We start from the raw sequence: 57,671 nt of genomic DNA on the forward strand, positions 1-57,671 counted from the left end.
CCAAGGCAGACAATTTTCTTGACAGAGAAAAAGTGGCTGGTCATAATGCAGGGCTTAGTTGTTCAGGCAGGTTATTTGGCCTGAATAGTGTGGTTTTATACAATAAGCCACATAAACTAATGGTGATATAGCTCAGTTGGTTAGAGCACAGCACTCATAATGCTGGGGTCGGTGGTTCAAGTCCACCTATCACCACCACGAACACGTTTCAAGAAGTCCAGTAACGCACAAAAACCCGCCTCTAGCCTAGTGCTGATGCGGGTTTTTTGTTTTAAAACCTGTTCAAGATCTTTTTGCCAAAAAAGGATTATTCCGTCGTAAAGTGCATGAATGAGACGAGTCTACCCAAGTGATATAAATCGAGTGCAGTGCGAAGTAATTCGCGAGTTGCTGGAAGGCGCAAGGAAGAAGACCAAGCCACGGCAAGTGGATTTGTACGAGGTGTTTTGTGGGGTTCTATATGTGCTGAAAAGCGGTTGTCGGTGGTGCATGCTGCCAAGTGATTTTCCTAAATGGAGTACGGTATATTCGTATTTCTGCCAGTGGAATGCCAAGCTATAGGAAGAGGAATTAAGCTTGCTGGAGCAGGCATTGAAAAAATCAGGTTGGAGCGATTCGCGTCAACCATGGGCGCAACGAGAAGACCACATTTTGCATCGTTGATGCGCAGAGCGTGAAAAATACGGACAGCGCGGAATGCAAAAGGTATGACGCGGGTAAAAAGGTCTCGGGCATCAAGCGCCATATTGCGGTCGATACACAGGGTGTGCCGCATGCTATGACGGTTACCACGGCAGTGGTGACGGATCGAAAAAGCGCATTGACTGCGTTCAGGCTGCATAAAGGCGCTTTATCGGAAGTCGTCAATATGCTTGTTGATGGCGGCTATACAGGTCGTCCATTTGCCGATGAGACGCACAAAATTCTGGGTGCCTCAGTAGAGGTGGCCAAGCTGCATACTTTTGTCGTTATACCCAAGCGCTGGGGTGTAGAGCATTCTTTTGCCTGGCTGGAAAAATGGTGACGACTATGAAAAAACTGCGTGAAAAAGCTAAGTACCAGTCTTCAATTCGTATCTTTAGCTTTTCTTGTTTTATTTTTAAGAAGATCTTGAGCAGGTCCTAGGACTGTTCAATGCATGCAGCGTCTAATCGGCGACTAGCGTGTTTTTGTCATCGACATTGTTGTGTATAAATCAGAAGAGAACGTGGCGACGGTTAGATTCAGTGTGAGCAAATAATTACTTTTGGCAAGTTTTTCATTTCGTCTACACCCCTCCCCGGCATTACACTTCAGATCACAGATTGCATCCTCACCCTTGCAGAAAGTACAGATTCCTTCGATGACCGAATGTATCCCGCCCCAAACACCTGTTTCTGCGTCGCCCGCGTCCCCGTTTCTGGCTCGGATATTAAAGTGGCTTCGCAAATACCATCTGCTGGCGGTGCTGGTACTGGCCGCCAGCCTGGCCGTTACTTACCAGTTATGGCGCAGCAGCGCGGGACATGCGCGGCACGAAATGCAATCGAGTTTCGATTTCAGCGTGCGCGAAGCGAGCACCCGGATCGAGCAGCGGATGGCTGCCTATGAGCAGGTATTGCACAGCGCAGAGGGCTTCATGTCCCATGCCGATTTCATGAACCGCGATGAATTCCGGCATTTCGTCAAAAAGCTGCGCCTCGATGAAAAATATCCCGGCATTCAGGCGCTGTCGTTTGCTCAGATCGTGCCGAAAGAGCAAAGAGAGCGCCACATCGCTGCCATCCGCAGCGAAGGGTTCCCAGCTTATGCGATCCATCCCGGCGGCGAGCGCGATATCTATACCCCCGTCATCTACATCGAGCCGTTTTCCGGCATAAACCTGCGCGCCTTCGGCCACGACCCCTACTCTCAAGCGGTACGCCGCACTGCCATGGAGCAGGCGCGCGATCTTGACCTGCCGGTCATTACCAGCAAGGTGACGCTGGTCCAGGAAATCGATAGAAATGTGCAAGCCGGGTTCCTGATGTATCTGCCCATCTTCAAATTTGGCGCCCCACACCACAGCATCACTGAGCGCCGCGCCAGCATCATTGGCTGGATTTCTGCGCCATTTCGCATGAACGATCTGATGGATGGCTTGCATGGCGAACAAGCTGCCAAGCTCGATATCGCGCTATTCGACGGTGAACACATGTCGCCCGGCACCCTGATGTATGACCAGGATCATGACTACGTCGACGGCAAACCGGGCGCCGGCATGTTCAAGTCCATCCAGCGCATCCGGATTGCCAACCACAGCTGGACCATACAGATACGCTCATTGCCCGGCTTCGACGCCCAACTGGACCGCGAGTCGCCGCGCATCGTCGCCTATTCCGGCGTCGGCATCAGCCTGCTGCTGACCCTGCTCACACTTTTACTGACCAACGGCAAGGAACGCGCACTGCAAGCGGCGCGGGTGATGAACCGGGAACTGATCGAACGCGAAACGCGTTACCGGCAAATGTTCCAAGACAACACCTCGATCGCTTACCTGGTGGAGCCGGACACTGGCCGCATCGTCGATGCCAATGCCGCGGCAGCGGCATTCACGGGTTATTCGCAGGAACAACTGCGCACCATGAATATCGCCGAGATCAACCTCGCCACGCGCGAACACATCATGAAAGCGATGCATCAGGTAAGTGAAGGCAAAAGAATTCACATGGAGTGGCATCACCGGCTGAAGAATGGTGATATCCGCGACGTCGAGGTCTTTAGCGGCCCGCTGGCCTATCAGGGCAAGGTCTTGTTGTACTCAATCGTGCACGACATTAGCGCCCGCAAGAGGGCCGAACAGGCGTTGCTGGAAAGCGAAGCGCACTTGCACGAGATTACCGCGACCATTGGTGAAGGCGTGTTCGTGACCGACGACAGTGGGATGATTACCTTCTGCAACCCCGAGGCGCAGAGATTGCTAGGCTGGTCAGAGTCGGCGCTGCTCGGCCAGAATGGCCATGACATGCTTCATCACTCGCGCGCCGATGGCACCCCGTATCCAGCGCAAGAATGCGAAGTGAGACGCGTACTCGATTCCGGCCTTCCGTATAGTTCGCATGACGAAGCGTTCTGGCGCAAGGATGGCAGTATGCTGCCGGTATTCGTCAACGCCAGACCGATCATGCGGGGGCGGCAGACGATAGGCTCGGTGGTGGCATTTCATGACATCATTGCACGCAAAAAGGTGCAGCAGGCTCTGGCTGACGAAAGCGCCATGAACGCGATGTTGTTGCGCAGCGCCAGCGATGGTATCCACGTGCTCGACCTGGATGGCAGAGTCGTGCTGGTCAATGATGCATTTTGCAGCATGCTCGGCTACACGGAGCAAGCCATGCGCGGCATGACCTTGGCGCAGTGGGAAGCGCAATGGTCTGCGGAGGAACTACAGGTGAAATTCGGCCAACCGCTAGACAAGAACATCCTGTACGAAACCCGCTACCGACGCCGCGACGGCACGGTGTTTGACGTCGAGGTCCATGCGGCTGGGATCGTCATCGGCGGCAAGCCACTGCTGTTTGCCGCGATACGCGATATCACGGAACGCAAGAAAGCGCGGAACGGGTCCGTCATCTCGCCTATTTCTAAATCTTGACCGATTTTTCGAACCGGCACTGCTGAACTGAACGTCCGGTTGCCGCAGGCGCTGGTCAAGTCGCGGCAAAACACCACACGAATGGCGCTGATGTTCTTCGATTCTCGATAAATTCAAGCCGGTCAGTGATCGGCTAGGACAAAACCTCGGCGACTAGCCGTTGAAGGAAGTGGTTGTGCGCATGAGTGTTGCTTCCGCGAATCCGATACCGCGACGCGCATCGGTAGCGACGAATTTATCGTACTGCCGCCGAGCATTGAAAACGACAAGAAACGCACATGGTCATTCACTGAATCACCAAGCACGGCATAAACGCGTTTTCAGTCAAAACATTTTGCGGCCCTAGCTACGGCTAAGGCCGGTGCGACGCCCGCGCGAGTTCGTTGGACGTAACCCTGCAGAATTTTCAAAGAAATAGATCGATATGCACATCGATCTATTTTCTTAATGGCCAGTAGCATGATGCTCAACACGTCTTCTGAATATTCATATAACAATGCCACGCGGCTCCCTTCCTTTTCGCCTGCACGCATGAATCATGCTGTACCATCCTGCGCCAAGGGAGGTAGCAAATGACTTTGCAGGTGTATCAGCTTGCTTGCACGCGCGGCGAGCGACAGCTATTCAATGACATCAATTTCGACATCAGTGCAGGCGACGCAATGCATGTCGCAGGCACCAATGGCAGCGGCAAAACCAGCCTGTTGCGCATGCTGTGCGGCCTGGCGTTCCCGGCAGCAGGAGAAGTGCGCTGGAACGGCCGCAACATACGCGCGGTGCGTGAGGAATTTGGTAGCCAGCTGATCTATCTCGGCCATGCAAACGGCGTGAAAGACGATCTGGCCGCGTGGGAAAACGTGGTCGTCGCTTCAACCCTATCAGGTAATCCGGTCAGTCGCGACCAGGCCTACGCAGCACTCGAACAGTTCGGTTTGGCACGGGCCGCCGATCTGCCGACCCGGGCCTTATCGCAAGGTCAACGCAAACGTGTCGCGTTGGCGCGGTTGCGGCTCGGCATGAAGAAGTCGTTGTGGATTCTCGACGAGCCGTTTACGGCACTCGACCAGAACGCGGTCACGGAACTGCGCGGCACGCTGAACCAGCATCTTGCGCATGGCGGCATGGTTATTTATACAACGCATCAGGAAATCGATCTTAGCGCGCAACGCCTGCTGCGTCTCGACCTGAGCCGGGATACCTCATGCTGAAAGCACTCAACTGCGTGATCCGGCGCGACCTGCTGCTGGCGTTTCGGCGCCGCTCTGACGTGCTGACCACCTTATTCTTTTTTGTCATTGTGGCTACACTATTTCCATTGGGTGTCGGGCCGGAGCCAGCGCTGCTACGCACCATGGCGCCGGGCATTCTCTGGGTGGCCGCACTGCTGGCGTCGATGCTGGCGCTTGGGCGCTTGTTTGCGCTGGATTATGCGGACGGGACGCTGGAGCAAATGCTGCTGTCAGCCGAACCGCTCACAGTGATCGTGATCGGGAAGGTCATTGCGCATTGGCTGGTCTCGGGCCTGCCCCTAGTATTGCTGGCACCCTTGCTCGCGGTACAGTTCGACCTGCCGCGCGAGTCGGTTGCGGTACTGTTTTTCAGCCTGCTGATCGGGACGCCGGTATTGAGCCTGATCGGTGCGATCGGCGCAGCACTGACACTCGGAGTACGCGGCGGCGGCGTACTGGTATCGCTGCTGGTACTGCCACTATATATCCCGGTTCTGATCTTCGGCGCCGGCGCAGTGGGTGCCGAAGCCAGTGGACTCGGCGGCAGCGCGCATCTGCTGTTGCTGGGAGGCGTACTGGCAGGCGCGGCAGCGCTGGCGCCATGGGCCACGGCTGCAGCGCTGCGCATTTCTCTCGAGTGACGTGGCACAGTAATTGCTCTACCGAGAAGCTATATCCGGATCGCTACGCGATGGCGTTTATTTAGGCCATGCCGGGCGTACGGCAGTAGAACAGCATGTGGCTCTTTCTCATTTTCGAGAAGTTTAATTTCCCGGCTTACTAGCACCACCGCCTAGCCGCCCGGACCATAATTTTGGGAGCATTACCACCGGTGTCTATCTCCAACAACCTTCTTTCCGATAGCGGAGAGTCGAGCCGCATTCGCTGGTTCAAATACGCGTCGCCGCAGACTTTTTTCCCGATTGCGGGAAAGCTGATCCCCTGGTTTGTCGCCCTTGCTGTGATCCTTGGCGTGATCGGTCTGTACGCTGGCTTTTTACTCGCGCCGACCGATCACCAACAGGGCGACGCCTACCGCATCATCTTCCTGCACGTACCGGCCGCATGGATGTCGATGCTGATTTATATGGCGATGGCATTCTGGGCCGCCATCGGCCTGGCGTTCAACACGCGCCTGTCATCAATGATGGCCAGCGCGCTGGCGCCCACCGGCGCCATGTTCACCTTTCTCGCATTGTGGACCGGAGCGCTGTGGGGCAAGCCGACCTGGGGCGCCTGGTGGGTCTGGGATGCACGCCTGACGTCCGAGTTGATCCTGCTGTTTCTCTACGTTGGCTTCATGGCGCTACAGGCATCGATCGACGAACCGCGGCGCGCCGACCGGGCCGGCGCCGTACTCGCCCTGGTCGGCGTCATCAATGTCCCGATCATTTATTTTTCTGTGCAATGGTGGAATACGCTACACCAGGGCTCGTCGATCAACTTAAAGAGCGCACCGACCATGGCACTGACCATGCTGTTGGGCATGCTGCTGATGGCGCTGGCGTTCTGGGCGTACACCATTGCAATCACGTTGTTGCGCGTGCGCTGCATCGTGCTGGAACGCGAACGGCACACCGAGTGGGTCAAGCACATCACGGAGGTGCAACAATGAACTGGGAAAGCTGGAGCGATTTTTTCACGATGGGCGGTTACGCGCTATACGTGTGGGGCTCGTTTATCGTCGTCTTCGGTTTGATGGCCGGTGAAGTCATGTTCCTGACGCAGCGCGCCAAATCGATCCGCGCACAATTGAACGACGCGCGCGCATCCACTGCGTCGCACACAAGGAGCAAACAATGAAACCAAGGCATAAACGCCTGATTTTGATCGGCGCCGGGCTGGCCACGCTGGGCCTGGCAGCCTGGCTGGTGCTGTCGGCGTTCCAGAAGAACCTCGTGTTCTTCTTCACGCCGACCCAGATCGTGGCCGGCGAAGCACCGCATGGCAGTAGCTTCCGCATGGGCGGCATGGTCGAACAGGGCAGCCTGAAACGACAGCCAGACGGCGTGACCGTGGCTTTCGTCGTGACCGACAATGTGCAGCGCGTCCGTGTCCACTATCGCGGTAGTCTGCCCGACTTGTTCAAGGAAGGAAAAGGCGTGGTTGCGCAGGGCAAGCTTGGCAACGACAAGCTGTTCCTGGCCGATGAAGTGCTGGCCAAGCATGATGAAAACTACATGCCGCCGGACGCCGCTTACGCAATGAAAAAAGGCAAAGAAGCCAACCAAGCCATCAGTGCCACTGGCGTCGCCGGCGGCAACCAGACCAAGGGTGCCAAATGATTCCTGAACTCGGTAATTTCTCGTTAATGCTGGCGCTGAGTCTGGCGTTGGTCCAAGGCATTCTTCCGATCGCCGGATCATTTCGCGGTAATGCGCGCTGGATGACGCTGGCGCGGCCGGCGGCAGCCGGACAGTTCGTCTTCATCTCGATCGCATTTGCATGCCTGATCTATGCGTTTGTCACCAACGATTTTTCGGTGACCTATGTCGCATCCAATTCGAATTCGATGTTGCCGGTGTATTACCGCATCGCCGGCACCTGGGGCGGCCACGAAGGATCGTTGCTGCTGTGGGCCTGGATGCTGGCATTGTGGACCTTCGCAGTTGCTCTATTGAGCCGTCAATTGCCTGATGAAACTGTCGCACGGGTACTGGGCGTGATGGGATTGATCAGCGTCGGTTTCCTGTGCTTCATGCTGTTTACCTCCAATCCATTCGACCGTCTGTTGCCGGGCGCCCCTGATGGACGTGACCTGAATCCGTTGCTGCAGGATTTCGGCATGATCATTCATCCGCCGCTGCTGTACATGGGCTATGTCGGCTTCTCGGTCGCATTCTCGTTTGCGATTGCCGCATTGATGGGTGGTCAGCTCGATGCTGCATGGGCGCGCTGGTCGCGACCATGGACGCTGGTGGCGTGGATGTTCCTGACCCTCGGCATTTTCATGGGCAGCTTCTGGGCCTACTATGAACTCGGCTGGGGCGGCTGGTGGTTTTGGGACGCAGTGGAAAACGCTTCCTTCATGCCGTGGCTGGTCGGCACCGCGCTGATCCATTCGCTGGCCGTCACCGAAAAACGCGGCAGCTTCAAGAACTGGACCGTGCTGCTTGCCATCATTGCGTTCTCGCTGTCGCTGCTCGGAACCTTCCTGGTGCGTTCCGGCGTACTGACCTCGGTGCACGCATTCGCGACCGATCCGCGCCGCGGCCTGTTCATCCTGGTGTTCCTCGCGATCGTGATTGGCGGCTCGCTGCTGCTGTATGCATGGCGCGCGCCGAAGGTCGGCCTGGGCGGAAAATTCAGTCTGTTCTCACGTGAATCCATGCTGCTGGTCAATAACGTATTGTTCCTGGCTGCAGCCGGCACAGTATTGCTGGGCACGCTGTATCCGCTGTTCTTAGATGCGCTCGATCTAGGCAAAATCTCGGTCGGCCCGCCGTATTTCGAAGCGGTATTTGTGCCGTTGATGATCCCGATCCTGCTGCTGCTCGCGGTCGGGCCGTTCGTGCGCTGGAAAGACGCGTCCTTCAAGGAAGTGTTGCACCGTTTGCGCTGGATCGCGCTGGGCACGGGACTGTTTGCGGCGGCGGCGACGTTGATGTTTGCGCCATCACTGATGGTGGTGGTTGGTGTCACGTTGGCGGTCTGGATCTTTATTGGCACCGCGTCCCAGCTGCTGCAGCGCCTGCGCCATGCGCCGGCCGGCACCGCGCTGTGGCAACGAATTGCCAGCCAGCCACGCAGCTACTGGGGCATGCTGGCCGCACATGCCGGTATCGGCGTGTTTGTGGTCGGCGTGACGCTGGTCAAAGGCATGGACAGCGCCAACGACGTCAGCATGCGCGTCGGCGACACCACCAGTGTCGGTGGCTACACCTTCCGCTTCACTGATCTGCAGGAAATCAAGGGCCCTAACTACATCGCGGCGCGCGGAACCTTCGAAGTCACCAGCGGCGACACGAAGATCGCGACGATGGTGCCGGAGAAGCGGCACTACACGGTGCAAAATATGCCGATGACCGAGGCAGCGATAGACCGGGGCTTTACGCGCGATCTCTACGTATCGCTGGGCGAAGCCACGAGTCAGGACACCTGGGTAGTGCGCGTGCAGCACAAGCCCTTTGTCGGCTGGATCTGGGGCGGCTGCCTGATCATCGCTTTCGGCGGCTTTCTGGCTGCATCCGACCGCCGCTATCGCATGGCTTCGCGCAAGCGGCAACAGGCGGCGCAAGAAGCAGTCGGCGGCCATCCAATTAACGCGGTATAAGGGTGCCGGATCATGAAACGATTTCTTTTACCGCTCGGCATATTCATCACGCTGGTGCTATTTCTCGGCATCGGGCTGCGTTTGAATCCACGCGAAATACCTTCGCCTTTTATTGGAAAATCGGCGCCAGCGTTCAAATTGACGCAACTGCATGAACCCAGCCAGACCATCTCGCCACAAGATATGACCGGACAAGTCTGGCTGCTCAATATCTGGGCATCGTGGTGCGTGTCGTGCCGCCAGGAGCATCCGGTGCTGATGGATTTAGCCAAGCAGGGCGTGGTGCCAATCATCGGCCTCAACTACAAGGACAAGCGTGCAGATGGTACCGGCTGGCTGCGTCAGTTCGGCAATCCCTATCAGTTGTCCGCATTCGATGCAGACGGCAGGGTCGGCATCAATTACGGCGTCTATGGCGTTCCGGAAACCTTCGTCATTGACAAGCACGGCGTGATCCGCATGAAACATATTGGGCCGCTGACACCCGAAGTCATCACTGACAAACTTTTACCTTTGATCAAAGAGTTGAATCGTGCGTAGATTATTGCTTAGTTGCATGCTTTTTCTATCGATTGCGCTATCAACTGCACTCGCCCATGCCAATGAAGCACAACCGGTGGCGGCCAACCCCGCACTGGAAAAGCATGTCATGGCGCTAGCCAAAGAGCTGCGCTGCCTGGTGTGCCAGAATCAGACCATCGCCGACTCGAACGCCGAGCTGGCGATCGACCTGAGAAACCAGGTGCGTGAAATGCTCCAGAAAGGCAGATCGGACCAGGATGTGATCGACTACATGGTGCAGCGCTACGGCGATTTCGTGCTGTATCGGCCACCGCTCAAGCCCACCACCTGGCTGCTGTGGTTCGGGCCTTTTCTGTTGCTGATCGGCGGCATTGTTTTCCTCGGCCTGAAGTTGCGTCGGCGCCGTCTGCACATTGACGCATTGCCGGAAGCAGAGATACAGCGTGCCGCGGAACTGTTGCGTGCCACCACCTATATTAAGGATACAAAATGACCGTTTTTTCGATTCTCGCTGTCCTGTTGATGGCGGGTGCCTTGCTTTTCATTTTGCCGACGCTGCTGCGTAAAGATGCTGTCGCGAACCGGCACGCGCTACGCGATGAAGTCAATCTAACAGTGCTGCGCGACGAGTTGCGCGAGCTCGATGCCGATCTGGCGGCAAGCATCATCAATGCGCCGGCATATGAAAGCGCAAGGAAGGAACTGGAAAGACGCGTGGCCGAAGACGTGCAGCCCGGCGTGGCGAGCAACGATTCCACAGCCGACAAACGCTGGACTGTAGTGGTGGTCGGCCTGGCAGTACCAGTCGTCGCCATTTCACTGTATTTCTTGCTCGGCTCGCCCGCAGGACTCAATCCGACACAGGTTACAGCACCGAAGGATCAAGCGCATGCGGTGACCGAAGAACAGATCGTGAGCATGGTTGCTGGGCTCGCGCAGCGCCTCCAGAATAATCCCGATGATGCTGAAGGTTGGAGCATGCTGGCGCGCTCTTACAATGCAATGGGCCAGTTCGGTGAAGCCGCCAATGCGTATGCGCGTCTGGTGCAACTGATCCCCGGCAACGCGGGTCTGCTGGCCGATTACGCCGACACGTTGGCGATGTCTTCAAACAAGAGCCTACAAGGCGAACCGGAAAAACTGATCGCCCGTGCATTGGTAGCCGACCCGAAAAATATTAAGGCACTTGCCTTGTCCGGCAGTGCTGTATTCGAGCGGCGTGACTATCAAGGTGCAGTGATGCAATGGAAAAAAATCCTGCTGCTAGTGTCGCCAGAGTCCGACATCGCACGCTCGACCATGAGTAGCATTGGCGAGGCGCAAGGACTGGCAGGCGAACCGGCCACCGCGCAAGCACCGGTGGCGGCTGCATCCAGCCTGCCCATGGCAACGACGCAAGATGCGCCGGCAGCCGAAGTGGCAGGGACCGTCGAGCTTGACGCTGCACTACGCTCCAAGGTTGCTGATACCGACACTGTTTTCATCTTCGCCCGCGCAGCCGATGGCCCGCGTTTCCCATTGGCAGCCCTGCGCAAGCAAGTGAAAGATTTGCCGGTGAGCTTTGTGCTTGATGACAACATGAGCATGGCTCCCAATGCCAAGCTGTCGAGCTTTCCGATGGTAGTGGTTGGCGCGCGCATTTCGAAGTCGGGTAGTGCAACACCGAGTTCTGGGGACTTCGAGGGTATGACCGAGCCAGTCCGTCCCGGCACGAAAGGTCTGAAGATTCAGATTAATTCGCAACGCAAATAACAGATGGCAGACTACTTGTGGTTTGTTTGGTGTGTTGCCCCGGATATCCAGAAGACTAGTTGAGGCAACATGCTACTGTCGAACGAGAAAATGCGGAAGCCAGCTGCAACCCTGATGCTTGAATTTTATAATGTGGCAGACGCAAAAAATTTCACCCACACCTATTCACCTACACTATCAAAGGTCCTTATCCTATGAACTCGCATATCATGGCCGCACTGGCCATCGCTGCTAGCTCGCTTATTCTGACTGCCTGCGGACAGACCAACCTTCCCGTCGTAGACAGCAATGCTCAGCCAACACCCGCCGCCCCACAAGACAGCAATGCTCAGCCAACACCCGCCGCCCCACATGCAACTGTGCCTGCAGCAGTTGCAGCACCACTCCCAAAATCGGATCAACTGGTAATTCAGGGTTTTGCCTCCCATGTTCCTTCCATCTGGACGCCATCGGAACCGAGCAGCACCATGCGTGTTGCCCAGTTTGACTTGCCTCCCGCCGTAGGATCTGACGCTGGCGAAGTTGCCGCCTATTTTTTTCCGAACGGTCAAGGCGGCAGCCATGAGGCGAACATTGAGCGCTGGACTTCGCAGTTTGCCAGTGCAGACGGCAAGCCTGTGGCACCAAAAATAAGTACAGGGAAAAGTGGCGACACTGAGGTCACCCTAGTGGAATTACATGGAGCCTATGCGCGAGACACTGGAATGGGACCGACAGGCGATGCCAAGCCGGATCAAACTCTCCTGATTGCAATGGTGGAGACATCTATCGGCCGGATCACCTTGCAGATGTACGGCCCGAGTAAAACCGTATCTGCGCAACGCGACAATTTCTTCAAGCTCGCAAAGGGTTTCCGTCCAGCTTAATCTGTACCACCCGCACCTGTCCCGCCGCAGGTGGGACAGGAAAAGCAGTTCCGTCGCATTCACCAACGCAAAGTAAGTTCTGGATGAGCGATTTCGGTGGCCTTTGAGGATCATGTACCCGAGTTCATTGCCAGCGAGGATGTTTTTTGCTGAATGATAGAGTTTAAAACCAAGCATCAGTTGGTCACGCGTTTGGAAATTTTCGGTTTCGGGTGCGCGGCATCATTTCGCTCAATGCTCAGTGCAAGCCAAGGGCAATAGACGAAGTGCTTGAAGTAACCAAGCAATCAAAAACTGATTCCGTTTCTAAATCAACCGTGCACTTTGTCTGCTTCACTTGCCGTACATGTGAACTAGCTGCGCTTCGCCTTCGCGTTCACGATTGATTTAGAAGCGGAATGACTACCACCAGGACTTGATATCCCCATGGGGAACGCTGTGACAGCGCTCACAAGAGAAAAAAGTGATGAAAGACACCCTGTCATGGCACACCCCGCAATACTGTCCCTGGAATATTTTGTTCATGCTGATCGGATTGGCGCCGGTTTTGGAAACGAAAATTTTGTCGTGACAGTTTGAACACGCCAGCCACTGGGTGTGCGAATTATGCGGAAACTTGACATATGGCATGTCCTTGGTATTTTTCATGATGACATCCAGATCAAGAACTTTCATCGGTTTTACACTGGACAAGTCAGCACGCGGATTAATGGCACCGCTACGCAGGGCTTTCATCCAATCAACGTTACCCTTATTGTCCAGCGGGAAACCCGCCAGCGCCTCGTTGGCCTTTTGCAACTTATAATAATCCGGATTGTTGACATCGTAAAACTTGTTCTGGTCAAGTTGCTCCTCGGTCGAGCGCGTCTTCGGCAGTCGTTCCACTTTTTGCTGAACCCCCACCGCCAAGGCAGAAGAAACCAGTCCGATGTTGACCGGCAACGCTAAAGAAAAAACCGTATACAACAAGACGATAAATGGACGTAAAAATGGACGTAAATTATGCATAATCGAACACATCAGGCAAGAAAACAGAGAGAACTTATTTTAAGGCTTCAGCAGCAGCATCTGTGGATCAATTGTGGCGTGGAGAATTTGCGATGTACATGATATAAAGGATTCGCTACAAATTGGCTATCCAATCAGGCCGGTACAATATTGCTAGTGTATCCCGGTCGAACCTGGCACTCTGGACGCAAGCATATGGACAAATGGTGCGGCCTATGTACTCATGCATCCAGCCCGCCGTATGTTAGAAAGCCATAGAATGAAATCCAGAGCAATTACCATAGCCCCATAGTCACTGTCGCGAATTCATGCAAAGTACTTGGATCGGCGTGAAATAGCCGACCAGAGTAAACCCGGCCCAAAACGCGGCCACCGCCCACACGCCGAGCTTCTCCACTTTTTTAATTTTTCGCACCGACCCGGACTCTTTATCGAGCTGCATCCGTGCGCTGCGGCCACCTTCGATCTTGCGTTCGATCCCCATAAAAATTTCCGCGCCACCAGATCGAACAACACCATCTGACGGCCGCTCCAGTTCAGCCACGGCAAGCCAAAGAAGACCAACGGGGTCATCCACACGCAGGCCCGACACCAGTTGGTGTAGCAACCTGCCGGTTCGCGCACATGGATTTTTTCACGTGTTGCGACCATCTTCACGACAGAACTCCGCTGCACGGAATCGGCCATCCTGCAGGTTCGTGAGTGCTGCCGCGATCGCGTCTCTGTCCTCTTGCAGCGTAGGCAACTGTGCGGGCAAATCCCGAATACGGTCTCGTACCTTGACCAGACGCGAGGACTCGAACTCGCGCCAAGCCAACGCTTGCTCGAGCACAGCGTGATGAAACGAGATCGGGTCCTGCCCGGAAAAATTAAGCTGGCTGGATGCTGTCATCAACCGCCCGAGATTGCGCAAAATACCGTCGACATAAAACGCCCAGATCCGGTCCGCAATTATCAAGGCCAGCACATTCACCAGCAGCATGCCGCCCAGCACGCGCATCCCTTCGCTGATTAACAGCGACAACATATTAATGCTGCCCGAGAAATGGATGCGATACATATTCTCGTCGACGATCTCACCCAGCGTTTTGTACAAGGCCCAGATTGCGATCGCGACCGCCCCGGTTTCCATGATGACCAGTGCCACCAATAGCGACTTCTGGAGTACGTGGTCGACCAGGCGGATACGACGACGGTTTTGTTGATGCGCGAAATTCATAGGTCGTGGCATTCGTAACATAGTGCAGACTGCGCATTGGTGACAACGAGCTTGCCGTGCTCCTTCCGGTACCCGGAATGACAGGAAACGCAGCTGACCTTGCCACCCGGCAGCAGAAGTTTGCGCTCCACGGTACTGCGCGAACGATAGCCGCCAAAAGAAAACGCATTCTGATAATTCATGCCGATCGGATGATTGGCCGATTGGCTCGCGTGACGCACAACGCCGTTGCGGTCGATGCTGGTGGCAAGCCTTGGCGTCGCGCTTTGGCCGTGACACTCCATGCACATGTTCGAATAGACATCAAGCGTCGGCGCGCTGCTGTCGATACCTTTATTAACCAGGTGTCCCGCCATGAGCGATGCGCCGCCATCGCGCATTTTATTGAAAAAATCAGCCTCATGGCACGCAAAGCAAAGTTGTTTGCCCTGCTTGGCGCCACGCATGAGACCTGGGCTGCTGCTATGGACATCGTGACAGGTGCTGCAGGTCAGATCGCCCTTCCAGTCAAGCGGATACATTGTGGGCGGTGTGGTTTTCGGTTGAAAGCCGCTTGGATGACTGACCTGGATGGCGGCCGGATGACACTTTCCGCACAGCATTTCTTGACTGGAGGTCAGCATGCTTGCCTGCTGCACAGTGACGTCCTTGCCCGCCAGATGGCACAATGCGCAGTTCGTTTTTCCCATATGCGAATTGGTGCCGGCGGCAAACATCGCATACAGCGTGCCCCCTGCCGCTAACGCGGCGAGTACCGAGAATAGGGCGAGCAGCTTAAACGCGCGCTTTTTCATCAAGCACCTTCAAGCGTGCTATCGCGTCAGCGTACTGTGCGGCATTGCCCGCCCCCAGCGCGGACAATGCTTCATTGGCTGCAATTTTCATTTCAGCATAATGCTGGCGCAAAGCGGTAACTGCCTGCTTGATGTCGGCTGCCTGCTTCGGCAGCGCATCGCCTTTGCGAGGTTCGATCAGTTCGATGGAGTCGCTCGCGCTGGCCAGTTTCAGGTTTTGCGAAAACCGATGGAGCGGTCCGGCCACGCGAAAACTGCTGTACAAGACGATCAACCAGGTGATGAATCCCGTGATGGCGACCAGTAGCAGGCCGGCAACCAGCATCGCCGCGCCCAGATGCGCACGGGTAAGACTGTGCGAATGAATGATGGCGCCGTACGATTCGCCGGTGTCACCAGTGATGAGCGTCAGCAGCGCCAGAAGTACCAGCACGGCCAGTATCCCCACCGCCAGGCTGATTTTTGTCACCAGCTTGAGATGAAAGAAAATCATCGGATCATGGGCCAAGGTCGACTCCTTCAGTAAACGACTGCTTTGCTTTACAGCGCCATCTATTCGCTATGCGGTTCGCCGGCGCAACGGTTTGCACCTGTAAGAAATATCCCTCAACCATTCATCGATAGAACATGCGATTGAGATTCCTTCCTGTGGTTCGGGATGACCAGATCGCGGTCATCACTACCTCATTCAAAATTGCCGTCATTCCCGCCACTGCGGGAATGACGGCCAATTGAATAATGGAGAGCGAAATGAACCACCCGCTCTGCAAATACTAAAATCCTCAGTAATGTGTATCTATTTGTTCGCCTTTAAATGGGCAACTCCGCCAAAACTGCCTATCCACTGGTCACCACCAGCACCGGTCGCCATCGAAAACACATTGTTTGAATACAGACCCTGTTCGGTCGTCATGACGACGAACTTGCCGTCTTCGCGACGCGCGAGGCCATTGTTGGTGCCGATCCACATTTTTCCCTCGGCATCCTTATGCAGCATGAATACGTGGTTCCCAGGCAAGCCATCAGTAACCGTGTAGTTACGCCAGGTTTTGCCATCGAAACGAGCCAGGCCGCCACCCCAAGTGCCACACCACACGATGCCGTCGTCGTCCACCAGCAACGAAACGATGTAATTCGGGTTGTACGCAACATTGACGTCTTGCAGCCCCATTTCCTCTTTTTGCTTCGCGTGATGCACGGAAGACTTTGCCGGATCATTGTTGAACTTGATGTCGTCCTTAACCTTTTCAAACGGCGCACCCTGACCGTTCGAATGATTCCAATGATCCCACTTGCCGTCCTTGTAACGCGCCAGGCCGCCTTCGGTCGCTAGCCACATTTCACCGTTTTTGCCTTCGGCCAAACCATATACCCAGTCGTTGGGCAATCCGCCCTTGGTGTTTTCAACAGTGAACAAATCCCATTTCGAACGATCCTTGAGCGCGCCGCCGCGTATCCTGTTGGCACCCGACCAGGTCGCAACCCAGACGTCGCCATTGGATGCCTTCAGCGCGCCATAGACAAACGCGTCGCCCAGGCCGTCGGGGATATTGTAATTTTCCCATTTGTCCTTGGTTGGATCGTACAAAGACATGCCGCCGCCATAGGTGCCAACCAATATCTTGCCGTCCAGTTTGCTGATGTGGAATATGCCGTTCGACAGCAAGCCGTTGCGGGCGTCGAACAAGCGATACTCGTCGGTGGTGGTGTCATATCGAATCACGCCGCCCGAGGTGCCGACCCACAGCAATTTACCGTCGAGCAGCATCGATTTGACGTTGCGATTCCCGACACGGAAGTGAGCAAACTTGGCGTTTGGGTCAAGTTGCACTTTGCCTTGCTGCTGCGGCCCGCTTGGCTCGCTCATGGCCGGATGATTCGGCGACATCTGCGCGCTCGGCGTTAACTTCCCGGCAACCGGTAACCGCTGCGCGGCGACCTGCGAGGTGGACGCCTGTTTCTGACCGACATAATAAGCGACGCCAATCAGGCCTGCCACGCCCACCAAACTTGCCGCGATGATCCCGATCGATTTCTTATTCAATTGCACCATGACTTTTCCTATTTTCCTTTTGATTGACTCAGGTGCGCGACGCCGCGCTTGGTTCCGGCCCAGATGTCCCCGTTCGGGGCCACCGCGAGCGCATACACATTGTTATCGAGCAATCCGGTCCGTTTGTCGATGCTGCGCCAGGTCTTGCCGTCGTAGCGCGTAAGTCCATTGCTGGTGCCGAACCAAAAGACGCCCTTGGCATCCTGCACCATGCTGTACACGATATCGCCGGCCAAGCCGTCCTTGACCGTGAAGTTGGTCCATTTCTTGCCGTCGAAGCGACTTACCCCGCCGCCCCAGGTACCGGCCCAGATCGATTGATCCGCTGCGACCAGAATCGAGAACACATAATTCGGGTTGTAAGTAGGCGAACCGTCTGCCGATAGCAGTCCCAAGTCGTGGCGTGAGCGCGTGCCCAGCCCGGTATTAGGACTAGCCAGCAATTTATTTGGATTATCTGCTCCCAGTCCATCCTTGTGGGTCCATGAGCGCCATGCCTTGCCATCAAACATAGATACGCCACCCTCGGTGCCAAACCAGACCTGGTCGCGCGCATCGACGCCGAGGCCATACACCCATTCGTTGATCAATTCCTTGACGTAGGTGCGAAATTTCAGGGTTTTCATGTCGACCACATTGACACCGGCCCAAGTGCCGATCCATAAATTGCCATTTTTCTGATTCGCGAACGAGTACACCCAGTAATCGGCCAAACCGTGCATCGGGAAGTAGGTTTTCCATTTGCCATCGCGATAGCGCGATACGCCGCCGGCGTTGGTGCCGAACCACTTGTAGCCTTTCTGATCGATGCCGATGGCGAACACGTATTCATTAGCCAGTCCGCTTTCACGGGTAAAGGTGCGGCGCAGTTTGCCGGACGCCACATCGATTTCATGCACGCCTTTCGATGTCCCTATCCACAGCGCACCGGTTTTTTGCTCGACCGCCAAGGCACGCACGTAGACGTCCTCGCCCACGTTGAAGGTTTCAATGACCTTGGGCGCAAGTGCGCCGTCCGTCGCTTTTCCCTGCGCATGAGCAACGCTGACGAAAATCACCATCGATGCGCTCAACAACAACAATTTTAACGAACGCATCAATGCAAAGTCCTCAAATAGGCAATCACATCCATAATGTCGCGGTCAGCCAATATGCCCTGAAACGCAGGCATCGCATTCTTGCCTGACCGGATGGCCGCGAGCAAGGTGAAATCGGGCCGCAACAAGCCATCGCCGCGATCAAAACTGGGCGCACCGGGCATCACGCTACGTCCGGTTTGACCATGACAGATGGCGCAGTTGGCCGCATACAGCTGGCGTCCCTTGTTGGTGTCTGCGCCCTGCGACGCACCACACGCCAACAGCAGAATCCATCCCGCCAGTGTCGTCTTCAAAATATTCGTTGTTATCTTCATTTGGCATCCACTTTTTTTGCATTTTCCTGGTCTTTCACGGACGTGCTTTTGTACCCGGGAGACAGCGCGATCAACTTGGATTCCCATGCATCGGCTTGCACGTTATCGATGGAGAGACCCAGGCCGCCAGTCCGATATACATTCATCATCAATACCAAGGCATTTAGATAGTTTTTTTCCGCTGCCCGCAAAATATAGGAGCGCGCTTGCTCGAAATCCTTTTGGACGCCTTCGCCTTTGGCATACATCTGTCCCAGACCATACTCACCCGCGGCATTGCCCTGGGCTGCCGCTTTGCGGTACCAACCAACTGCTTGTTCATCCTCCTCAGCTTTATCCAGGATGTAGCCGAGCTGCACCTGCGCCGGCGCATAACCTTGTTGCGCCGCCTTTGTCCATAACGCCAGCGACGCGACCAAATCGCCGCGCGCAAATTCCTTTTCCGCCAGTTCGGTATCCTGTTCAGGGCCCGCCACTGCACAAGGCGTGATGAGACCCCACAACAGCGCGCCCATACCCAGGCATGTCAGGCCGCTTCCAAGCATCGTTTGATTTTTCATGTGCCTTCTTATCTCACTGTTGTATCCGGCCGAAATCAGGCCAAACGTGGTTCGTGGCGGAGACTCGTGCCATCCTGCAGCAGCCCAAGCGATTCAAACTCTTCCAGTTTCCGATAAAGACTTGACAAGCCTATCCCCAGTTTTTGCGCCGCTACGCGGCGATCGCCATCGGCGTCATTGGTTGCCTTGCAAATAAGCGCACTCTCGAACCGCCTGACCTGATCGCGCAGACTATCGCCGGAATCCTGGATCGCTAATTCTGGCATCCCCGCGCGCGCGCCCTTAATGATCTGCGGCGGCAGATCGGCACAAGTGACATGCCCTTCTTCCGCAAGAATCAAAGCACGGTCGATGACGTTCTCCATTTCCCGCACATTCCCCGGCCACGCGTATGCGGCCAGAATTTCTTCTACTTCCGGATCGATCGAGATCGCCCCCATCACGTTCATGCGTTTCTTTCCACGCTGAAGCAAGAATCGCACCAATTTCGGAATATCCCCTCGCCGCTCACGCAATGGCGGCGAGTGGATATGAAAGACACTCAGTCGAAAATACAAGTCTTCGCGGAACTTCCCTTCAGCGACCATTTGTGCCAAGTCGCGATTGGTGGCTGCCACAATCCGCACATCAGCACGGCGCGCCTGCTCGCTTCCAACCGCCCGGATTGATTTATCTTCAATCACGTGCAACAGCTTGACCTGCAGCAGCAAAGGCAACTCGCCAATTTCATCGAGAAAAATTGTTCCCTTGTCCGCTTCCAGAAAGAGGCCTTTCCTGGCCTTGTCGGCACCGGTAAATGCGCCCTTGGTATGACCGAACAATTCGCTTTCCATCAGATTTTCTGGTAGAGCGCCGCAGTTCACCGGGATGAAAGGCGCATTGGCGCGCGGGCTTTGCTGATGAATTCGGCGCGCGAGGACACCTTTTCCTGTGCCACTTTCTCCGGTAACGAGAACCGTACTGTCGGTAGGCGACACTTTGGCGATCAGGTGATCCAGATCGCGCATCGCGGGCGACATGAATGTAAACTGGTCTTCCTTGTTGCCTTGCACCAGACTGCGCAGCACGCGATTCTCGGCGCGCAAGCCACGCATGTCGTCGATTTTCACGAGACGGTGCAACACCTCTTCGTTGCGTACCGGTTTGATCATGTAATCGGATGCGCCGGCCTGGATCGCTTCGATCGCGGTGTCCACCGATGCGAACGCGGTCATCATGATGAAATTGGTATCGAGTCCGGAAGCGCGAACTCGCCGCACCAATTCGATTCCGCTGATATCAGGCATCTTGATATCGCAAATCGCAACATCAATATCGCCTTTGGACAGGCGTTCGAATGCCTCCAGGCCATTCGGCGCCTGAAAAACGTTATAGCCCGTCTTGAGTAAATACGCCGTCAATATTTGACGGATTGCAGGCTCGTCATCAATCACCAACACGTCCAGAGATTTCATAGGGAATTCGCTTCGTTATAGGCTGTATCGTTCGTGGGGAAAAAGACCTGCACGCGCGTGCCCATGCCAGGGGTGGAATCGATTTCAATGGTGCCGCCGTGCTTCTTGATGATCGCATAACACAGGGACAGGCCGAGACCGGTGCCTTTACCGGCCGGCTTAGTCGTGAAAAATGCCTCGAATACCCGACTCAGAGTTTCGGAATCGATGCCGTGACCATTGTCCTCGATGACCACACAGGCACGTTCAGTGTCCATGCGTGTGCTGATCACGATGATTGGCGCACGGTCCTGCACACCTTCCAATGCATCCATGGCATTGATCAACAGATTCATGATGAGCTGCGTCAGTTGGTCAGCGACGCCGTAAATCGCCGGCAACTGGGAATCCAGATCGAGCCGCAACGTGACGCGCTGCATGCGTTTATCGTAGCGGATCAAACTGCTGGTACTGCGTAGTTGCGCATTTAAGTCGAGTAATTGCGGTTCGACGGCGCGCGGTGACGCGAACTCTGAAATTTCGCGCGTGATCGCGGCTAATCGTTGCGTCTGCGCATAAATCAGTTCCGGCCGGCAGTCGTGACAATTTACTGCTGTACAAGCGCTTCCGTTGGCTGCCCGACGTTCGACCATTTCTTGCGCGATGCCGGCAATAGCGGCAATCGGATTGCCGATTTCATGTGAGACGCCTGCAGCCAATGCGCCGATAGCCGCCATCTTTTCCTGATGAAAATACTTTTGACGTTCAAGCATCAATTCTTTTTCGCGCCGATCCAGCGTGTCCGCCATATTGTTAACGGCTTTCATCAACTGGCCGACTTCATCATCACGTGTGATCGCAATCGGTTGGCCACGAAACCCCTGCACGATTTCCAGCGCCCTGTTTTGCAGAATACGCAAATCGTCTGTCAAGCGCCGGAAAAACAAACCTATGATTGCACCCAGCAGACCCAGCCCCAGCATCCCGAGCAAAAGGGTCGTCATGGCCACTGAGTCAGTCTGCGTGCGGTAACGTTCAGACAAAGATTTGCGGCTCTCTTGCACTTGCTCCGTGAACAATGCGAGATCCTTCTTGGCCTTGATCAGTTCAACAATCAGCCGGTTCAAATTGGCCTTGGACGAATCCTTGATAGCATCTTCCCAAGCCTCATTCAAATCAGTCACGTTCAGGGAAACGTTGGGCAATCGTGCGGTCAACTCTGCATGTTGACGCAACAACAATTGATGATGCATCTGGATACGCTGCATCCCCGCTGCATGGTCGGACGCATCGATATTGGCGAATATCGCCATGACCGCATGGAAGGTCGAAACGTCCGTCTGCTTCAACATCGTCTCAGTTTCAAGCGTCCCCTGTATTTCTTCGAAATCGTGCAACAACAGACTTTTTTGATGAAATATAAAAAGGCCGATAACGACCGAATAGACCATCAGCGCGGCAAACACGATCAATCCCTTGGTCCGGATGGAGAGGACCCAACGATGTCCGTTCGAAGCGGGAGACACGGGTGACGTTGACGCAGCAGAAGTCAGCGCAGGATCGGGCGTCCCCGGTGTTTCGGTGGTATTGGTGATCGTCAGTAGGGCTGTGATTCGGGCGTATACGCGAGAAATAAGCTTGATGAACTTGCTATCTAAAGTCATATGCCAGACATGACATCGTTATTTGCGGACATTTGTGCTCCCACCGTTTGCACTGTGCTGCGCCGGATAGAGTCCTTCCAGCATACTGACCATGTCAGGGCTGCTCCAATCCTGCAGTCCCGTCATGCGCCGTACCAAGGTACGGTCGGGTGCAATCACAAATGTCTCCGGATAAACCTGCAATCCCAATTGACGCGACATCTTTCCGTTCAGATCAAGATAATTAGTAAATGTAATGCCATTCTGTCCAAGAAATTCAGATGCCAGCAAAGCATCGTCGTCGGTGGATAAACCGATCACCGCGAAACGTTGCGGGTCAAGTGTCTTGCTCAAATGATTCAGGCTGGGCATTTCGCGACGACACGGAGGGCACCATGTCGCCCAGATATTCAGTACCAGCATTTTTCCTTGCAAGGATGGCGCGGCATCGTTTTTATTAAAAATAAAGTCAAGCATGAAAGATGGAAATGCCTGCCCTTCCACCAATTGCGGCACTACCGGCGCTGTGGGCTTGTCGCAGGCGGCAATGGACACCAACATGAGACAAATTGCAGCCGCGCGCCGCCACGCCATCGGCCGCAGTGGCTGGAATGAAGCGCTGTGTTTTAAATGTATAAAATCCATCCATATCAATCAAAAAAACGCGGGATATTTCCGCTAAATTGCATTATTTACTTGGGTAATAATTCGCTAAAATCGCACTCGATTCGGCTTCTGCTTCAAATACTCAGCTACCCATAGGAATGCAACACGGAGAAGAACAGATTAACGCCCAGAAAGCAGAACACGGCAAGGATGAACCCGATGATGGTCCACCATGCCATCCGGGCGCCGCGCCATTTTTTCGCATAATGCAGATAAAAATAGCTGGCATACACCACCCACACAATCAGCGCCCAGGTTTCTTTCGGGTCCCATCCCCAATATCGTCCCCATGCCTTATTGGCTGACAGGATACCAAGCATCGTCGCGAAAGAAAACATCGGAAATCCAAGAGAAATTGCCTGATGCATCAAGCGATCAATCATCGCCAAATCCGGCAGGGCACGCAGGGCAAACCCTGATGCGAGACGATGGCGTTCCGCATCGTGCCGCAGCAAATACATTACGCCCATCGCTGCCGCCACGGCAAACGCGCCATAGCCCATAAAATTGGCCAGCACATGGGCATGGATCAAGTCGCTTCGAAGTATTGGAAAGAGGTCCTCGGAAGTGACGTGGTCGTTATATACAAGCCAGGCTTCGAACAGCACAGCGGCCGCCACGATCGGCATCACAAAAGCGCCGGCCGAGCGCGTGCGATAGACCCTTTCCATCACAAGGTAAATCACTACGGTGATGGCACTAAACAGCGACATTACTTCGTACAGACTGGTAAGAGGCATTTGCCCGGTGCGATGAAAGAAATAGGTTTCTGCAGCGCGTGCCACCAATCCCACCACCAGGCCCAGCGCACCAACAACCGACAGACCGGTTGCCCACAGTCCCACGGCGCGAGTCGTGAACCAGAGATGCGCAACGTATAAAATGGTTGAGCCAATCAGCAGAAAATTCGCATAGCCGATCAATTTGTACGAAAACAACTGCTCAAGCGGCACCTCCACAGTCAGGCTTTTTGTCTCCAGGAACTCCATGACACCAATCAGCCCGAAGCCGATGATGAGAAAAGTAACCAAACACAGTACCGAAAGCACAACACGAGCCTGACCGCTACTGGGTAAATATCCTTGATTCATGACGCGATTTCCTCCTGGCAGCTGCTGATTGACTGGTGATTGAGGACTTGAACTTTATACATCCACAACCAATGCCGGCCATGCCTGCTGATCTCGACGAATCCACAGCATTTTTTCAGATGGGGCCGTGCCAATGCTTAATGCTTACGCGGTTGAATGACAATGACAACCGTTACCAGCATTCCACTAAGCAATTTCGGGTCCAGGCAAAATGCCGGCTCCTGATGGGTTCGGTTTCAAAGCATTAGCGCTGGTTTGTGCCTACCCTGCGAGGGGTCAATTGATTTAATTGATTTTTTTCTCGTGAATGGGATACGTAATGGCATTTTTCTCATTTCCGGGAAGCGTCAAAACCTGGCGATCTCCAGCATTCTCACTTTTGGCCTTCTTTAGCGCAGCTTCCCATTCCCATATTGCCGCATTTGCCTTGGGCAGATAAGCATTGCCCGCTTGGCTCAAGTGGACATAACTGCGCATGGCTCCCAGCGCACCCGGCAGATCGCGCAGACCTTCCAGGGCGACCGCCAATCCAAAATAAGCGTTGTGCTGATTTCGGTTCAAATCGATCGCTACGTTGAAGAAATCCCTGGCCACCGCGTAGCGCTGCACGCCTATCATCGCAAAGCCCAGGTTGACATGTACTTCCGGCATTTGCGGCGCCAACTCAAGGACCCGATGCAATTGACTCGCCGCCGCCTCAAACTGCTTTGCATTGAGCAATGCCACACCCTGAGCAAAACGGCGTTCGATTTCCTCCTTGCGTTTCTGTGCCGCGTGCCCGGTTCCCTCTTCGCGCAGATCCGAGCGTTTCGCTGTAACGGCGCCGCCGATCTCGGCCGGCCAATAAGCCAGCAGCAGGCCCAGCGCCACGGTCATCCCGAGAGTGAGCCCGAATGCAGGCCACCTGACATCACGCCGATCTGTGCCTGGCGCCGTTTGCCGCAGCCCGACGCGAAGGCTACGCAGGACATTCAGCACGAACAACGCGGCACTGCCGATGGCCAGTAATCCACCTAATCCTGCCAGGCCCATTGCAGCGAAATACGCCGGGTATTGCACGATGACGTCGACATGCAAGGTCTTGCGCGGCACGCCGAGCCAACCCGACCACGCCAACGCAAGCGCCAGAATCATCAGCCCCGAGCCATACAGCACCGGTTGCCAGTGCACCAGCCGCCCGTCATTGCTGGCGAACCCGAACGCCGGCAATAATCGGTACCCGAGCGCCATGTATGCCAGCGTCACCGCACCAACGGTACCGTGGTAATGCGCGGGCACCATGGTCGAGTCGCTCCGGATCATCGCGCCCAGCGCACATCCAAGCAGGAACAGCAGGATCGACAACAGCAACGCCGGCGCTTGCGGTGCCGTCCAGATGGTGCGCCCGGCTCGCTTCAACTGCAGCAGCAGGCAAAGCGCCAGCAGCGCGGCCGCCGGCCAGGCGCCCAAGGCCATCAGCAGTGTGAATGCATGGCGAAAATCCGGGCTACTGATCGGATAATTGAAATAGAGGACAGGCACCGCCAACAGCGGTGCGGCGGCCAGCAACAGCAACCCTGCCTGCCAGCGGCGCGGCGCGATCGCGTGTCCCAGCACGTGTTCACCCAGCACTGTCCAGGCACTCATCAACAGGATCACATGGACGAACTGCAGGATGTGGCCCGGTCCCCACGCCAGCACTTCGAACCCAGCCGCATCCGCCGGTAGCCCGACCAGCGCCAGCGACGCGATCAAAGCGGCGGCGGCGATCGCGGCAGCGGCGATCGACAACGCGGCGCCGATGCGCCAGACCTCGACCTGGCTCGCGCGCAATCTCCGGATCAACTCGGTGCCGGACGTGATGCCGCACAGGGTGACTCCGCAAAAAAACAAGGCCAGTCCGGCCAGAAACACCGGGTTATCGAGCACCGGTACGTAATTAGCCAGCACCGGGGCCGATACGCCGAAGAACAAGGCCGCCACCATGGCCGCCATCCCGACAGCGGCCAAGGTCAGTGCCGTCCAACGCCAACGTCCGGCGACAGCGCCGGCCGCCAGCGTCCATAATCCGGCAGCGCAACAGAGAAACCATACGATCACCGCCAGGCTGACGTGCAATACCAAGGCGCTGCGAAACCAAACGACGGAAGCGGTAAAAACCCCTGGCAGCGGCACCCGTGCTGCTATCAGCAATACCGCGCATGCGGTCGACAGTGCGAGTGCGGTCAGTGCCAGCAGCAACCATCCAGCCGCTAGTGCGCGCACCTCGTCCTTGTCGTTCAGCATGGTCTGCACTACACCGCTCCCTGATGCGGCGTAGTGGAGACGAAAGGAACTCCGAAAAAGGTCAGAAATGCCACTACGAACACCGCCAGCACCAGCAACGAACCGGCGCGCGGCGACAGCTTGTAGGTAAACCGGGCGTGCAACGAGAAAACCAGCACCAGCCATGTCAGGAAAGCCCAGGTTTCCAGCGGGTCCCAGGCCCAGTATCGGCCCCATGCATCCTGGGCCCAGATCGCGCCGGCGATCAGCATCAGTGTTTCAAAAATGAAGCCGATCGCCATGCATCGGAAAGCCAGTTCGCTCAGATTGGCGTCGGGCGGCAAACGCTCGAAACGGCTGGCGCCGAAAGCGGTGCGGCGCGTCAGGATCACGCCGGAAATCCCGACCGCGACCATCATCGCGCCGAAAAACACTTTCCCAAAGCCGATATGGATGAACAGCCAGATCGTGTGGTAGGTGGTCGGCATATGACCTTCAACCGGGCTGGTCATTAGCAGCCAGCCCATCACCATGAACAGGATCGGCATCACCACTGCGGCGCTGGGGCGGATCGGCGGCAAGCGCCAGTAAGCCAATGAAAAAATCAGCATGATGCTCCAGACATTGCTGGAAAGTATCTCGTACATCGTGATGTAAGGCCCGTGGCCGAGTCGCTCCCAGCGCAGCGCGATCGACAGCGTATGCAGCACCAAGCCCAGCAAAATCAACGCCAGCACGGTGCGCTCAGGACGGCGCCGCAGCGCAACCGCGATGATGCCGATGCTGCCAGCCGTCACATAGGCCAGCAATGCCACCCACAACATTCTCAACTCATCCATATCGCCTCATGTATTCCCAATGAGCGGCCACTCCAACTCCGCCCGAAAAACTGCCATATCTACAACCATTTAACAATCCAGCAGCCACAGCCTGTTCACATGGTAGCCGTGAGCAATCTGCCAATCGCGGCTGCGCCAAGCTGCGACATACATCCTGCTCCCAGCGCCATGCAGGGAGCCGGTATATTTTTAGTTTTATAGGGAGTATAATAGAAAATGCCATAGTTTACGCACGTATTTACTTGTAATTTAAAAATACAATATCTAGTATATTTTTAGGACCGCAGCCTGCTTCGGCGCCTTCGTATGCTGCCTGCCGGCTTCATGCATTCCATGGCCGCGCAGCAAACTTGCGCCAGAAATGCCAGCCCAGCGCGGCCACCGCCAGCACACAGGATGCCAGCAGCCAGTGGAGGGTCCAGTCGTAAAATACTGTATAACCCATCCACGTGCGCAGGCCGTCGTAGACCAGCCGTCCTTCGGGCAGATCAATCGCATCAGACGGTTGCATCTCGCGCCGCAAGTCCCCGATACGCACGATGACCTGATACTTGTTCGGCAACCTGAACTCGGAGGTTTTTTTCGGGTCGAGAATGATCTCGTCGAACTGGAGCATGGTCCAGACTTTGATGGCAGTCCCCGGCAATTGCCAATCCCGCGCCTGACGATACTCGTGGATCGGATAGGATGGCAGATGCACCGCCCCCAGCGACGGCGTACCGCCGGCGGCAGGATACCAGACAAACGTGGGAGCGAAACCCTTGTTCGGGCTGGTGTAGAAACGATAACCGGCCAGTACCAATGGCGTCTGATCGCCGATCTCGCCGTGCTGTTCTACCCCATCGGCGTCCACGTAACGGACGGCATTGCGCGTTTTATCGCGCTGCACACCGGCTGCATAAGCGATGCGAAAACCGTCATTGCTGAAATGCACCCGATCCAGCCCGGACCGATGCCAGGGACCGGCCTCGAATGCGCTCAACTGGCCATCGAACTGCGCGCCTTCGGAAATTTCGACGCTCCCTCTCAGGTAAGTCAAACGACCAGCCGCCAGCAACAGCACAATCGCTATCAAACCCAGATGGAATATCAGCAGCGCCCGCTGGCGCCGGAACACCGGCTTGGTGGCCACTGCCGCCATCAGGTTGACGGCAAACAGCGCCAACGGCACCGCCAGCGCCCACGTTCCGTCCAGTTGTCCGGTATAGGACAGCAGTATACCGGCACCGAATGCAACGATGATGACGAGCGTCAGCTTGAGCGAGGCCAGCCGTTCGACGCTGATCCGCATCATGCGTGACACCATACACGGCGCGTCATGCTAAGCAACGCTGTGCAGCGTCCGAGCCGGTAACGCATGGCCTGTCGTCCTCTTTGGCATCATGGCGGGCTGCCGCACATCGCGCCTCTCATATAGTCTTTTCCGCCGCAATCGGAATCGGCCCATGCGCCGCTCTTGGCGAATGTGGTGACCCGCAGCACTGCCTTGTAATAATACGGACCGTTGGTGTAAGCGCCAGCCGGTGCCGCGGTGCCGGCTGTCTTGCCGACCTCCGGCCCCAGATCCTTCAGGTTGACCAGCAAGGCCTTGTTCTTCCAGCCATGCGGTACCGCGACATGGCACCAGGTGCAGCGCAATTCCCTGCCCATCCTGTCGACGTGGTAGTTATGCAGGTTGCCCTTGCCGGTGGAACGATCATAAAATCCGGTTTTTCTTCCGGTATCATTTCCGCTCGTATAGTTGGCTTTGGCATGACACTTGAAGCACAGCAGATTGTTGTTGCCGCCGCCGGTATCGGTCCACGCTCCCTTTAATATGAAATCGTTGTCGGAACCGTGCGGGCCCCAGGGTTTGCCATTGTCGCCGTTATCGGGGATCACAGAAGTGGTCGATGTCACGTTGGACCCATGACAATCACTGCAATACATCGTGTTCGATCCAACTTGGTTGCTCCATGGGGCCAGCCACGGATTGCCGCTGCTCATTCCACGGGTGGTTGTGGTGCGGCCGGTCGGATTCATCACCGGGTGCCAGGAACGATGGTTGCAATTGTCATACGCGGCAGCGGCGCCGGCGGCAACACCCGCGTTGATACAGACATTGCTTGCAGGTCCTACATGTCCGATCGGCGTCTGAAATTCCTTGGCCTGATTCGTATACATCGTTGCACCATTAATGCTTGTGGGAGTGCCGCCGCTGAAACTACCCAGTGTGGGCCGATTACCGAAACCGGTGCCACCGCTGGCTTGCGGCAGATTGTTATCCGAATAACCGTAATCGGAATGGCACTTCAGACAAATCTGGTATTCCCGCGTCACATAGCTGGCATTAACATCAGAACTGGGATTGGTGCCCGGATCGCCGCGTTTGACGCTATAGCCCGACGGCAGTGATTGAAACGATGCCGAACCGTAGGTCGGTTCCACGCCCCAACTGCCACGCAGTACGCCGGAAGCAATGTTGGTGTGGCTCATCGCGGTATCTGTGTGCGGATGGGTGCCGGCCGCATCCGGCGCACCAGAAATAGTGCCAGCCGGATTACCGCGAAAATCGCGGAACTTCACCACCCGATGCGGATTGTGGCAGTCGCTGCATTCGGCATGACGGTTGCTCAGCGTGCCGACCCCAAGTTTGGTGCGCGATTCGATAAAATCCTTGCCGCACTTGCCGCTCGTCTTGCTGCAATTGGCATCGACGTTGTCATTGAATACGCCGCCGATATCATGCACTTCGGTCGAACCGTCCGCCTGTTCGGAGGCTTTGATCGGCATATGCCGTGCAAGATTAAAATCCGTCTTGATGTCCGGAATCGCATTAGCCGTATTAGCAGTGTAGCTAACCGCTGAACTCGCGCTATTGGTGTGGCATTGATAGCAGGTCTCTTCGAGTGCGGCACTGCCGCCGGTCTTGGGACTTGCTATGCTGTCGGTGCCTTCGCGCAGCAAGCGCCGGGCGCCTTGTACCGTGTGCGTATCGTGACAGTTCAGACACGCCACCTGCCAGACCGGCGGATTGGTATTGGCAGGCGCATCCAGTGAGGACGGGAATTCACGCTGCTGTGCCGCAGTATCCTTATAGGCCTGCGTCGCCACCTGGTTGTTGGCATGCGCCGAATAGGCCCACGATACGCCGGCCTTGGCGTGGCAGGCGAGACAGATAATATCGCCGGTGCTGCTGAAATCACCGCCTGTCGGCTGCGTCACTTGAAAGCGGTTCATGCGCAGGAATTTGGCATTGCCATTGCTGCCGTTTTTATCGCGCAGATGCGGATCGTGGCAGGTGGCGCACTGCATCTGGTTATTTTCCAGCGGCATTTTAGGTTTCGTGGTTCCGGCTACCCGGTTCCCGACTGTCGTGCCATCGGGACTGCGCAATTCGCCATCGTAACCGGCAATCGTGCTGTTATAAGTAAATGAAATCGGATGGTCGCTACTGAGGTCGCTACCCAGATTGCGCGTAAAACCGGTAGTTGCGCTGCCGCTCGGCATCTTGACCGGGGACGCGCTGATCATCGCGACGGTGGCGTCCTTGATGCCGTTCAGTGCATTGACCTTGTCAATTGCCATCGTGCCATCGTGACATGACAGGCAAAGTTTGGAGCTGCCGCCAGGCGCCGCCGCCAGTTCCGCCGCATCGGCTTCCAGCGAACTGGAAGTGTAGTTGCCGCTGTAAGTAGCGCCCGATAATTGCCGATTCCAGAGTGGCGCCACAATTCCAGTGGTCGCCTCGTGCGGTGTATGGCAAAACACGCAAACCTGCGTTTCGGAACTGGCCTTGATGGTACGGGCCGGCACCCTGCCGCCGGACGGAGTCGCCGATCCATCGGCCGCCGCAGACAAATTATGCTTGGTGCCGCGCACATCGGAAATCTTGTCCGTCACTGCAATCGCCGCCTGCGCGAGCGCGGCGACCAGCAATAGCCCAAGGATGATCAGCCCCGCCGCTGAACGCCTATACCACGACATCACGTCCCTCCCAGTGATTGGAAAATGACGACCCGTCCGTTAAACATGTCCGCCACATAGATCCGCCCCTGCTGGTCGCTCCAGGCGCCTGCCGGCAAATAAAACTGGCCGACTTCCTTGCCGGTTCCTCCAATAGGCATCAAAAATTTTCCCTGATTATTAAATACCAGCAGATTATCGTAGAAAGATTCCACCACGTAAATATTGCCGGAGCCATCCACGGTCACGCCTTTCGGACGTGTCAAGTTACCTATATACAGTCCGCGCCGACCGAGCGTACCAGTGGACTTGCCTTTTTCATCGAAGATCTGTACCCGCGCGTTCATGCTATCGGCCACATATAACTTGTCGCCCGCGAACGACAAATGGGTGGGGAAGTTCAACTCGCCGTCGCCCTCGCCACGACGACCGATGACCTGCAGCAGGCGGCCATCATCATCGAAGACTTTGATATCGTGCGCGTGCGTGTCCGACACGTAAACCCGGCCGCGCTGCGCATCGCGCGCCAATCCGGTGGGACGGTTCAATATGCCCTGTCCGAAGCTGCCGAGCGGCTTGCCTTCCCGATCCAATCGAAACACCTGGCCCAGTTCGGCGTCCGCCACCAGGATCTGCCCGCCGGCACCGATGGCAATGCCGATCGGTGTAACGAATTTTTTGTGTTCCTGCGCCTGATTCCAGACCAACAGTTTGCCGGCAGACTGATCAAATACGAATATCGCATGATTGCTAATATCAGTGACATAGATCCTGCCTTGTGGATCGACTGCCCCGCTTTGCGGCCGCTTCAATATGATTTTTTCTTCGGCGCCACCGACAAGGCCAACCAGCCAGTTGAACAGTTTCATGCCGGCATTGCGGTTATTGGCCTCATCGGAGATGAAGTTCTCTTCGCCCAGCAATTGACCGACATAACGGTAACGCGGCGTTTCCGGTGCAGTCGGCCATATCCGAACAGTACTTGCGGCGCGATAGTCGGGGTCGAAGTGCATCACGTACTTGGTCTCTGCACAGCCGGACAAACACAGCACAGACGCAAGCAATATCAGCAATGCATTTTTGCGAAGAAAGTCTTCAATCAAGAGGTCGCTCTTTCATGCCCGGCGGTGCCACACGAAATGTCTGGATGCGTGCATTCAGACTATCGGCGACATACAGCACGTTTTGTTCCAACCACAAACTGGTGATCCGATTGAATGAAGAGGGTGTTGCACCACTGCCGCCGAAGCTTGCCACCAACTGTTCATGTGCATATATCTTGATCGTGTTATCGAAACTGTCGCTGACAAACACGCGATTGAAACGATCCACCGCGATCGCACCCGGATTCTTCAGCGTGCCGTTGCCGAATATATAGCGATCTGCGCCGTCTGGTCCGATCACGACCACCTGCCTGCTCAATCGATCAACCAGATACAAACCATCCGGCCCGCGCGCCATCGCCTCGATACTGCGACCTTCACTCGACTGCAGCACCTTCAGCACCCGCCCCAGACTATTGAAGACCACCACATGATTGTACAAACTATCGGCGACCAATAGGTTGCCACTGGGTTCATCAAGCAACACCGCCACCGGGCGCGCTACTTCCAAGTCGTTGCCGAACTTTTGCAACGGCTGGCCATCGGCTGAAAAATGCAACACCTGCCGTGCATTGATATCGGCTACGTAGAGCGACAGGTCGGGCGCGACCGCGATACCGGAGACGGCGCTGGCAGAATACGCGGCGAAAGGCGTCATGGTTTGCTGCGCAAGATCGTATAGAAAAATCTGGCGACGCCCGCCATCGACCACATACACAGTGTTGCCACGAGCCGCAACTGCGGTAGGCGACAGCCATGGAAGATAGCCTGCGAAACCCGGCATGCGCGGCGACGCAGAGAAGGGACTGGGTCGCGTGGCTATCCGGGCGCCAGTCAGTGTGACCCACGGAGTCAGTATCGGTTGGTTGTGTGCTGCGCCATCGGCAGTTTGCGCCGCTGCATGGTTGGATAGCAGCATCGCGACGAGAAATATCAACCCTATGCGCAATGACTGGCAACGGTGTCCAAGCTCACGTACTGTCATCATCGATTCCTTTTTTGTTGTGCATCTTCGGGCCGAATGCTACCAACGACCGGGTCCCGCCGTAGAATCACCGCCATTGATGCCGCTTTTCAGCCCGGAGTTGCCGGAGTGGCACAGGTCGCAGTTCGCTGGTCCCCACGCAATTCGGTCGTTATGGCACATGCCGCAAAATTTGCCGTCGATAATATCCGTCATCAGCACGTCGTTGCTGCCCGCGCGCATTTTGAAGCCGAGTTCCGAGTGACACACCTTGCAGCGGAAACGCATCCGATGAAACCAGTGCGGAAAAATCACCGGGCGCACGCCCGCCTTTTCCGCCCGTTTATTCAATATAACGTCCGCATATTCCGCATTTGCTGGCATAGAGAGCAGGGCAAGCCAGATGGCAAGCATGCCGCATAGGACACAAACGATCGTCCGCGTCCCACCAGGCCAGTCCATCTTATTTCTGCTCCCGATTTTTTTGGTGATAATCACTTGCGCGCCACACTGTGACAGCGCTTACATTCTGTCAAAGGAAAAGACACTGCGCCATGACACAAGCCGCAATATTCGCCTTGCAGGATCTCAAACATATTCACTGCTTTGGTAGCACCAGCCTTGGATTTAAACAGATGCTCATGACAATTGCTGCAGTCCAGCCACTCGGTATGCTGCTTGTGCGGAAAACGGACCATCGGCATCTCGCCGGTGCGCGGCATGATCACGTCCAGATCCAATACCCTGATCTTGGTATCCGGCAAGATATTGGTGCGCGGCGCAATAATACCCTGCTCCAGCGCATTGACCCACCGCACATTATTGCCCACTACATCGGACGGCAGTTTCGACAGCGCGTCCTCAGGTTCCTGCAACAGCTTGATAGCGGGATTGGCAGGATCATGCAAACCGTCCTGGGCCAATGGAACGTGATCACGGGCCGTTGCGCCGCCCGCCGGTGCAACGCCAGCCAATGCGATGCCTGCCAGCAGCAGCGTTGCCGCGACCCAAAGTCGGGCGGATTTGCTGCCAGTAAAGTGTCGTATACACATCAGCATAACTATCTTTATCCGGGTATATAGACACCAGCGCTACGAATGGCGCGCACCAATTGCTTGGTCGAGTCCTCCAACAAGCTGATCCCTGATTCAAAATCTTTTTTCGCCGCCACCACCTCAGCTTGAGCACGCAAAACCGCCGCCTGCTCCAGGTATTTCAGCACCATGCCGTCCAGTCCTGCATTGTTGGCGCGCTTTTCATCGAGCAGCACCTTGATCAACATGTTGTGGGTATCGTTGCGATCGACCTCGTAGAGATATTCCTCTTGTTTGCTTGCAAAATGCAACGAGCGCACCAAGGTGTCGCCATCACGCATGCCTTCGATTGCTAGTTTGGTTGTGAGATAAACCTGATCCAATAACGCGCGGCCCTGATCCAGTTTTCCTGCTGCGGCTAACGCGGTGGCGTCGCGTATTTGCGCTTCAATCGCGTTACTGGTTTCAGTGCCCTTTGCACCCAGACGTTTTTCTGTGCTGATACGCTTTTGCGCCGCCAGCAAGGCCTTCACACTTTCCATTCTATTATCGAAATCTCGCTGCTTTTTCTCGCCGGTTACTTGTTCCGGTGAAGCCAGACGCACGCTCTCGAACATCATCGTCGCAGCTTGGCCCAGCATGTGTGATGCATTGGAATAATCGCCTGTCTGGTATGCGTCATCGGCCTGTTGCCGCAATTCGCGGGCTTTGCCACGCAACGCTAGTGCCTGTGGATTTGCACTCGCTTCAATTTGCTTGGCGGCAGATGATTTTTCAATCAGCGTCGCAACCGATGCAAGACGGCGTGCCAGTTGTTCCTTGTGTTCCGACGCGCGTGCTGCGGTCGGACTGGCGTCCTGCATCTGCTCGGCGGCGTCAGCCGAGAAAATTGGCAAGCCGACCGTCAGGCACAGCAGCAGCGCGCTAGTGTTGATATGTCGTTTCATAGTGGCCTCAGGGCATGATCTCTGGAGACTGCGGCACGACCACACCCGCGATTCTCAGTGAGCGTTGTAAATGACTGGTCGCATCCTGTATGGTTTTCACTGCGGTCTGGTAGTCGCCGCCGCCCGCGTGCTTTTGCGCCACATCGCGCAGAGCGCGGCTCTGCTGCACGTGGCGTTCAGCCAGGGTGGCCGTTTCGCGTGTCGTGCTCCACTGAGCCAATGCAATCGGAATCAATTCCTCGTAACTGCGATTGCGCGCCAGTTCATGCCGAAATTCTTCCGCTGGCGAATCAAATTTCAGATCGTACACAATCGTTTCCGCCGTCAGCATTTTATTCAATGCAGATACCACGATGTTGTATGCGTTGTTCAACAACACGTTGGCTTGGTGCTGATTGCCGCCAACGATAAGCGCGTCGGCCTGGTCCACCATAGCGTCGATCCGACCGATATCGGCGGTGCCTGTGGAAGTCTGTACTTTTCCGGTCGACATGCGACTTGAAAAGTTTTTATGCAACGTTTGGAAGGTACGTATCGCCTCACGCAAATTCGTATTTCGCCTGTGTTCTTGCGCCGCCAGTTGCGCAACATCTGGCACCAGGGTGGAAGCTGAAACGATTTGCCGCAGCGACTCATCCAATAGCTGGATCGCCACTTCCGCACGGCCTGCATTGGACTCGGTTTCCGCCTTTGCATACAGCGCTTTTGCATCGGCAAGTTTCTTTTTCGCTGGTGCGTTATCGCTGTGCGGAATGCGCTGCACTGCCGGTGATTGTGCCAACAGCAGCCTGACCAGACGCAGCTTACTTTCCAGCGTCGCGCGCAAGGGATTGGCACCGACTTCGGCAACGCCAGGCGTATTGGAATTGGCCGCAGCGGATACCGGCTCGATCGCCGCCACCGCTCCGGCCAGCATCAATACCACCCAAACCCATGCAGGCAGTGCACTTTTACTGCTGTTTTTCATGGCTTGACTTCCGCTTTCACAGGCAGAGCCTTGCTCTTCGAATGGCAGCGGCGGCATTCGGACACCGGGAACGCAACCTTGCCATGGCACACGCCGCATTTCTGTCCCAGTAGAATCGCCGCCATGCTGATCTGGTTGGCACCCTTTTGCGGAATGAAAATCGCGGGATGGCAGTTGGAGCAGTCCAGCCATTGCGTGTGCTGCTTGTGCGGATACACCACGTCCGGCATCGAGCCCTTCACTTCCCGCACGATGTTCAGATCCATCACCATTGGCTTGACATTCGGATCGTTACGGTCATAGCGCGGATTGATCTTGTCTTCATTGAGCGACTTCACCCAATCGATCCGATTTCCGTCATTGCTCTTGGGCAATGGCGCGAACGCGGTCAGCGGCGGTTGCAACGAATGGGTGCCGTCGTTGGCAGGATCGTGAATGCCATCCTCCGGCGGCGGCAAGTTGCGCTGTGCAGGCGGACGCATCAATCGATTGAAGGTATTGACGTTGCCGGCCGATGCAGTTGCAACCGGTGGCGCCGCCGGCTTGACGGCCACTGAAGCAGGCGCTGCCTGTTGGACCGACTCGGCGGCGTCGGGTGCTTTTGTCACTTTGGGCGCTGTGCCTTTTGCACCCGGATCAGATTGGCTGATGATGTAATTCACCGCTGCCTGCACTTCGGCATTGGACAGTTTGGGATTGCCACCGCGGGCCGGCATCGCGCCCTTGCCTTTGGTCGCACTCGCATACAGTGCAACTGGCCCGGTCTTGATACGTGGCGCCCACGCGCTGACATCGCCAAGTTTCGGTGCGCCGGCCGCGCCGGTACTATGGCACGCGATGCAATTGCTATCGTAAATTGTCTTGCCGTTAGGCAGATCGGCAGCACCGACACCGATAGACATGGCAGTTGTCATGGAAAGAAATAGTGCTGCGCAGAGCATTTTCGAGTTGTTCATGATGGCTCCTATTTCTTCAGCGGCTGTGTGAGTGGCTGCTGCGACGGCCCAGTTGCGGCGGTGGGGGCGACCAGAGAATTGATGGTGCTCTGATGGACCTGGGTCGGCGCACCCGGTTTGCTGGAGTGGCACAGGTCGCAGTTCTCTACCGACCACGCAATGTTGCCGTTATGGCAGGCGCCGCAGTATTGGCCGTCGATAATTTTGACCATGTTGATTTCATTGCCCCCAGCCTTGAATTTGAAGCCGAGATCGGCGTGACATACCTTGCAGCGAAATCGAATTCGGTGAAACCAATGAGGAAATACCGCAGGGCGCATACCGGCAGCGTCCGAATAATTATTGATAACAATGTCACCGTATTCGGCATGAGCAAGCTGCATGTCTGCCAATCCGGTCACCAATATCATCAAAATCAGAAGAGCTCTTTTCACCGCGGCAGCATATTTCTTTAACGACATTTCAACCCACCTTTCGAATAAAACTAAAACTAAAAATTAATCTCCAAAATTGCGCGACAAGGAGAACATGATCGATTTATTGATTTTATTCACGTTCTCTATCCCCATAGCGGAACCGGCTCTGCTCTTTTGCGCGCCGCTCCTCGATATCATCATATTGGCCCGCAATTGCGTGCGTCCGATCACATAATCAAAACGATTTTCCCAGGCTGCTGTCTCCCGGTCCTGTACGCTGCCCAACAGCGGCAGCAACGCCTGACTGTTCAGGCGCAGATCGGATACGAAACGCAAACGGCGGATACCGAACACACGTTGATTTTGATAACTAATGGAAGCGCTTGAGGTTGACACAAACCCCTTGTTTGACGTCGAATTTGTTTGCTGGTTGAACGGGTCCATATTGCCAAAAATCGTGTTTGCACCTTGGCGCACCGATTGTATCGTCAGATTGCCGGTCCATGAACTGGACCCGCCGGTCGGAAAATTACTTGAGGCCTGAAAATTAATAAGCTGAAAAAATTCCTGCGTGCCGCCCAGCGCCCGGGAATCGCTGGCGCTTAATCGCATTTGCGCCGAACCGGATTCCTGCTGCCGATCCCACGATAAGGAGCCGCTATGGGTCAGTTGTTTGGTGGGCCCGGCTTCGCTGCCGTTGCTCGACGTGCTGCTGCTCGAAACGGCGGCCAGGCTTTGGCTGCCGTCCACACTGACCGTAGACCCGCCCGCCAACTTGAAACTGCGGCTCAGGTTGTGACTCAGTTGCAGCGTCAATTGACGTCCGGAATCCTGTGCGCTGGACTGGTTGGTGGCGCCACCTGAAGTCGACCAGTTATATCGATAGCTGCCAAGCTCGATTGCGTCAGGCTGATAGGTCGCGCCCACAGATTGGTTGGAGCTGGTGCTTTTCGCGCCATTGCTTTCCGCTAGATTCAGGTTGGCACCGGCATTGATGCGAGTGAACCGGGTGAGGTCGTAATTCACGCCGAGGTTGGCATTGGCATTGCGAATGCGCGCGCCAACCGCGTTGCTGTCAACGCCAAGACCGGTGGTGTCGGCCCCCAGCGCGAACACGCGTGCGCCGCCGGTCACGGTCAGCGCCTGGTCGGCTGGACGCCAGAAAGCAAGGCTGCTCAGTTGCACCAGACGCGTATCGTTATCGCCCTGCTGCAGGTGATAGTCGGAGCGGCTGATATTGGCCATACTCTCCACCGAAATCGCTGGGTCCGGTGCGTAGCTGTGCTGCAACGACAAATTGTTTTGTACTGCGTGTTCGCTGCTGAACTCATGTACATTATTGGAGCGGTTGCCATTCAGTTGCAGGCGATGATTTTCCAGCCTGTGCGACAGACTCAGCTGCAGGCTATCCTGCCGGTCAGCACCGGAGTCGGCGCTGCTTTGCGTGTTGCGGTCCCAGCCGATCATCGAATCGCCCTCCGGTCTGAAGTAATGCTGTGTAAAGCCGTAGCGCTGGCTGGCGTAACCATTGGCGAGCGCCAGATCGGTGGAAACGTGACTGTCGTTGCGTTCGAAATGCGCTTCGAACGGAAAATTACTTTGCGCCAACGCCGATAACTGTCCGCTGCCGGTCATGATCACGCTCTTGCTGCTGTTATTGCTAAAATTGACTGCTTCATTTGTGTTGCTGCTGTCACGTGACATCGTCAAACCCAGACTACCATTCACCCGCGCGAACCACGGCTGCCAGATAAAGGTATTGATGCTGGCTTTCAATGTTGCGGTCAGTCCCTGTTGCATCCTGCTTTGCTCTTCCGCCATATCGCGCCGAAGGTCATACGACAATATGCCGCCGAATCGCACCGCTGGAATGGCCCACAAGACTCCACCGGACTCGGTCGCCGCGCCGGTTGGTGCTGATGCGGGGGCGCTACTGCTAACGGTTTTTTGCTCTGATGCGCCCGCTGTTGCGGGCGGCAATGCCGGTTGCGCTGTGCCGGGGCATAGAACTGCCAACATGGCCAGCAGCAAGGTGGGTGCGACACCGATATGCGTTGCTCGTCGATTAGCCACGGCACCCACCGATTACCCACCCCCACCCCATGTATTACTTGGGGGTGGGTCGCGGGTTGGATTGCCCGGCCAGCGGCAGGAAGCGAGACCGGTCAATCTGTGCTGGCGTCTTCGCTCTCAAGTCAGCCACGAATGCAGTCCACGCACGATCGTCTTGCTCGCGTTGCGCCAACTCCTGCGCACGCGTTTTTACCGCTTCAAATTCATGCAGTCTGGCGGCCTTGCGGTCGGTCAACCGAAATACCGCGAAGCCTTCCAGCAAACGCACTGCATCACTAATTTGACCGGCCTTCAATTTAGCCAACGCATCCTGGGCGCCCTCCGGCAGCATGCCGCCATGCAGATAACCCATGTCGCCCCCCTGCTTGGCAGAGTCATCCGCGGAATGCTGGCGCGCCAGCGCAGCGAAATCCTCTCCGTTGTGCGCACGTTTTGCGATAGCCTGCGCTTGTGCATCGACCTTGTTCCAGGTTGCGCTCGCCGCCGATGGGTCGACCTTCAACAGAATCAGCGAGACGCGAAACTGTTCCGGCTCGGTAAACTGGGCCTGATGCGCGGCGTAATAGGCCTTGACTTGCTTCTGGCTCGGCTTGCCGCTGGCGCGCGCTGTTTTTTCAAGCTGGCCCAGCAGGCTATCCTGCTCCAGGCGAAGCAGTAACGGTGGCAGCATCTGGGCCCGGTTCTTTTTCCATTGCGCGCTTCCGGCATAGCGCTGCTCATACGACTGCACCGTTTTTTGAATCTCGGCGGCGTCCGCACGCAATCCCTTGCGCTTTGCTTCGCGCAGCAGCAGGATGCGCGCGACCATCTGGTCGCCCACTTCCCGCTGCAGCACGGCAATCTCGTTGTCAGGCGGCTTGCCGTGATAGAACTTGCCGCGCGCCGCCGCATTGAACGCTGCGTTGTATTCGTCCTGCGTGATCACGCTTTCGCCGACTGTTGCGAAGACGACCGCTTGCGCCGCAGCACCCGCGACTACCGGCGCAGTCGGGTTAGCCGCAACGATATCTGCTGCCGCAACCAGCGCCAGCGAGAACAGCGCCGCTCGCGATAAATAATTGGGTATATGTCTCATAACAGCCTAGCTTCCTTGTCAGCGTTCAAAACCAGCACAAATAAGAGATAGGCAAAAAAGGTAGACAAGTCCCCCTGTCCACCTCTTGATCAAACAAACAATCAATGACTTATTTGATATGGCATGCCAGGCAAACTGCACTTCCGTCATTCTTGATACGCAGGAAGGTCGCATTAGCGCTGGAATGAGGGTCGTGGCAGCTTGCGCACTCGACAAAAGGCTGCGGCAAGGTTGCAACAATGTTACTCGTCCCACTAGCCCATGCATCGCCAGCTTTCCCCCGAGTGTAAAGCTGCATATCGGTCTTCTCACGCGTTGCCGCCGTTCCAATTGCAGTATCGACCCACCATACTTGCGTGCCATTCAATGGCGCCGATTGCGCGTTATTGAAATCCGTATCCTTGAAAGTACTGTAGGGGCCGGTCGCTGGGATTGTAGTGCCGGACGGTCCACCGCCGTATTGAATGCCGACCGGATGGTCGTTCGTCAAGTCCGTGCCAATTTTGGAATATTCACCCGTGATCTGGCCTGACGTCTGATTAGCACCCGTCCAATTACCGATGGTACCCACCGAACCAGTAGTGCCTGAGCCTGGTGAATTGATCACCACATTCATTGCCTGGGTGCCGTCATGGCAGGAAAGGCAGGCCAGCGACACCGAGCCAACCGGCGCCATGGCACCATCCAGACTGGAAGTGCCCAGGGTGTTGTAGGTGGTGTAGGTAGGTGGACTGGTAATGTTTCGGTTCCATAACGGCACCGAGGCACTCGTATCCGCGCCGTGCGGCGTATGGCAAAACACGCAGATTTCAGCGGTGCCGGTGGTCTTGTTGACACCAGGGTTTCCAGTAGTGGAACCAAGATTATGTTTCGTATCAGTAATCCCTGCCAGTGCCGGATGACTGCCAAACACGCCCAGTGCCAATAACGCGATGACCATGCTGCCGGCCAGTCGTGCCAAGAAATCTTTCATTAAAGTCCTATTCATGATTCTGTTACCCGCCTTTCTTATTGACATTGTCTTTACCATCAAGCTCGCCATCCAAAATTTTGAATGTATTCAAGTTCTATACAGCAAGTTTCAGGCCAGATACTGTCTTGATCTCGGTCAAGCATTTGAGTGTGTTCTTCGTGCATTTTTGCTCTTTCCGGACATCAGTCATTCCCGAAGGCAGGAAAAACTTCCCGTTTCCGGGATTGACCGGCGCTATTTTTTGATGACATCTTGCTTTTGCACGGTAAAGCCTGCGTCGGCGGCGAGCTTGGTCGGCCGGTAGATATCGACCTTTTGGAAGTACTGATCCACCATGTAGACCCGGCCGTCGCCATCAATCGCAATCCCGGACGGCAACATGTATTTCGCCATGCCGTCTGTTTCCGAACGGCTGCCGACCGACAATAACAATTCACCTTCGGGGGTGAAGATCTGGAAATTGCCGAACGCGCTATCGACGACATACACATTTCCATCCGCATCGGTGGCCGCTTCCTTGGGACGGGAAAATTGCCCGCCCTGACGGCCGATGCCGCCGAACTCGCTCACAAACGTGCCGTCCGGGCGGAACACCTGCACTCTGAAATTGCCGCCGTCGACCACATACAGCAAGCCATCGCGGCCGATCGTCACGTCGCGCGGCAAATTGAATTCGCCCGGACCCGAGCCGCGTTTGCCGATATCCAGCAAATGTTGGCCGTTATGCGCGTCGAACACCCGCACCATATGTTGGTCGCTGGAAACGCCGCCGGTATCGACCACATAGATGCGGCTGCCCGCGCCATCGACCGCGATGCCGGATGGACGCTCAAACCATTTTTCACCGCCCGCCAATGTGCGCTGATATTTGCCATCCCTGTCGTACACCTGAACCTGTTTGGCCCTGCTGTCGACCACGTACAGATTGCCATTGCCATCGACGTCAAGACCCATCGGCGTGACCAGTTTTCCGGGGTCATCGTCACCGATCTTGAAAGTGCGCTGTCCCGGAATATCGAACACCACTACCTCGTGCAGAGCAGTGTCGCTGACATAGACGCGGCCATGATAGACTGCGACGCCATACGGTTTTCCCATGCCTTCGCCGGTTTTGATTTCACCCGTCAGCAGTCGCCTCAGGCCTGCATTCTTGTCTTCGTTGACCACATCGGCATTGCTGCGAATGGTGCGTTCGTAAATGAAACGCGCCTGGTCAGGCGGCGCCGGAAAGACAGGAATTTCTTGCACCTTGGGGCTCTGGGTGGATACTGCACAACCGGCCAACAGCAGAACGCCGGCCAATTGAAGAATATCGAAGATCACCTTACCGGAAATCTGTTTTTTCATTTTCACGTTTTGCATCCGTTTTGCATCCTCTTGTCAGACGCGCGCAATACCAAAAATAAATTGCCCGCGAGTTTGGCGTAAGCAAACAACATACCATCCGCCAACAATGGGCTTTGAATGACAAGAACGAAAGACGGAGTACGCTTGGGCATCAATCTTGCATTGAATTCTTCCAGAAATTCATTTGGGTTTCTGTAAAGGTCGCATCATGCGACCTCGCTTTGCCAACCTTGCTTTTATAAAAATGACCAGAAACAGACTGCTTGCCATCACGCGCACCCTGCTGCCATTCGCCTATCGCGCCTATCGTCATCTCGCGTATCTGTTGCTGCTTTGGACCGCGGGCAGCTTTTCGCTGGCGCAAGCCGGCGCACATAGCACCCTCGGTGGAGAAATCCGGCCAGCCGTTCTCTATCACAATTACTGCTCGGTCTGCCACGGCGACAAAGGTGATGGCAAGAGCCGCGCACAAAACAGCCTGAATCCGCCGCCGCGCGATTTCACCACACCGAATGCCACCCAACTGACGCGCGCGGGCATGATCGACGCGGTGAAAAACGGCCGCACCGGCACTGCAATGACGGCCTGGAAAACCCAACTCAACCCGAAGGAAATCGAAGCAGTGGTGGACTATCTGCGCAATACGTTCATGCCGGCATCGGCGGCACCCGACAGCAGCCGCGGGCGCATCGTGTTTAGCAAGAGTTGCTCGGTGTGCCATGGCGAAAAAGGCGATGGCCGCAGCCGCGCACAAAACAGCCTGAATCCACCGCCGCGCGATTTCACATCGCCTGCCGCAAAAACCGAACTGACGCAACAACGAATGATCACTTCGGTGACCTTTGGACGCCCGGACACCGCAATGGCCGGCTTCAAAACCCAACTCGGCAAGGAAGATATCAGTGCGGTGGTGGATTACATCCGCGCCGGCTTCATGGCGAACGCGAACACGGATGGCATTTCCGGAATCCGGAATGGCCGGCACCAGGCGCCACCGGTCGGATCGAATACGCCGCTGGCGGCTACATCGATACCGACGCCAGCGCCTGCCAATAAACCTGTCAAACCTGTCGTAGTAAATATGTCGGTGCCGATGCCCAACGCCTTGAAAGGCGACATGGCCAAAGGCGGCGCCTTCTATATGAGCAACTGCGCCACCTGCCACGGCAGCAACGGGGACGGTCGCGGTCCCCGCGCCTATTTCATCAATCCGAAGCCGCGCAACCTTCTGCACCCCGCGTCACGCCAGGAGTTCAATCGTGTCGCGCTGTTCAATGTGATTTCCGCGGGCAAGCAGGGCACTGAAATGCCGGCATGGCGGCAGGTGCTGAATCAGCAGGAAATCGCCAATGTCGCCGAATTCGTGTTTCAGCGTTTCATCCAGCCGACCGCAGGAAGCTCCAAGCCGGCGAAGGCTGCGAAGTAATGAGAATTCCGGTTCTACTGATACTTGCCCTCTGGCTGACGGCGTGTTCCGATAAGCCGCCGTCGACAGTGGTCGTACCAAAAATATCGACTGCGGTTGCTCCCGCGACCGCGCAGCATGAATTGGGTCGGCGCATCTACAATTTCCGCTGCTATTTCTGTCACGGTTATTCTGGCGATGCGCAGACCTTGGCCAGCACATATCTCGATCCGCGTCCGCGCGATTTCATCGCGACGGCCCCCGATCAACTCAGCCGGGAGAAGATGCTGGACGCAGTCAAAAACGGCCGCACCGGCACCGCCATGCGAGGATTCGACGGGATATTACAGCCGTCCGAAATGGCGGCCGTGACGGACTTCGTACGCCAGCAATTCATGATTGCCAAGGCGACCAATACGCGTTACCACACGGCGGAAAACGGCTGGCCGAATCACGAACGCTACGCTGCCGCCTTCCCGTTTGCGACCGGAAAAATCACAATTGACACCCCGGCCAAACAGCTGACGCCGGCGCAAAGAGCCGGCAGGCACCTGTTCATGTCGACCTGCATCAGTTGCCATGACCGCGCTAGAGTGAGCGAACCGGGATTGCCCTGGGAGTCGCGTCCACTGTCCTATCCGCGCAACGGATTTTCGCCGGGCGACAATTATGCTTCACCGGGCCGCGCTGCACCGGGCGATGTGCCGAAAGTTGACGCAATCACGAGCGCCACACCCTATCATCTGCATGACAAAGTGCCGCAGCTTGCAGGCTTGTCGGCACAGGAACTGCGCGGCGAAACCATCTTCCAGCAAAATTGTACGTTTTGCCATGCCGCCGACGGCACAGCGCGCAACTGGATCGGCAGTTTCCTGGAGCCGCATCCGCGCGATTTAACCGCGACAACATTCATGTCCACCATGACGCGCGAGCGTCTTGCCGGCGTGATTCGGGACGGTTTGCCCGAAACCTCCATGCCGGCCTGGAAATCGGTGTTGCCGGAATCGGATATTCAGGCAGTCATCGCCTATATCTCACGGGCTTTCCATCCGCTGGCGCCGAGCCATTCAGCTCCCGTTTCCAGCGACGCGCCACGCAAGTAGACCAGGCCGGCTGTATCAACTTCGAGCAATCTGCGTTCTTTCGATTCATTGATTGCTTCTCGGCACGCACGTTCGCATGAATATCGCTTACGTCTTGGCAATAGGCACCTATCCTGGATTCCCATCTTTGAAAATTGAGATTGGAATTTTACTGTTTCTGAGAATGGAATCCGTATCTAAAATCACGAGCAACGATCTGCAAGGGGCAGTCAAAAAATTTGATTTGTAAATCCTTGTGGCACATTAATTGCTAAATTCCAACAATGTAACTTCCGTTGTACTTTTAAGCTGTGCAATTTTTTAATCTCAAGGTGAACACATGAAATCCCGTATCGTTAGTGCCGCAATCATCGCAGGATCTTTGTTAATCGCTACCCAAGCCAATGCTGTCAGCGGCAAGGATGTCTATACAAACACATGCGCCGCATGTCATGCCACTGGCGCGGCAGGCGCGCCCAAGCTTGGCGACAAGGCGATCTGGGCGCCACGTCTGGCAACTGGTGCCGATGCCTTGCATACTGCCGCCCTTAAAGGCAAAGGAATCATGCCACCGAAGGGCGGAAATGCCGGTCTGTCCGACGCGGACGTCATCGCTGCGGTGGATTTCATGATCGGCCAGTCCAAGTAATCTCGTACGTGATTAACGGTTGACAAAGTAATGGTTGACCGAGGCGCACGCTGACCCCGTGCGCCGTTCAACAGATTTTCCTCCGAAGCTTCCCGTCCCTGGCTATCGTTCCACCCTTACGGCGTCTTTGAATTTGTCGTACTACGGTGTTGAACATGATGAAAGCTACCAACAGAGAATCCCATACCAGAGAATTCATAAATGTCCGTAATCGTTTGACATTCAGGCATGCGCTTTGTGATCATATCGAAGCGATGTCTACAACAAATTGCATCGCATTGAAATTGGCTACACCGCTCTGTTATGGGCACTTAGAAGGGAATGCACCATGCGCAAATTCATTGTTTCGAACCTGTTGTCGCTCATGTTTATAGTGGGTGCGGCGTCAGGTTTTTTTATCAGCAATGCCGGTTGGTGGGGATTGCACTTGGGCGCGCGCGATCTGAGCCAGATGTATCACACCAATACCGAGAACCTACTCCAGGTATCTGAAGTAGAGAGCGGCTTACTCCAAGGCCATGAACTGTTCCTCGACATTTTAAAAAAACAGCAGTTTTCCACCGCCGACACCAATGCACTGGCGGTAACCGATAGCAAGCTGAAAGCGCAATTCGATCAACAGAAAAAATCCGGAACGCACCGAGAGCAATGGGCCCAGATCGCCAGTCAGTATGCACGTCTTTCCGTGGGCCGCGAACACCTGCTGCGCATGCTGGCAGAAAATCCCGATAGCATTTATCGGTTGTACGTCACCGATACGCTACCGTTGTCCAATCAGTTGCATCAATCGTTACATCAGCTTTCTCCGCTGACGATCCAGGCGACACAGCAAGCGTACGCCTCGGCAGCTGAAACCAATCGTAATGCGCGCGATACAGTGCTCGCGCTGTCATTGCTGGCTACCCTGTTTTTCTGTTTCACTGCATGGCTCACGTACCGGCAAGCTATGGAAGGAAGGAAGAAGACCGCACAACTAGTTCGCGAACACGCGCTATTCAAGACACTATTTGACGGCACCAGTGATGGCATCATCCTGTTAAGCAAAAATAAAATCATCGATTGCAACCATACTGCATTGCGACTGTTCGCAGCGCCAAGCGCAGCGCTGTTTGCCAGCGTCAATCTCAGTCAGGTGCAGCCGACTCGGCAGCCCGACGGCAGCGCGTCCGACGAAGCATTCCGTACCAGGCTCGATGAGAACATCGCATCGACCGGGACGCCGCGATTTGAATGGAGTTTCAAATCGCTCGAAGGCAAGGAATTCCCAGCCGAGGTCACCATCAATGCCGCCCGCATGGGTAATGACAGCATCGTCCAGGTGATGGTCAGAGACATTACCAAGCGCAAGCAAGCGGAAAATTCGATGCGTCTGGCAAGCCAGGCGTTCGAAAATTCGCTTGAAGGCATCGCCATCACCGATGAAAATAATAATTTTCTGAGCGTCAATCAAGCATTTTCCACAATAACAGGTTATGCCCCCGAAGAAGTAATCGGCAAGAGTCCGAGCATACTCAGCTCCGGCCGGCAAACCAAAGAGTTCTACAATGACATGTGGTCATCACTGAATGAGCGTCGAAAATGGCAGGGCGAGATATGGAATGTTCGCAAGAACGGCGACATTTATCCAGAATGGTTGAATATCAGCCAACTTGTCGACAAGCACGGAAAGGTTACCAATTTCGTTGCCGTATTCAGCGATATTTCAGAACTTAAGGCCGCCCATGCGCGCATTCTGCATTCGGTCTATCACGATCAGTTGACCGACCTGCCCAACCGTGTACTGTTCGCCGATCGCCTGCATCAATTGTTTGCAGTGGCAGGAAATAACCCGGAAAACAATATCGCAGTGATGTTCATGGACCTGGACCGGCTGAAGGTGGTCAACGACAGCATGGGCCGCGAAGCCGGTGACCAATTGCTGCGAATGGTTGCCGCTCGCCTGAACGGCTGCATTCGCGAAACCGACACGCTGGCGCGCATGAACGGCGATGAATTCGCGATCCTTCTCAGCAAAATCGCCAATATCGAAGATGCAACCGCCGTCGCGCAAAAAATTCTGCACATTTTTGAACAGCCATTCATACTCGACGGCGAACCGATTTATGTCTCGCTGAGTATCGGCATCAGCGTATATCCGACCGATGGCACCAATTCTGAAGCGTTGCTGCAGAATGCGGCGATGGCCATGTATCGCGCCAAAATGGCGGGCGGCATTGGTTATGAGCTTTATGACCAGGATCTCGGCGCATGGGCCAGCAAACGCTTGGCGATCGAAACCGGTCTGCGCAAGGCAATCGACCGTAACGAACTGGAACTGTATTATCAACCGCAGTTCGAGTGCCATACAGGCAATCTGATCGGATTTGAAGCCCTGCTGCGGTGGCAGCATCCCGAACTCGGGCTGATTCCACCTGATGCGTTTTTGTCGGTTGCCGAAGAAACTGGCTCCATCGTTCCGATTGGCGCATGGGTACTACAAACCGCCTGTGTGCAGGCGCAGGCATGGCGCCTGCAGTCGCCCCAGCATCGCCTGATTGCAGTGAATCTGTCCGCACGACAGTTGCAACACCCAGATATCGTAAAACACGTTATATCTGCATTGAACATCAGTGGTCTACCCGCCAATTGCCTTGAGCTCGAAATCACAGAAAGCATGATGATGCGCAAAGTGGATACCTGTATCACGGTCATGCACCAGTTGTCAGCGCTGGGCGTGGAGTTCTCGATCGACGGCTTCGGCACCGGCTATTCATCGCTGGCTTACCTAAAAAAAATGCCGATCAATGCGCTCAAAATCGACCAGTCATTTATCCGCGACATCGTGACCGATGCCGATGGCGCAGCGATCGTCGGTGCAATTTTTGCAATGTCACACACACTCGGCTTGCGTGTAGTAGCGGAGGGAATTGAAGACCAGGCACAATTGAATCACCTCAAATCGTACAATGGCATCATCGGCCAGGGCTTTTTGCTGGGGCGACCTATTCCAGCGCAGGCAATGACGGTGCTGATCGAGGAGACAGAAGCGAAAATCGAACTTGAACCGTGCCTGTAGTAGCTAGCCGGTAAATTAACATGTTGCTGGCGGTGTTAAAACCTGGTTCAACCCCGCGCTGAGTTTGGCTCTCACGGGGTTTTCTTTCAAAGATAATTTGTGCTCGATGAAAAAGGCCGCAAACCCAAATGGGGCGCGACCTTCTGTTAAATCAACAACACTTTAAGTTAGCCCTAGATACGATATCGCGCCTGGGTTATCCCATTTTAGTATTACTACGCAAATGCTCGTAGGGCAACTAGCCCACTAAATCAACACACTTCTAGAGGACCGTGCCAGTCGGTAGAAACTGGCGAATAGATGGCAACTGTCAATGTGCAGGGTGTCTGTAAATATCTCTATCGGGCCATAGACCAGCTAGTACCAATTGAACGTCGATTTGATTACCATACCGGAATTGCTGCGAGATAGTGGTAAAAATTACGCTTGATCATAACGCCTGATTCCAGGGGGTTTTACAAAATACGCCTGCATCAGTGCGAGGCTAATCGTGCAAGGACACGAACGGTGCATCTGTTTCGTGCAGTCGTTCGCGTCCTTGAATCATCAGCTAGCCTTGCTGACCATGTAATCGACTGCAGCCTTAACGTCTTCATCCTTCAGGGTGGCATTGCCACCTTTAGGCGGCATCATTCTGATGCCATTGATTGAATTGGTGTGCAGCGTATCAATGCCCTGTGCAATGCGTGGACCCCACATTGCCTTGTCGCCAAATTTCGGTGCGCCCAGTACTCCGGCTCCATGACATGCCAAGCAAGTGGCGGTATAAACTTGTTCGCCCTTAACTAAATCGCCAGCAGGTGCTGCTGGCGCGACTACTGTAGGCGTTGCAGGAGCAGTTGCTACTTCTGGTGCTGTAGCCGCTGGCATCGTTTCCGCGGCCGGTGGTGTTTTTTCGCCGCAGCCAGCTATGACAAAAGCAATGGCGAGTGGCAAGAATTTAAGCGTTTTCATGTATCTTCTTCCTATTTAAATTAAAAATTTTCCGATGCAATACATTGCGCTGCACCACACGTTTAATCAAACCAATGTATCTTTTGCAGCGCATTGATCCCGACTACAAAGATTTGACACGCTACAGCAATGCATCAAAGCGTCCTGTTCCATCATTTATCCTTAATTAGCTTTTAATGTTACATCGCTGTATCGTGCGTTGCATCGCCACTCTTATTGAGCATATCCGGCGTCATCTGCGCATAGCGCACTATTTTTCCGCCCTCTTTTTTGACGAAAGCCTCGGCATCCTGCATGCTGGAAAACGCCCCCAAGGTAGGTCCCATCGAGCCCGTTTTTTTGCTTCCTGCCACATAGATGGCGCTCTTGGCATCGATCCAGTTTCCGTCGGGATGTTCCCATGCCGTCTTGCCCATATCTTGCACAAACACGCCGGTAACCGAACGCTTTTGTTCAGGCACCAGCAACATCGAGAACAGCTCCATCAGATCGCAGAAAAATTCAGGCTTGCCTTGCGCGTAATGGATCTGCGCCTTGGGCCCCGGATAATCCTTGAGTATCATGCCGTCGAGTTCACAAGCTGTCTCGCTGGTCGGCTCCAGCGCTACCACTTTGGGCGTAGCCTGATTGCAGGCAGCCAGCAAGATGCAGAGCACCAGACTGCTTGCCAATTTGTGCGGCGCCGGCAGAGATTTTTGCCAGCCGATTATTTTCGATTTCATTTGAATCTCCAATGCGTAAATATGAATGGCAGCACGATCCAGCCCAACATAATGCTGACCAATATTGCGGGATTGGTCAGACTCTCCGGCATCACGGTTGCCAGGCCATACATGCTTTGCACCTGATCGGAACTGAAAATATTCAGCAAACGGAAGACATCGGCGGGATTAAGCATCAGTAATCCGGCAAAAACCGCACTGTCCAGTTTTCCCTGGCTGACGACCAATGCACCCATCAGCAGCAGATCAAAGATCAGCACGAAAAAGAACCACAGCATGATGGCCGCACCGCTGGCGCGCATCCGATCCTGGGCGATTACCGACACCAATAACGACAGGCTCAAGAAAGCCATGCCCATCAGAATCGCGCTCAATACGAAGCCGGTATAGTGATACAGGTCGTTCACTCCCAGTTGGGAAGCCAGCGGCAGCAAACCGGCACCGAACCCGATCACAGTGGCGCTGGCCAGTGCACCTGACAGACCCAGATATTTCCCTAGCAATATCTCAAAACGGGTAATCGGCATCGACAACAGCAACTCCAGCGAGCCGCGTTCTTTCTCGCCGACGATGGTGTCGTAACCCATAATCAATGCAATCAGCGGCACCAGATAAATGACCAGGCTGACCAGGCTGGCAATCGTGACATCGATGCCGCGAAAGCCGACCGAGCCCAGTTGCGCTGAGCCGAGATAGGCAATTGCCAGTGCAAACAGGGCGAATATCACGGCAACCGCTACCACCCACAAGTTGCGCAGCCGGTCCCGAAACTCCTTGGTGGCAATGACGCGCACCTGCGCCCACTCAATGCGCTTGGACATTGCGCTCTCCATAACCGAGAAACAGGTCTTCCAGCGACGGTTCATGCACCACGATATCGCGTACGGCATCGGACAACGCCATGATCTTGGCGAGTACGCTTACCTTGCTTGCCGCCGGGCAGGAAATTCGCACGCACTCGTTATCGAACTGCCACTCCAACCCTGCCAGCCCAGCCAACTCGTCCAGGGCGGTGCGCATCTGCGTCTCGTGGCCGGCGCGCAGCGTGACCTCGATGACAGAAGGCAGCACCATGTGGGAGCGCAATTGCGTCAGCGTTCCCTGTGCGACGATTTGACCGGAGTTCAAAATCACCAGGCGATCGACGCGGCCTTGAATCTCCGCCAGTATGTGCGAGGTAATGATAATGGTCGCTCCTTGTGACTGCACATCGCGCAAAATGCGGTAAAACTCGTGAATCCCTTCCGGGTCGAGCCCATTGGTCGGCTCATCGAGAAAAATCAGATCCGGGTTACCCAGCAGCACCTGGGCAAAACCCAGTCGCTGCCGCATGCCTTTGGAATAACCGCGTACCCGCCGCCCGGCCGCATCTGCCAGTCCAACGCGCGCCAGGATTGCATCGCAGGTATTGCGCGGCACCTGCTTCAAATCGGCGAACAGGCGCAACACTTCCAAGCCGGTCAGATTGTCGTAGGTCACGAAACTCTCGGGCAAGTAGCCGATACGGCGCCGCATCTGCCTGAAATCACGGCCGCTGATCAATGCATCGTGAATTCGGATTTCACCGCTGGTGGCTGGGATTAGTCCCAACATCAGTTTGAAAAGTGTGCTCTTGCCGGCGCCATTGTGGCCGATCAGACCGAACATTTCGCCTTTCGCAACCGACAGGCTAATGCCGTTGACAGCATGCACATCACCAAAATGTTTGGTGACGTTATTCAGTTGCAGGGGGTTGTTTGTCACTCCACCGTCTCCAATCCTGATTCAAAGGGCGCATACGCGGATGCTTGTCCACGATGCTGGGAGCGCGCAGCACAGGGAACTGTCGGGCCACAAAACGCAATGTCTGCATCGACGGGCTCGACAACAGTAGTTTGATCAATGGGTATTGCCAGTTGAGCCGGTCCACCACGTCGTTGGCTTCGTAGGTAACATCACCCATGCCATCGCCATCTTGATCCCAGCCGCTGTAATTGCTCCAGTAATTACCCTGTGTCAGGCCCCATTCGACATCGCGCGCGGCAACGTACTTGATCTGCGACTGATTGTCGATGAAGTCATTGCCATTGACCTTATTGTTGTAGGAACCGGCCGACAAATGCACGCCGATCCGGTTACCGATCACCAGGTTTTTTTCCAGCGTGTTGTACTCGGCGTCATAGATAAAAAAGCCGCGTCCATTGCCTGCCACGATGTTATTTTCAATCACGGAATCCTGAATCGTGCGCAGCATGATGCCGTGGTCGGTATTACCCCAGGTAATATTGTGGCGCACCGTCAATCGACGCACTTCCATCAGCGCCAAGCCCCCTTGATTGAGATAGGACTCGTTGTTTTCCCAGACGCTGTCGTCGGTCGTCATGAAGTGGCTACCATAACGCAGGTGATGAATTTTATTGCCGCGAAACAGTGCATCCTTCGAAACATCCACATAGAGACCATCGCGACTGTAACTGATGTTGTTGTCGATGATTTTGGCTCTGATAGTGTTGTATACCTGAATGCCATTACCCCTTAGTACCGACTGCAAATCGCGTTTGCCGGTAATCACGTTGTGTTCAATGCGCGAGTCTGTAGATTTTTCCAGCCAGATGCCAAACAAGTTATAGACCAGATCGCAATCCTGCACCGTGGCACGGTCTGAACCGGGCTGGATGTAGATGCCGGCGTTCTGCGCAGTCAGGTCTATGCCACTGTCGCGCACGATCAAGCCTTTGATTGTCACGTCCGAGGCACGCACGCGGATGACGTCGCCGGTATTTCCGCCACTAATGGTCGGCCGGCCGATGCCCTGCAAGGTAAGCGGTTTATCGATCACCAGATGTTCGTGGTAGTCGCCCTGCGCCACCTGCACGGTGTCACCTGATTTGGCCGCAGCTAGCGCCGCAGCGATCGACTGACCTGCCTGCACCTGGAGCACAGCGCCCCAGGCAGTACCGCCAGCCAGGCCAAGCCAGGCTGCCAGCATTGCGATACTACCCAACCGTTTTAGTGAACCGCTTGTTGTTTGTCGGGTCACGGATTTTTGGCCGCCATTTGTGCGGTTTTTTCAGACAGATTGCGACGTACGCTGTCCAGTGGAATAAAGTAACCCTTGGCATCGATAGGGGTCAGCGGCAAGCTCAGCTTCTCGCGCGTTTTGCGCTCTTTCGCCAGTGGCGGACATGCATGATCGTCGTAATACAACACCATGCAGTCGAGACATTGCATGCATTCGGTCTGATCGATCTTGCCGGCCGCGTCAATCGCGTGAGAACCGCAACCGGTAGCGCAGGCATGGCAGGTTTGGCATTCGGTCTTGCGCTTCAAGCCGAACAGGCGCAATTTGCTGGGAATCGCCAGACCGGCGCCGAGCGGACAAATATATTTGCAATACGGCCGCTCGCTCAGGAAAGACAAGCCGAGAATGCCGCCGATAAACAGCCAGAATGGCCAGGTACGGTTCCACACGCCGACTAAAAAGGTAGTCTTGAACGGTTCGATTTCGGCCAGATGCTCGGCCGTTTCCATCGAATAGAACGACACTCCCAGCAGCACGAAAAAGACGCCGTACTTGATCCATTTGAGTTTGTCGTGCAATCGTTTTGGCAACAGTTGCTGGAATTTTTTCAGGCCCAGCATCTTGCCGGCGCTGAACGCCAGTTGCTGCAGCGAGCCGAACGGGCACAACCAGCCGCAAAACACGCCACGGCCCCACAGCAGTACGGTGATGATGATGAACCACCAGAAGATGAAAATAAACGGGTCTGACAGGAACAATTCCCACTTCCACTGGTGAATCAGCGAATGGAACCAGGTCAGCACTTGTGTGATGCTGGGCTGAGCTTTCAGATAAAAGCCCAGGAAGACAACACTGGCGATCCACAACAGATGGCGCGGCCGGGAAATCCACGGCTTATGCTTGCGGCTGGATATGCGCACCAGCTTGTCGCGTTGCGAATACATCAGTGCGGTAAATCCCAGAATCAGCACGAACAACGCTATTTCCAGTTTCCGACCTAGCCAAATCCCTTCCCATACGGCTTGCGGGCGTTCAATCTTGGGGCGGCCGCCTTCCAGATATTGGGCCGGCAACCACAGTTCCTGATCGAAATGGATGAATGTCTTGCTGCCGCTTTGGGCGTCGGTCTTGTTGGCCAGGAATGTCAACTGCCACGGCCAGGCCGGGTTAAAGTTGGCGGAACGAATAATGAAGATGGCGGATTCCTTGAAACCCGGCACATCGGCTGGCTGCAAGTGGTAGAGATTCTGGTAATCGGTATCGCGGAAGGTGAAAGTCTCCGGGTCCTGACGCACCTGAATCCGGTCATAAATCCCGCCGCGCACATAGCCTGAACCCTTGAATGAGCTCTGGCCGTTGGCGATAATGAAAATGGCGTGCTCGTCCGGCTTCAAATCTGCCATCAGGCGTTTATAGCCATGTTCCCCGAGCAGGCTGGTGCCGATCGCCGGCGCATTCAGGTAGCCGAAATACAAATCCATATAGGGCTGGTCAAGATTAGTTGCGCCTACATCTTCGGCCGACACCAGCATGTGCTGGACGCTGCCTTCCTTCAGTAAATCTTCCCAATTCAATTTGGCATTGAATGCGGTAAATTTGGCCGGCGGCCTGGGTACGCTTTTGATGAGCCCTACTTGCCGGCCAATGGCATAGGCGCTGCGGGAAATTACCTGATTTTCGGCAATGGCGGTAACAGTCGCGCCACTGATGGCGTCCAGGCTCTGCGCACCATTGTCATTCTGGCCCTGGCCAATGACCAGCTTGGCGTCGGCTGATTTGCCGATATATTGCTTAATAAATTTGAGCAATACCGATTCAGGAATACCTGCCAGCAAGATCGGTTCCGAGTGTTTCAGCACCCGCACGCCGGTAATGATGCCCTTCGTATCCATGCCGATCAGGGTCACGATCGGCTTGCCGGAGTAGGCCGGAATATCCACCACATCGGTCGACAAGAACACATAACCGACTAATTGCTTCTGTTCGCCCTTATTCCCTGATTCACCCTTACTTTCCGCGTAAGCCTCGACGTAGCTGGGCCGTCCCTTGCGCTTGGAGAATTGCGTGGCCGATGGCATCACGTCACGGCATGGCGCAGAGGCACAAAGATCCGGACCGGTCATGAGTTCTTCCGGTAACTCGGCGTCATATACGGTGGCGCGGGCGGGCGTGACGGCCAGCAAACCTGCAAATCCTACTAACAATGCAAGGATAAATTGCAACAAACGGCTACGATCAAAAATGGTTCTCATAAACTCTATTGAATTTTTGTAAATTGAGTGACGCGGACTTATTGGCATGCGCCATTAACATAAAATATGGAGTATTTTCAATTCCGCAAAGAACATAAGCGGATAGTATGGCATTTTAAGGCATACTCCATAGTAGTATTTAAATAACCAAAAACATGATTTGACTTGTATCGGCAATATTTGATATTGCGGCCGCTTAGATCGGCAGGGATTTGAGGGGGCCGTAAATACATCTGACGCAACACTTAGTGGCGATACCGCCATATTTTCACTGAGCAAAACAATATGTGACAAGTGCGAGGCGTGATAACGAACCAAGATAAAACCAACAAATGTCGCGCGCCCGCCGTTACCAGCGCAGCGCGCGACATTGCAACTTTAAGCTTCTACCAGGAATCGGCTACGCATTTCAAGATGCAATGCGTGGCAGAAATTGGTGCAGTAAATCCAGTAAGCACCAACATGATCGGCCTTGAAGGTGACCGATTTGGTTTCCTGTGGGTTCACAATGAAGTTGATGTTGTAAGTCGGAATCGCACAACCATGCGTCAAATCCTCAACCTTGTCATGGTTGGTCAGGGTGAGCGTAACTTCGTCGCCTTTCTTGACCTTGATGAGGGGTATGCTGAAGTTCGGCGCTTGCGACATCAAACGTACATGTACCTTGTTGCCCTTGCGTTCAATACCCGCATTCTCCGGTTTGACCGCATTCGGAAAGTCATCGATGTTGTAGATCTGGCGCGTCTTGACAAGATCACGCCGCACAATGATGCCGTCATGCGGTTCTGAATACGCTGAATGATCGGCAAGGTGCTTGACTTTCTCGCCGCTGATGTCGAACAATTGCTCGGTTTCGGGATGCAGCGGTCCAACCGGCAAGAAACGATCCTTGGAGAATTTATTCCCAGAATTCATGTATTTTCCATCGGCTTCCTTGGTTTCACCCATCGACGAATAGATATGACCGGGCTGAAAATTCAACTCTATCTTTTCAACGATGGGCTTGGCCGATTTGTCCCCTTTGAACTGGGCAATCGCCTGGTCAACATTCCACTTTGTACACTGACTATCCAGGAACAGCGAAGTGTACGCATTGCCTCTGTCATCGAAGCAGGTATGCATTGGACCCAGGCCGATTTCCGGCTCTGCCACGACCGCATCGCGTTCTGTTTTCAGTTGACCAGCGAACCACTTCGCCACTAGCGACAATTCAATTACAGTTGCGGTCGGCGACAATTTTCCGGCGCAAACAAAATATTTTCCGTCTGGCGAGGCATTGACGCCGTGCGGGTTCTTACCTACCGGCACATAACAGGTAACCGCGGTTTTTGGATCGGAATTGGCGGCTTTGCGGCCATCGACCACCGGCACCTTGGATGTGCCGACATGAGTGAACTTGCCATCCTTGACCATCTGCTCGACGCGCGCCACATCGAAAAATACGCAGGCATCGCGTTCAGCCGACATCATGCCGGTCAAATCGACGCCACCTTCGGTGTTGTACTGATTCGAAGCGATAAACTTGCCGTCAT

The 57,671-nt window shown here is 55.2% G+C and carries 52 protein-coding genes, 1 tRNA gene and 1 pseudogene (1 of these 54 cut by a window edge); 18 read left to right on the top strand and 36 right to left on the bottom strand.

What is annotated here, in order from left to right; translation table 11 throughout:
* Nucleotides 1-121 precede the first annotated feature (121 nt).
* The 13 genes and pseudogenes from KGFNPO_RS10940 to KGFNPO_RS11000 all read left to right on the top strand — a co-directional run bounded on the left by KGFNPO_RS10940 (nucleotide 122) and on the right by KGFNPO_RS11000 (nucleotide 12,255).
* Nucleotides 122-198: transfer RNA gene (locus tag KGFNPO_RS10940), tRNA-Met, on the top strand.
* A gap of 132 nt (nucleotides 199-330) precedes the next feature.
* A pseudogene (locus tag KGFNPO_RS10945) lies at nucleotides 331-1,114 on the top strand (IS5 family transposase).
* A gap of 228 nt (nucleotides 1,115-1,342) precedes the next feature.
* Entirely contained in the window at nucleotides 1,343-3,613 is a 2,271-nt protein-coding gene (locus tag KGFNPO_RS10950; RefSeq protein WP_472631314.1) for a CHASE domain-containing protein, read from the top strand.
* Nucleotides 3,614-4,185: 572 nt separating this feature from the next.
* Nucleotides 4,186-4,821 carry a cytochrome c biogenesis heme-transporting ATPase CcmA gene (ccmA, locus tag KGFNPO_RS10955; protein ID WP_472631315.1) on the top strand — a complete coding sequence of 212 codons (636 nt, stop codon included), beginning with the start codon at nucleotides 4,186-4,188 and terminating at the stop codon, nucleotides 4,819-4,821.
* Nucleotides 4,815-5,483: a heme exporter protein CcmB gene (gene ccmB / locus KGFNPO_RS10960; protein WP_472631316.1), complete on the top strand. Its 669-nt coding sequence runs from the start codon at nucleotides 4,815-4,817 to the stop codon at nucleotides 5,481-5,483. Before ccmA ends, ccmB begins: the two co-directional genes overlap by 7 nt.
* Before the next feature lie 197 nt (nucleotides 5,484-5,680).
* Nucleotides 5,681-6,457, top strand: coding sequence for a heme ABC transporter permease CcmC (ccmC, locus tag KGFNPO_RS10965; protein WP_472634454.1), 777 nt, complete (start codon nucleotides 5,681-5,683; stop codon nucleotides 6,455-6,457).
* Nucleotides 6,454-6,645: a heme exporter protein CcmD gene (ccmD, locus tag KGFNPO_RS10970; protein ID WP_472631317.1), complete on the top strand. Its 192-nt coding sequence runs from the start codon at nucleotides 6,454-6,456 to the stop codon at nucleotides 6,643-6,645. The genes ccmC and ccmD overlap by 4 nt, the downstream gene beginning before the upstream one ends.
* Nucleotides 6,642-7,127: a cytochrome c maturation protein CcmE gene (ccmE, locus tag KGFNPO_RS10975; protein WP_472631318.1), complete on the top strand. Its 486-nt coding sequence runs from the start codon at nucleotides 6,642-6,644 to the stop codon at nucleotides 7,125-7,127. Before ccmD ends, ccmE begins: the two co-directional genes overlap by 4 nt.
* Nucleotides 7,124-9,115 (top strand): heme lyase CcmF/NrfE family subunit, encoded by a 1,992-nt coding sequence (locus KGFNPO_RS10980; protein ID WP_472631319.1) that lies wholly within the window; start codon nucleotides 7,124-7,126, stop codon nucleotides 9,113-9,115. The genes ccmE and KGFNPO_RS10980 overlap by 4 nt, the downstream gene beginning before the upstream one ends.
* Before the next feature lie 12 nt (nucleotides 9,116-9,127).
* Nucleotides 9,128-9,655 (top strand): DsbE family thiol:disulfide interchange protein, encoded by a 528-nt coding sequence (locus tag KGFNPO_RS10985; RefSeq protein WP_472631320.1) that lies wholly within the window; start codon nucleotides 9,128-9,130, stop codon nucleotides 9,653-9,655.
* Entirely contained in the window at nucleotides 9,648-10,130 is a 483-nt protein-coding gene (locus KGFNPO_RS10990) for a cytochrome c-type biogenesis protein (RefSeq protein ID WP_472631321.1), read from the top strand. The genes KGFNPO_RS10985 and KGFNPO_RS10990 overlap by 8 nt, the downstream gene beginning before the upstream one ends.
* Nucleotides 10,127-11,389: a c-type cytochrome biogenesis protein CcmI gene (gene ccmI / locus KGFNPO_RS10995; RefSeq protein WP_472631322.1), complete on the top strand. Its 1,263-nt coding sequence runs from the start codon at nucleotides 10,127-10,129 to the stop codon at nucleotides 11,387-11,389. Before KGFNPO_RS10990 ends, ccmI begins: the two co-directional genes overlap by 4 nt.
* Nucleotides 11,390-11,583: 194 nt before the next feature.
* Nucleotides 11,584-12,255: a hypothetical protein gene (locus KGFNPO_RS11000; protein ID WP_472631323.1), complete on the top strand. Its 672-nt coding sequence runs from the start codon at nucleotides 11,584-11,586 to the stop codon at nucleotides 12,253-12,255.
* A 402-nt stretch (nucleotides 12,256-12,657) separates the two neighbouring features.
* Here the strand turns inward: KGFNPO_RS11000 and KGFNPO_RS11005 are convergent, their stop codons facing one another.
* From KGFNPO_RS11005 to KGFNPO_RS11060, 12 genes are all read right to left on the bottom strand, one after another.
* On the bottom strand, nucleotides 12,658-13,263 hold the full coding sequence (locus KGFNPO_RS11005) for a c(7)-type cytochrome triheme domain-containing protein (protein ID WP_472631324.1): 606 nt from the start codon (nucleotides 13,261-13,263) through the stop codon (nucleotides 12,658-12,660).
* A gap of 292 nt (nucleotides 13,264-13,555) precedes the next feature.
* A complete protein-coding gene (locus KGFNPO_RS11010) occupies nucleotides 13,556-13,807 on the bottom strand; it encodes a hypothetical protein (protein ID WP_472631325.1) in 252 nt (83 codons plus the stop codon).
* Between the two features lie 90 nt (nucleotides 13,808-13,897).
* Complete coding sequence (locus tag KGFNPO_RS11015) at nucleotides 13,898-14,482, bottom strand: hypothetical protein (protein ID WP_472631326.1); 585 nt, start codon at nucleotides 14,480-14,482, stop codon at nucleotides 13,898-13,900.
* Nucleotides 14,479-15,276, bottom strand: coding sequence for a cytochrome c3 family protein (locus KGFNPO_RS11020; RefSeq protein ID WP_472631327.1), 798 nt, complete (start codon nucleotides 15,274-15,276; stop codon nucleotides 14,479-14,481). The genes KGFNPO_RS11015 and KGFNPO_RS11020 overlap by 4 nt, the downstream gene beginning before the upstream one ends.
* Nucleotides 15,257-15,784, bottom strand: coding sequence for a hypothetical protein (locus tag KGFNPO_RS11025; RefSeq protein WP_472631328.1), 528 nt, complete (start codon nucleotides 15,782-15,784; stop codon nucleotides 15,257-15,259). The genes KGFNPO_RS11020 and KGFNPO_RS11025 overlap by 20 nt, the downstream gene beginning before the upstream one ends.
* Nucleotides 15,785-16,072: 288 nt before the next feature.
* Nucleotides 16,073-17,329 (bottom strand): ligand-binding sensor domain-containing protein, encoded by a 1,257-nt coding sequence (locus KGFNPO_RS11030; protein ID WP_472631329.1) that lies wholly within the window; start codon nucleotides 17,327-17,329, stop codon nucleotides 16,073-16,075.
* Nucleotides 17,330-17,337: 8 nt separating this feature from the next.
* Complete coding sequence (locus tag KGFNPO_RS11035) at nucleotides 17,338-18,426, bottom strand: ligand-binding sensor domain-containing protein (protein ID WP_472634455.1); 1,089 nt, start codon at nucleotides 18,424-18,426, stop codon at nucleotides 17,338-17,340.
* On the bottom strand, nucleotides 18,426-18,743 hold the full coding sequence (locus KGFNPO_RS11040; RefSeq protein ID WP_472631330.1) for a c-type cytochrome: 318 nt from the start codon (nucleotides 18,741-18,743) through the stop codon (nucleotides 18,426-18,428). Before KGFNPO_RS11040 ends, KGFNPO_RS11035 begins: the two co-directional genes overlap by 1 nt.
* Complete coding sequence (locus KGFNPO_RS11045) at nucleotides 18,740-19,303, bottom strand: tetratricopeptide repeat protein (RefSeq protein ID WP_472631331.1); 564 nt, start codon at nucleotides 19,301-19,303, stop codon at nucleotides 18,740-18,742. Before KGFNPO_RS11045 ends, KGFNPO_RS11040 begins: the two co-directional genes overlap by 4 nt.
* A gap of 35 nt (nucleotides 19,304-19,338) precedes the next feature.
* Complete coding sequence (locus KGFNPO_RS11050; protein WP_472631332.1) at nucleotides 19,339-20,757, bottom strand: sigma-54-dependent transcriptional regulator; 1,419 nt, start codon at nucleotides 20,755-20,757, stop codon at nucleotides 19,339-19,341.
* On the bottom strand, nucleotides 20,754-22,400 hold the full coding sequence (locus tag KGFNPO_RS11055) for a sensor histidine kinase (protein WP_472631333.1): 1,647 nt from the start codon (nucleotides 22,398-22,400) through the stop codon (nucleotides 20,754-20,756). Before KGFNPO_RS11055 ends, KGFNPO_RS11050 begins: the two co-directional genes overlap by 4 nt.
* Before the next feature lie 18 nt (nucleotides 22,401-22,418).
* The gene (locus KGFNPO_RS11060) at nucleotides 22,419-22,856 is read right to left on the bottom strand and encodes a TlpA family protein disulfide reductase (protein WP_472631334.1); all 438 of its coding nucleotides are present in this window, start codon (nucleotides 22,854-22,856) and stop codon (nucleotides 22,419-22,421) included.
* On the opposite strand from KGFNPO_RS11060, the gene KGFNPO_RS11065 reads away from it, so the two are divergent.
* Nucleotides 22,855-23,061, top strand: coding sequence for a hypothetical protein (locus KGFNPO_RS11065; protein WP_472631335.1), 207 nt, complete (start codon nucleotides 22,855-22,857; stop codon nucleotides 23,059-23,061). The two genes, KGFNPO_RS11060 and KGFNPO_RS11065, sit on opposite strands and share 2 nt — an antisense overlap.
* A 70-nt stretch (nucleotides 23,062-23,131) precedes the next feature.
* On the opposite strand, the gene ccsB is transcribed toward KGFNPO_RS11065, so the two are convergent.
* The 17 genes from ccsB to KGFNPO_RS11150 all read right to left on the bottom strand — a co-directional run bounded on the left by ccsB (nucleotide 23,132) and on the right by KGFNPO_RS11150 (nucleotide 43,019).
* A complete protein-coding gene (ccsB, locus tag KGFNPO_RS11070; protein WP_472631336.1) occupies nucleotides 23,132-24,136 on the bottom strand; it encodes a c-type cytochrome biogenesis protein CcsB in 1,005 nt (334 codons plus the stop codon).
* 285 nt (nucleotides 24,137-24,421) lie between these two features.
* Nucleotides 24,422-26,401: a tetratricopeptide repeat protein gene (locus tag KGFNPO_RS11075; protein WP_472634456.1), complete on the bottom strand. Its 1,980-nt coding sequence runs from the start codon at nucleotides 26,399-26,401 to the stop codon at nucleotides 24,422-24,424.
* An 8-nt stretch (nucleotides 26,402-26,409) separates the two neighbouring features.
* Nucleotides 26,410-27,219 carry a cytochrome c biogenesis protein CcsA gene (gene ccsA / locus KGFNPO_RS11080; protein ID WP_472631337.1) on the bottom strand — a complete coding sequence of 270 codons (810 nt, stop codon included), beginning with the start codon at nucleotides 27,217-27,219 and terminating at the stop codon, nucleotides 26,410-26,412.
* 322 nt (nucleotides 27,220-27,541) lie between these two features.
* Nucleotides 27,542-28,513: a cytochrome c biogenesis ResB family protein gene (locus tag KGFNPO_RS11085; RefSeq protein WP_472631338.1), complete on the bottom strand. Its 972-nt coding sequence runs from the start codon at nucleotides 28,511-28,513 to the stop codon at nucleotides 27,542-27,544.
* An 86-nt stretch (nucleotides 28,514-28,599) separates the two neighbouring features.
* Nucleotides 28,600-31,185, bottom strand: coding sequence for a cytochrome c3 family protein (locus KGFNPO_RS11090; RefSeq protein WP_472631339.1), 2,586 nt, complete (start codon nucleotides 31,183-31,185; stop codon nucleotides 28,600-28,602).
* Nucleotides 31,185-32,267 carry a 6-bladed beta-propeller gene (locus KGFNPO_RS11095; protein WP_472631340.1) on the bottom strand — a complete coding sequence of 361 codons (1,083 nt, stop codon included), beginning with the start codon at nucleotides 32,265-32,267 and terminating at the stop codon, nucleotides 31,185-31,187. The genes KGFNPO_RS11090 and KGFNPO_RS11095 overlap by 1 nt, the downstream gene beginning before the upstream one ends.
* On the bottom strand, nucleotides 32,260-33,255 hold the full coding sequence (locus KGFNPO_RS11100; RefSeq protein ID WP_472631341.1) for an NHL repeat-containing protein: 996 nt from the start codon (nucleotides 33,253-33,255) through the stop codon (nucleotides 32,260-32,262). Before KGFNPO_RS11100 ends, KGFNPO_RS11095 begins: the two co-directional genes overlap by 8 nt.
* A 36-nt stretch (nucleotides 33,256-33,291) precedes the next feature.
* A complete protein-coding gene (locus KGFNPO_RS11105; RefSeq protein WP_472631342.1) occupies nucleotides 33,292-33,729 on the bottom strand; it encodes a c(7)-type cytochrome triheme domain-containing protein in 438 nt (145 codons plus the stop codon).
* A complete protein-coding gene (locus KGFNPO_RS11110; RefSeq protein ID WP_472631343.1) occupies nucleotides 33,726-34,283 on the bottom strand; it encodes a c(7)-type cytochrome triheme domain-containing protein in 558 nt (185 codons plus the stop codon). Before KGFNPO_RS11110 ends, KGFNPO_RS11105 begins: the two co-directional genes overlap by 4 nt.
* Nucleotides 34,284-34,297: 14 nt before the next feature.
* Nucleotides 34,298-35,212: a hypothetical protein gene (locus tag KGFNPO_RS11115; RefSeq protein ID WP_472631344.1), complete on the bottom strand. Its 915-nt coding sequence runs from the start codon at nucleotides 35,210-35,212 to the stop codon at nucleotides 34,298-34,300.
* A 7-nt stretch (nucleotides 35,213-35,219) separates the two neighbouring features.
* Nucleotides 35,220-36,179, bottom strand: coding sequence for a hypothetical protein (locus KGFNPO_RS11120; protein WP_472631345.1), 960 nt, complete (start codon nucleotides 36,177-36,179; stop codon nucleotides 35,220-35,222).
* Nucleotides 36,176-37,135 (bottom strand): c(7)-type cytochrome triheme domain-containing protein, encoded by a 960-nt coding sequence (locus KGFNPO_RS11125; protein WP_472631346.1) that lies wholly within the window; start codon nucleotides 37,133-37,135, stop codon nucleotides 36,176-36,178. The genes KGFNPO_RS11120 and KGFNPO_RS11125 overlap by 4 nt, the downstream gene beginning before the upstream one ends.
* An 8-nt stretch (nucleotides 37,136-37,143) precedes the next feature.
* Nucleotides 37,144-37,596, bottom strand: a complete 453-nt coding sequence (locus KGFNPO_RS11130) for a c(7)-type cytochrome triheme domain-containing protein (RefSeq protein WP_472631347.1) — start codon at nucleotides 37,594-37,596, stop codon at nucleotides 37,144-37,146.
* Nucleotides 37,597-37,632: 36 nt separating this feature from the next.
* Nucleotides 37,633-39,624: a hypothetical protein gene (locus KGFNPO_RS11135; protein ID WP_472631348.1), complete on the bottom strand. Its 1,992-nt coding sequence runs from the start codon at nucleotides 39,622-39,624 to the stop codon at nucleotides 37,633-37,635.
* A gap of 34 nt (nucleotides 39,625-39,658) precedes the next feature.
* The gene (locus KGFNPO_RS11140) at nucleotides 39,659-40,699 is read right to left on the bottom strand and encodes a peptidylprolyl isomerase (protein ID WP_472631349.1); all 1,041 of its coding nucleotides are present in this window, start codon (nucleotides 40,697-40,699) and stop codon (nucleotides 39,659-39,661) included.
* 109 nt (nucleotides 40,700-40,808) lie between these two features.
* The gene (locus KGFNPO_RS11145) at nucleotides 40,809-41,672 is read right to left on the bottom strand and encodes a cytochrome c3 family protein (protein WP_472631350.1); all 864 of its coding nucleotides are present in this window, start codon (nucleotides 41,670-41,672) and stop codon (nucleotides 40,809-40,811) included.
* A gap of 234 nt (nucleotides 41,673-41,906) precedes the next feature.
* Nucleotides 41,907-43,019, bottom strand: a complete 1,113-nt coding sequence (locus KGFNPO_RS11150; protein WP_472631351.1) for a 6-bladed beta-propeller — start codon at nucleotides 43,017-43,019, stop codon at nucleotides 41,907-41,909.
* A gap of 244 nt (nucleotides 43,020-43,263) precedes the next feature.
* Here KGFNPO_RS11150 and KGFNPO_RS11155 point away from each other — a divergent pair, with 244 nt between their 5' ends.
* From KGFNPO_RS11155 to KGFNPO_RS11170, 4 genes are all read left to right on the top strand, one after another.
* Nucleotides 43,264-44,445 carry a c-type cytochrome gene (locus KGFNPO_RS11155; RefSeq protein ID WP_472631352.1) on the top strand — a complete coding sequence of 394 codons (1,182 nt, stop codon included), beginning with the start codon at nucleotides 43,264-43,266 and terminating at the stop codon, nucleotides 44,443-44,445.
* Nucleotides 44,445-45,527: a c-type cytochrome gene (locus tag KGFNPO_RS11160; protein ID WP_472631353.1), complete on the top strand. Its 1,083-nt coding sequence runs from the start codon at nucleotides 44,445-44,447 to the stop codon at nucleotides 45,525-45,527. Before KGFNPO_RS11155 ends, KGFNPO_RS11160 begins: the two co-directional genes overlap by 1 nt.
* Nucleotides 45,528-45,846: 319 nt before the next feature.
* On the top strand, nucleotides 45,847-46,155 hold the full coding sequence (locus KGFNPO_RS11165) for a c-type cytochrome (protein WP_472631354.1): 309 nt from the start codon (nucleotides 45,847-45,849) through the stop codon (nucleotides 46,153-46,155).
* A 328-nt stretch (nucleotides 46,156-46,483) separates the two neighbouring features.
* Entirely contained in the window at nucleotides 46,484-49,210 is a 2,727-nt protein-coding gene (locus KGFNPO_RS11170; RefSeq protein WP_472631355.1) for an EAL domain-containing protein, read from the top strand.
* 546 nt (nucleotides 49,211-49,756) lie between these two features.
* Here KGFNPO_RS11170 and KGFNPO_RS11175 read toward each other — a convergent pair.
* The 7 genes from KGFNPO_RS11175 to nosZ form a co-directional block, all read right to left on the bottom strand.
* A complete protein-coding gene (locus KGFNPO_RS11175; RefSeq protein WP_472631356.1) occupies nucleotides 49,757-50,164 on the bottom strand; it encodes a c-type cytochrome in 408 nt (135 codons plus the stop codon).
* Between the two features lie 179 nt (nucleotides 50,165-50,343).
* The gene (locus KGFNPO_RS11180) at nucleotides 50,344-50,886 is read right to left on the bottom strand and encodes a nitrous oxide reductase accessory protein NosL (RefSeq protein ID WP_472631357.1); all 543 of its coding nucleotides are present in this window, start codon (nucleotides 50,884-50,886) and stop codon (nucleotides 50,344-50,346) included.
* A complete protein-coding gene (locus tag KGFNPO_RS11185; protein ID WP_472631358.1) occupies nucleotides 50,883-51,707 on the bottom strand; it encodes an ABC transporter permease in 825 nt (274 codons plus the stop codon). The genes KGFNPO_RS11180 and KGFNPO_RS11185 overlap by 4 nt, the downstream gene beginning before the upstream one ends.
* On the bottom strand, nucleotides 51,691-52,629 hold the full coding sequence (locus tag KGFNPO_RS11190; protein WP_472631359.1) for an ABC transporter ATP-binding protein: 939 nt from the start codon (nucleotides 52,627-52,629) through the stop codon (nucleotides 51,691-51,693). The genes KGFNPO_RS11185 and KGFNPO_RS11190 overlap by 17 nt, the downstream gene beginning before the upstream one ends.
* Nucleotides 52,601-53,854 (bottom strand): nitrous oxide reductase family maturation protein NosD, encoded by a 1,254-nt coding sequence (locus KGFNPO_RS11195; RefSeq protein ID WP_472631360.1) that lies wholly within the window; start codon nucleotides 53,852-53,854, stop codon nucleotides 52,601-52,603. Before KGFNPO_RS11195 ends, KGFNPO_RS11190 begins: the two co-directional genes overlap by 29 nt.
* A gap of 47 nt (nucleotides 53,855-53,901) precedes the next feature.
* Nucleotides 53,902-56,139, bottom strand: a complete 2,238-nt coding sequence (locus tag KGFNPO_RS11200) for a 4Fe-4S binding protein (protein ID WP_472631361.1) — start codon at nucleotides 56,137-56,139, stop codon at nucleotides 53,902-53,904.
* 378 nt (nucleotides 56,140-56,517) lie between these two features.
* Nucleotides 56,518-57,671, bottom strand: partial view of a TAT-dependent nitrous-oxide reductase gene (nosZ, locus tag KGFNPO_RS11205; protein WP_472631362.1) — the 3' portion only. The gene runs 778 nt beyond the window's last position; the window shows 1,154 of its 1,932 coding nt (coding positions 779-1,932); the start codon falls outside the window, past its right edge — the gene reads right to left on this strand; its stop codon occupies nucleotides 56,518-56,520.

The sequence above is a fragment of the Gelidimonas diazotrophica genome (assembly GCF_055694025.1).

Coding starts and splice junctions, on each gene's coding strand:
- KGFNPO_RS11035 (WP_472634455.1), bottom strand. CDS start 18,426: ATGCGTTCGTTAAAATTGTTGTTGTTGAGCGCATCGATGGTGATTTTC.
- KGFNPO_RS11030 (WP_472631329.1), bottom strand. CDS start 17,329: ATGGTGCAATTGAATAAGAAATCGATCGGGATCATCGCGGCAAGTTTG.
- ccmE (WP_472631318.1), top strand. CDS start 6,642: ATGAAACCAAGGCATAAACGCCTGATTTTGATCGGCGCCGGGCTGGCC.
- KGFNPO_RS11195 (WP_472631360.1), bottom strand. CDS start 53,854: ATGCTGGCAGCCTGGCTTGGCCTGGCTGGCGGTACTGCCTGGGGCGCT.
- KGFNPO_RS11155 (WP_472631352.1), top strand. CDS start 43,264: ATGACCAGAAACAGACTGCTTGCCATCACGCGCACCCTGCTGCCATTC.
- KGFNPO_RS11130 (WP_472631347.1), bottom strand. CDS start 37,596: ATGTCGTTAAAGAAATATGCTGCCGCGGTGAAAAGAGCTCTTCTGATT.
- KGFNPO_RS10985 (WP_472631320.1), top strand. CDS start 9,128: ATGAAACGATTTCTTTTACCGCTCGGCATATTCATCACGCTGGTGCTA.
- KGFNPO_RS11170 (WP_472631355.1), top strand. CDS start 46,484: ATGCGCAAATTCATTGTTTCGAACCTGTTGTCGCTCATGTTTATAGTG.
- KGFNPO_RS11005 (WP_472631324.1), bottom strand. CDS start 13,263: ATGCATAATTTACGTCCATTTTTACGTCCATTTATCGTCTTGTTGTAT.
- KGFNPO_RS11045 (WP_472631331.1), bottom strand. CDS start 19,303: ATGAAAAATCAAACGATGCTTGGAAGCGGCCTGACATGCCTGGGTATG.
- ccmD (WP_472631317.1), top strand. CDS start 6,454: ATGAACTGGGAAAGCTGGAGCGATTTTTTCACGATGGGCGGTTACGCG.
- KGFNPO_RS11055 (WP_472631333.1), bottom strand. CDS start 22,400: ATGACTTTAGATAGCAAGTTCATCAAGCTTATTTCTCGCGTATACGCC.
- KGFNPO_RS11020 (WP_472631327.1), bottom strand. CDS start 15,276: ATGAAAAAGCGCGCGTTTAAGCTGCTCGCCCTATTCTCGGTACTCGCC.
- KGFNPO_RS11090 (WP_472631339.1), bottom strand. CDS start 31,185: ATGTCGTGGTATAGGCGTTCAGCGGCGGGGCTGATCATCCTTGGGCTA.
- KGFNPO_RS11050 (WP_472631332.1), bottom strand. CDS start 20,757: ATGAAATCTCTGGACGTGTTGGTGATTGATGACGAGCCTGCAATCCGT.
- KGFNPO_RS11115 (WP_472631344.1), bottom strand. CDS start 35,212: ATGAAACGACATATCAACACTAGCGCGCTGCTGCTGTGCCTGACGGTC.
- KGFNPO_RS10980 (WP_472631319.1), top strand. CDS start 7,124: ATGATTCCTGAACTCGGTAATTTCTCGTTAATGCTGGCGCTGAGTCTG.
- KGFNPO_RS11000 (WP_472631323.1), top strand. CDS start 11,584: ATGAACTCGCATATCATGGCCGCACTGGCCATCGCTGCTAGCTCGCTT.
- KGFNPO_RS11180 (WP_472631357.1), bottom strand. CDS start 50,886: ATGAAATCGAAAATAATCGGCTGGCAAAAATCTCTGCCGGCGCCGCAC.
- KGFNPO_RS11100 (WP_472631341.1), bottom strand. CDS start 33,255: ATGATGACAGTACGTGAGCTTGGACACCGTTGCCAGTCATTGCGCATA.
- KGFNPO_RS11150 (WP_472631351.1), bottom strand. CDS start 43,019: ATGAAAAAACAGATTTCCGGTAAGGTGATCTTCGATATTCTTCAATTG.
- KGFNPO_RS11120 (WP_472631345.1), bottom strand. CDS start 36,179: ATGAAAAACAGCAGTAAAAGTGCACTGCCTGCATGGGTTTGGGTGGTA.
- ccmB (WP_472631316.1), top strand. CDS start 4,815: ATGCTGAAAGCACTCAACTGCGTGATCCGGCGCGACCTGCTGCTGGCG.
- KGFNPO_RS11140 (WP_472631349.1), bottom strand. CDS start 40,699: ATGAGACATATACCCAATTATTTATCGCGAGCGGCGCTGTTCTCGCTG.
- ccmA (WP_472631315.1), top strand. CDS start 4,186: ATGACTTTGCAGGTGTATCAGCTTGCTTGCACGCGCGGCGAGCGACAG.
- KGFNPO_RS11085 (WP_472631338.1), bottom strand. CDS start 28,513: ATGATGCGGATCAGCGTCGAACGGCTGGCCTCGCTCAAGCTGACGCTC.
- KGFNPO_RS11075 (WP_472634456.1), bottom strand. CDS start 26,401: ATGCTGAACGACAAGGACGAGGTGCGCGCACTAGCGGCTGGATGGTTG.
- ccsA (WP_472631337.1), bottom strand. CDS start 27,219: ATGGATGAGTTGAGAATGTTGTGGGTGGCATTGCTGGCCTATGTGACG.
- KGFNPO_RS11145 (WP_472631350.1), bottom strand. CDS start 41,672: ATGAAAGATTTCTTGGCACGACTGGCCGGCAGCATGGTCATCGCGTTA.
- KGFNPO_RS11200 (WP_472631361.1), bottom strand. CDS start 56,139: ATGAGAACCATTTTTGATCGTAGCCGTTTGTTGCAATTTATCCTTGCA.
- KGFNPO_RS11110 (WP_472631343.1), bottom strand. CDS start 34,283: ATGTGTATACGACACTTTACTGGCAGCAAATCCGCCCGACTTTGGGTC.
- KGFNPO_RS11175 (WP_472631356.1), bottom strand. CDS start 50,164: ATGAAAACGCTTAAATTCTTGCCACTCGCCATTGCTTTTGTCATAGCT.
- KGFNPO_RS11165 (WP_472631354.1), top strand. CDS start 45,847: ATGAAATCCCGTATCGTTAGTGCCGCAATCATCGCAGGATCTTTGTTA.
- ccsB (WP_472631336.1), bottom strand. CDS start 24,136: ATGAATCAAGGATATTTACCCAGTAGCGGTCAGGCTCGTGTTGTGCTT.
- KGFNPO_RS11065 (WP_472631335.1), top strand. CDS start 22,855: ATGAAAGATGGAAATGCCTGCCCTTCCACCAATTGCGGCACTACCGGC.
- ccmI (WP_472631322.1), top strand. CDS start 10,127: ATGACCGTTTTTTCGATTCTCGCTGTCCTGTTGATGGCGGGTGCCTTG.
- KGFNPO_RS11060 (WP_472631334.1), bottom strand. CDS start 22,856: ATGCTTGACTTTATTTTTAATAAAAACGATGCCGCGCCATCCTTGCAA.
- KGFNPO_RS11125 (WP_472631346.1), bottom strand. CDS start 37,135: ATGAACAACTCGAAAATGCTCTGCGCAGCACTATTTCTTTCCATGACA.
- KGFNPO_RS11040 (WP_472631330.1), bottom strand. CDS start 18,743: ATGAAGATAACAACGAATATTTTGAAGACGACACTGGCGGGATGGATT.
- KGFNPO_RS11160 (WP_472631353.1), top strand. CDS start 44,445: ATGAGAATTCCGGTTCTACTGATACTTGCCCTCTGGCTGACGGCGTGT.
- KGFNPO_RS10950 (WP_472631314.1), top strand. CDS start 1,343: ATGACCGAATGTATCCCGCCCCAAACACCTGTTTCTGCGTCGCCCGCG.
- KGFNPO_RS11015 (WP_472631326.1), bottom strand. CDS start 14,482: ATGAATTTCGCGCATCAACAAAACCGTCGTCGTATCCGCCTGGTCGAC.
- KGFNPO_RS11185 (WP_472631358.1), bottom strand. CDS start 51,707: ATGTCCAAGCGCATTGAGTGGGCGCAGGTGCGCGTCATTGCCACCAAG.